The sequence below is a fragment of the Thermoclostridium stercorarium subsp. stercorarium DSM 8532 genome (genome assembly GCF_000331995.1).
GTDB classification, from domain to species: domain Bacteria; phylum Bacillota; class Clostridia; order DSM-8532; family DSM-8532; genus Thermoclostridium; species Thermoclostridium stercorarium.
This window is the reverse complement of the sequence record NC_020134.1, coordinates 1382248-1439918: the sequence shown is the minus strand read 5'-3', so window position 1 is coordinate 1439918 and position 57671 is coordinate 1382248. Positions and strand designations below refer to the sequence as shown.

At 41.2% G+C, this 57671-nt stretch carries 56 protein-coding genes (2 of these 56 only partly in view); 15 read left to right on the top strand and 41 right to left on the bottom strand.

What is annotated here, in order from left to right:
• The 4 genes from CST_RS06280 to CST_RS06265 form a co-directional block, all read left to right on the top strand.
• Nucleotides 1-293, top strand: partial view of a hypothetical protein gene (locus CST_RS06280; RefSeq protein ID WP_015484990.1) — the 3' portion only. Its footprint begins 13 nt before the window's first position; only the last 293 of its 306 coding nucleotides appear in the window; its start codon lies off the left edge, out of view; the stop codon is at nt 291-293.
• A 39-nt stretch (nt 294-332) separates the two neighbouring features.
• Nucleotides 333-926 carry a signal peptidase I gene (locus CST_RS06275; protein ID WP_015359004.1) on the top strand — a complete coding sequence of 198 codons (594 nt, stop codon included), beginning with the start codon at nt 333-335 and terminating at the stop codon, nt 924-926.
• Nucleotides 927-1095: 169 nt separating this feature from the next.
• Entirely contained in the window at nt 1096-1452 is a 357-nt protein-coding gene (locus tag CST_RS06270; protein ID WP_237266385.1) for a hypothetical protein, read from the top strand.
• Between the two features lie 238 nt (nt 1453-1690).
• A complete protein-coding gene (locus tag CST_RS06265; protein ID WP_015359002.1) occupies nt 1691-2173 on the top strand; it encodes a TasA family protein in 483 nt (160 codons plus the stop codon).
• Between the two features lie 148 nt (nt 2174-2321).
• Here the strand turns inward: CST_RS06265 and CST_RS13505 are convergent, their stop codons facing one another.
• Complete coding sequence (locus tag CST_RS13505; protein WP_015359001.1) at nt 2322-2477, bottom strand: hypothetical protein; 156 nt, start codon at nt 2475-2477, stop codon at nt 2322-2324.
• A 1-nt stretch (nt 2478) separates the two neighbouring features.
• On the opposite strand from CST_RS13505, the gene CST_RS06260 reads away from it, so the two are divergent.
• The 5 genes from CST_RS06260 to CST_RS06240 all read left to right on the top strand — a co-directional run bounded on the left by CST_RS06260 (nt 2479) and on the right by CST_RS06240 (nt 7473).
• Nucleotides 2479-2784, top strand: a complete 306-nt coding sequence (locus CST_RS06260) for a hypothetical protein (RefSeq protein WP_015359000.1) — start codon at nt 2479-2481, stop codon at nt 2782-2784.
• 38 nt (nt 2785-2822) lie between these two features.
• The gene (locus CST_RS06255) at nt 2823-3728 is read left to right on the top strand and encodes a hypothetical protein (RefSeq protein WP_015358999.1); all 906 of its coding nucleotides are present in this window, start codon (nt 2823-2825) and stop codon (nt 3726-3728) included.
• Nucleotides 3729-3804: 76 nt separating this feature from the next.
• Nucleotides 3805-4500 (top strand): class D sortase, encoded by a 696-nt coding sequence (locus CST_RS06250; RefSeq protein WP_015358998.1) that lies wholly within the window; start codon nt 3805-3807, stop codon nt 4498-4500.
• A 199-nt stretch (nt 4501-4699) separates the two neighbouring features.
• Nucleotides 4700-5854, top strand: coding sequence for a hypothetical protein (locus CST_RS06245; RefSeq protein WP_015358997.1), 1155 nt, complete (start codon nt 4700-4702; stop codon nt 5852-5854).
• A gap of 638 nt (nt 5855-6492) precedes the next feature.
• Nucleotides 6493-7473 (top strand): tyrosine recombinase XerC, encoded by a 981-nt coding sequence (locus tag CST_RS06240; protein ID WP_015358996.1) that lies wholly within the window; start codon nt 6493-6495, stop codon nt 7471-7473.
• A gap of 5 nt (nt 7474-7478) precedes the next feature.
• Here the strand turns inward: CST_RS06240 and CST_RS06235 are convergent, their stop codons facing one another.
• From CST_RS06235 to CST_RS06145, 19 genes are all read right to left on the bottom strand, one after another.
• Nucleotides 7479-11081: a stalk domain-containing protein gene (locus CST_RS06235; RefSeq protein WP_015358995.1), complete on the bottom strand. Its 3603-nt coding sequence runs from the start codon at nt 11079-11081 to the stop codon at nt 7479-7481.
• A gap of 149 nt (nt 11082-11230) precedes the next feature.
• Nucleotides 11231-12667, bottom strand: a complete 1437-nt coding sequence (locus CST_RS06230) for an aminopeptidase (RefSeq protein ID WP_015358994.1) — start codon at nt 12665-12667, stop codon at nt 11231-11233.
• A gap of 221 nt (nt 12668-12888) precedes the next feature.
• The gene (spoIVA, locus tag CST_RS06225; RefSeq protein ID WP_015484989.1) at nt 12889-14370 is read right to left on the bottom strand and encodes a stage IV sporulation protein A; all 1482 of its coding nucleotides are present in this window, start codon (nt 14368-14370) and stop codon (nt 12889-12891) included.
• Nucleotides 14371-14513: 143 nt separating this feature from the next.
• The gene (locus CST_RS06220) at nt 14514-14744 is read right to left on the bottom strand and encodes a hypothetical protein (RefSeq protein ID WP_015358991.1); all 231 of its coding nucleotides are present in this window, start codon (nt 14742-14744) and stop codon (nt 14514-14516) included.
• Nucleotides 14745-14781: 37 nt separating this feature from the next.
• Nucleotides 14782-16086, bottom strand: coding sequence for a replication-associated recombination protein A (locus tag CST_RS06215; protein ID WP_015358990.1), 1305 nt, complete (start codon nt 16084-16086; stop codon nt 14782-14784).
• A 62-nt stretch (nt 16087-16148) separates the two neighbouring features.
• On the bottom strand, nt 16149-16862 hold the full coding sequence (trmD, locus tag CST_RS06210) for a tRNA (guanosine(37)-N1)-methyltransferase TrmD (RefSeq protein WP_015358989.1): 714 nt from the start codon (nt 16860-16862) through the stop codon (nt 16149-16151).
• Entirely contained in the window at nt 16859-17368 is a 510-nt protein-coding gene (rimM, locus tag CST_RS06205; protein ID WP_015358988.1) for a ribosome maturation factor RimM, read from the bottom strand. Before rimM ends, trmD begins: the two co-directional genes overlap by 4 nt.
• A 55-nt stretch (nt 17369-17423) precedes the next feature.
• Nucleotides 17424-17774, bottom strand: coding sequence for a preprotein translocase subunit YajC (gene yajC, locus CST_RS06200; protein WP_015484988.1), 351 nt, complete (start codon nt 17772-17774; stop codon nt 17424-17426).
• A gap of 198 nt (nt 17775-17972) precedes the next feature.
• A complete protein-coding gene (gene tgt, locus CST_RS06195; RefSeq protein WP_015358986.1) occupies nt 17973-19106 on the bottom strand; it encodes a tRNA guanosine(34) transglycosylase Tgt in 1134 nt (377 codons plus the stop codon).
• Nucleotides 19107-19197: 91 nt separating this feature from the next.
• Nucleotides 19198-19725 carry a LiaF transmembrane domain-containing protein gene (locus tag CST_RS06190; RefSeq protein ID WP_015358985.1) on the bottom strand — a complete coding sequence of 176 codons (528 nt, stop codon included), beginning with the start codon at nt 19723-19725 and terminating at the stop codon, nt 19198-19200.
• An 88-nt stretch (nt 19726-19813) separates the two neighbouring features.
• On the bottom strand, nt 19814-20644 hold the full coding sequence (locus CST_RS06185; protein ID WP_015358984.1) for an alpha/beta hydrolase: 831 nt from the start codon (nt 20642-20644) through the stop codon (nt 19814-19816).
• Nucleotides 20645-20669: 25 nt separating this feature from the next.
• The gene (gene queA / locus CST_RS06180; RefSeq protein ID WP_034842468.1) at nt 20670-21695 is read right to left on the bottom strand and encodes a tRNA preQ1(34) S-adenosylmethionine ribosyltransferase-isomerase QueA; all 1026 of its coding nucleotides are present in this window, start codon (nt 21693-21695) and stop codon (nt 20670-20672) included.
• Nucleotides 21696-21821: 126 nt separating this feature from the next.
• Nucleotides 21822-22535, bottom strand: coding sequence for an ABC transporter ATP-binding protein (locus CST_RS06175; protein ID WP_015358982.1), 714 nt, complete (start codon nt 22533-22535; stop codon nt 21822-21824).
• Nucleotide 22536: 1 nt separating this feature from the next.
• Nucleotides 22537-23199, bottom strand: a complete 663-nt coding sequence (locus CST_RS06170) for an ABC transporter permease (RefSeq protein ID WP_015484987.1) — start codon at nt 23197-23199, stop codon at nt 22537-22539.
• A gap of 108 nt (nt 23200-23307) precedes the next feature.
• Nucleotides 23308-24318, bottom strand: coding sequence for an ABC transporter substrate-binding protein (locus CST_RS06165; RefSeq protein ID WP_015358980.1), 1011 nt, complete (start codon nt 24316-24318; stop codon nt 23308-23310).
• Nucleotides 24319-24566: 248 nt separating this feature from the next.
• Complete coding sequence (locus CST_RS06160) at nt 24567-25313, bottom strand: GntR family transcriptional regulator (RefSeq protein ID WP_015358979.1); 747 nt, start codon at nt 25311-25313, stop codon at nt 24567-24569.
• Nucleotides 25314-25508: 195 nt separating this feature from the next.
• On the bottom strand, nt 25509-26939 hold the full coding sequence (gene purB, locus CST_RS06155) for an adenylosuccinate lyase (protein ID WP_015358978.1): 1431 nt from the start codon (nt 26937-26939) through the stop codon (nt 25509-25511).
• 251 nt (nt 26940-27190) lie between these two features.
• A complete protein-coding gene (locus CST_RS06150; protein ID WP_045750387.1) occupies nt 27191-28522 on the bottom strand; it encodes an aspartate aminotransferase type Ic in 1332 nt (443 codons plus the stop codon).
• 155 nt (nt 28523-28677) lie between these two features.
• Nucleotides 28678-29862 (bottom strand): D-alanyl-D-alanine carboxypeptidase family protein, encoded by a 1185-nt coding sequence (locus CST_RS06145; RefSeq protein WP_237266383.1) that lies wholly within the window; start codon nt 29860-29862, stop codon nt 28678-28680.
• 169 nt (nt 29863-30031) lie between these two features.
• Here CST_RS06145 and CST_RS06140 point away from each other — a divergent pair, with 169 nt between their 5' ends.
• Nucleotides 30032-30778 carry a L,D-transpeptidase family protein gene (locus CST_RS06140; RefSeq protein ID WP_015358974.1) on the top strand — a complete coding sequence of 249 codons (747 nt, stop codon included), beginning with the start codon at nt 30032-30034 and terminating at the stop codon, nt 30776-30778.
• 57 nt (nt 30779-30835) lie between these two features.
• Here the strand turns inward: CST_RS06140 and CST_RS06135 are convergent, their stop codons facing one another.
• From CST_RS06135 to aroF, 7 genes are all read right to left on the bottom strand, one after another.
• A complete protein-coding gene (locus CST_RS06135) occupies nt 30836-31345 on the bottom strand; it encodes a shikimate kinase (RefSeq protein ID WP_015358973.1) in 510 nt (169 codons plus the stop codon).
• A 101-nt stretch (nt 31346-31446) separates the two neighbouring features.
• Nucleotides 31447-32250, bottom strand: coding sequence for a shikimate dehydrogenase (aroE, locus tag CST_RS06130; protein WP_015358972.1), 804 nt, complete (start codon nt 32248-32250; stop codon nt 31447-31449).
• Nucleotides 32251-32325: 75 nt separating this feature from the next.
• The gene (locus CST_RS06125; protein ID WP_015358971.1) at nt 32326-33471 is read right to left on the bottom strand and encodes a chorismate mutase; all 1146 of its coding nucleotides are present in this window, start codon (nt 33469-33471) and stop codon (nt 32326-32328) included.
• Nucleotides 33472-33474: 3 nt separating this feature from the next.
• The gene (aroC, locus tag CST_RS06120) at nt 33475-34581 is read right to left on the bottom strand and encodes a chorismate synthase (protein WP_034842399.1); all 1107 of its coding nucleotides are present in this window, start codon (nt 34579-34581) and stop codon (nt 33475-33477) included.
• Nucleotides 34562-35860 (bottom strand): 3-phosphoshikimate 1-carboxyvinyltransferase, encoded by a 1299-nt coding sequence (gene aroA / locus CST_RS06115; RefSeq protein WP_015358969.1) that lies wholly within the window; start codon nt 35858-35860, stop codon nt 34562-34564. The genes aroC and aroA overlap by 20 nt, the downstream gene beginning before the upstream one ends.
• On the bottom strand, nt 35841-36914 hold the full coding sequence (gene aroB / locus CST_RS06110) for a 3-dehydroquinate synthase (protein ID WP_015358968.1): 1074 nt from the start codon (nt 36912-36914) through the stop codon (nt 35841-35843). The genes aroA and aroB overlap by 20 nt, the downstream gene beginning before the upstream one ends.
• A 2-nt stretch (nt 36915-36916) precedes the next feature.
• Entirely contained in the window at nt 36917-37936 is a 1020-nt protein-coding gene (aroF, locus tag CST_RS06105; protein ID WP_015358967.1) for a 3-deoxy-7-phosphoheptulonate synthase, read from the bottom strand.
• Between the two features lie 624 nt (nt 37937-38560).
• Here aroF and CST_RS06100 point away from each other — a divergent pair.
• Nucleotides 38561-39133, top strand: coding sequence for a hypothetical protein (locus tag CST_RS06100; protein WP_015358966.1), 573 nt, complete (start codon nt 38561-38563; stop codon nt 39131-39133).
• Between the two features lie 29 nt (nt 39134-39162).
• Here the strand turns inward: CST_RS06100 and CST_RS06095 are convergent, their stop codons facing one another.
• Complete coding sequence (locus CST_RS06095) at nt 39163-40383, bottom strand: IS256-like element ISCth5 family transposase (protein ID WP_015358908.1); 1221 nt, start codon at nt 40381-40383, stop codon at nt 39163-39165.
• 253 nt (nt 40384-40636) lie between these two features.
• On the opposite strand from CST_RS06095, the gene CST_RS06090 reads away from it, so the two are divergent.
• Both CST_RS06090 and CST_RS06085 read left to right on the top strand, forming a co-directional pair.
• Complete coding sequence (locus CST_RS06090) at nt 40637-40918, top strand: hypothetical protein (protein ID WP_242823599.1); 282 nt, start codon at nt 40637-40639, stop codon at nt 40916-40918.
• 63 nt (nt 40919-40981) lie between these two features.
• Nucleotides 40982-41209, top strand: coding sequence for a hypothetical protein (locus CST_RS06085; RefSeq protein ID WP_015358964.1), 228 nt, complete (start codon nt 40982-40984; stop codon nt 41207-41209).
• Between the two features lie 180 nt (nt 41210-41389).
• Here CST_RS06085 and CST_RS06080 read toward each other — a convergent pair whose 3' ends face one another.
• The 6 genes from CST_RS06080 to mnmL all read right to left on the bottom strand — a co-directional run bounded on the left by CST_RS06080 (nt 41390) and on the right by mnmL (nt 49770).
• Entirely contained in the window at nt 41390-42745 is a 1356-nt protein-coding gene (locus CST_RS06080) for an aspartate kinase (RefSeq protein WP_015358963.1), read from the bottom strand.
• A gap of 161 nt (nt 42746-42906) precedes the next feature.
• Nucleotides 42907-44103 carry an acetate/propionate family kinase gene (locus CST_RS06075; protein WP_015358962.1) on the bottom strand — a complete coding sequence of 399 codons (1197 nt, stop codon included), beginning with the start codon at nt 44101-44103 and terminating at the stop codon, nt 42907-42909.
• Nucleotides 44104-44160: 57 nt separating this feature from the next.
• Nucleotides 44161-45153 carry a phosphate acetyltransferase gene (gene pta, locus CST_RS06070; protein WP_015358961.1) on the bottom strand — a complete coding sequence of 331 codons (993 nt, stop codon included), beginning with the start codon at nt 45151-45153 and terminating at the stop codon, nt 44161-44163.
• Nucleotides 45154-45439: 286 nt separating this feature from the next.
• A complete protein-coding gene (locus CST_RS06065; RefSeq protein WP_015358960.1) occupies nt 45440-47296 on the bottom strand; it encodes an AAA family ATPase in 1857 nt (618 codons plus the stop codon).
• A 146-nt stretch (nt 47297-47442) separates the two neighbouring features.
• Nucleotides 47443-48771 (bottom strand): methylenetetrahydrofolate--tRNA-(uracil(54)-C(5))-methyltransferase (FADH(2)-oxidizing) TrmFO, encoded by a 1329-nt coding sequence (trmFO, locus tag CST_RS06060; protein ID WP_015358959.1) that lies wholly within the window; start codon nt 48769-48771, stop codon nt 47443-47445.
• 63 nt (nt 48772-48834) lie between these two features.
• Nucleotides 48835-49770 carry a tRNA modification radical SAM protein MnmL/YtqA gene (mnmL, locus tag CST_RS06055; protein WP_015358958.1) on the bottom strand — a complete coding sequence of 312 codons (936 nt, stop codon included), beginning with the start codon at nt 49768-49770 and terminating at the stop codon, nt 48835-48837.
• A 250-nt stretch (nt 49771-50020) separates the two neighbouring features.
• Between mnmL and CST_RS06050 the strand changes: the two genes are divergently transcribed.
• Complete coding sequence (locus CST_RS06050) at nt 50021-50623, top strand: DUF445 domain-containing protein (protein ID WP_015358957.1); 603 nt, start codon at nt 50021-50023, stop codon at nt 50621-50623.
• Nucleotides 50624-50687: 64 nt separating this feature from the next.
• Here CST_RS06050 and CST_RS06045 read toward each other — a convergent pair whose 3' ends face one another.
• From CST_RS06045 to CST_RS06020, 6 genes are all read right to left on the bottom strand, one after another.
• A complete protein-coding gene (locus CST_RS06045) occupies nt 50688-51683 on the bottom strand; it encodes an ABC transporter substrate-binding protein (RefSeq protein ID WP_015358956.1) in 996 nt (331 codons plus the stop codon).
• 18 nt (nt 51684-51701) lie between these two features.
• Nucleotides 51702-52502 carry an ABC transporter permease gene (locus CST_RS06040; protein ID WP_015484982.1) on the bottom strand — a complete coding sequence of 267 codons (801 nt, stop codon included), beginning with the start codon at nt 52500-52502 and terminating at the stop codon, nt 51702-51704.
• Nucleotides 52495-53262 carry an ABC transporter ATP-binding protein gene (locus CST_RS06035; RefSeq protein ID WP_015358954.1) on the bottom strand — a complete coding sequence of 256 codons (768 nt, stop codon included), beginning with the start codon at nt 53260-53262 and terminating at the stop codon, nt 52495-52497. Before CST_RS06035 ends, CST_RS06040 begins: the two co-directional genes overlap by 8 nt.
• 134 nt (nt 53263-53396) lie before the next feature.
• Nucleotides 53397-53666 (bottom strand): late competence development ComFB family protein, encoded by a 270-nt coding sequence (locus tag CST_RS06030; protein WP_015358953.1) that lies wholly within the window; start codon nt 53664-53666, stop codon nt 53397-53399.
• Between the two features lie 48 nt (nt 53667-53714).
• Nucleotides 53715-54602 carry a shikimate dehydrogenase family protein gene (locus CST_RS06025; protein WP_015358952.1) on the bottom strand — a complete coding sequence of 296 codons (888 nt, stop codon included), beginning with the start codon at nt 54600-54602 and terminating at the stop codon, nt 53715-53717.
• A gap of 24 nt (nt 54603-54626) precedes the next feature.
• Complete coding sequence (locus tag CST_RS06020; protein ID WP_015358951.1) at nt 54627-55124, bottom strand: YqeG family HAD IIIA-type phosphatase; 498 nt, start codon at nt 55122-55124, stop codon at nt 54627-54629.
• Between the two features lie 157 nt (nt 55125-55281).
• Between CST_RS06020 and CST_RS06015 the strand changes: the two genes are divergently transcribed.
• Nucleotides 55282-56343: a branched-chain amino acid aminotransferase gene (locus tag CST_RS06015; RefSeq protein WP_015358950.1), complete on the top strand. Its 1062-nt coding sequence runs from the start codon at nt 55282-55284 to the stop codon at nt 56341-56343.
• A 60-nt stretch (nt 56344-56403) separates the two neighbouring features.
• On the opposite strand, the gene CST_RS06010 is transcribed toward CST_RS06015, so the two are convergent.
• Nucleotides 56404-57671 carry the 3' portion of a vWA domain-containing protein gene (locus CST_RS06010; protein ID WP_015358949.1) on the bottom strand. Its footprint extends 718 nt past the window's final position, so only the last 1268 of its 1986 coding nucleotides appear in the window; its start codon lies off the right edge, out of view — the gene reads right to left on this strand; it ends in the stop codon at nt 56404-56406.

The window sequence follows — 57671 nt, the reverse complement described above, 5'->3', positions numbered from 1 at the left end:
AAAAAATTAAAGCCGGTTTTTGTAAAAAATCGGTTATTGTGGTTATTTCCTTGGTTGCGGCTTCAGTAGGACTGTTGACGACAGTTATGAATACAAAAGCATATTTCAGCACTCGTCAGCATGACATAATCAAACTGACCGTCACTGATGATGTATACCGAAGTATCATTGAGCAGCTGCTCCCTCGTACCGATACAAAGATACCCCATACCGTATCCGATGACGTTTACGGCGACACTTTGCTTTATGTTCCGCAAGAGGATGTCGTAACTGATTTTAACATTCAGAATTAACATTCAGATGAAATAAACAAGGAAATGGGGGAGCTCTGTATGGCACCTGAAAGAGAGAAAAAACCGGCGGCAAAGACAGTTCTTAATGCGTTAAGCACTGTCGTATCACTTTTTTTATTGTTTTTTGTCATATATATGCTGTTTTTGATTTTTACCGGAATGAGAAACAATGAACAGCCAACCGTTTTTAATCACCAGATATACATCGTTCAAAGTGACAGTATGAGTCCGACATTTAAAACCGGCAGCGTTATAATCGTTAAAGTCATCAATCCGCAATCCGTCAAGGTGGGGGATATTATTACCTTCAAAAAGAAAAATGACTCGGTACCAACCACACACAGGGTTGTAGAAATAATTGAGGAAAACAATACAAGACAGTTCATAACAAAAGGGGACGCAAACAACATGAATGATCCCACTCCCGTTGCTGAGAATTTTTTAATTGGCAAGGTTGTTCTTTCCATTCCAAAGCTGGGATATGTGATGGCATTTATAAGAACTAAAAACGGGATTTTCACTGTAATGTTAATCCCTGTGTTTATTATTTTGGTTACTCAGATTGCCGGGCTGTTAAAAGTAAGAAAAAAATACAAATCTGAAGTTGACGGGAATATAAAACCAGGTACCTGAGGCGTACTTGTCGTGTAAGGAGGTTTTCCGGTTTTCCATGAAAAAAACGATAATAGTATACATGTTGCTGTGCTTGACAGTATTCATAATGTTAAGCGGTTTAACCATATCATATTTTTATGACAGATCTGATAAATTCCAAGTGTTCTTTACCACGGGCGTTCTGGAAATGGAACTGGACAATCTTACGGAAGACACAGATAACTGGCTTCCTGGCAGACAAAACGCAAAAGAAATTAAGTGGTCTTTTAAAAATGTCGGAAACCATCCAGCATGGGTACGGATAAAAATCGAAGGCGAATGGAACCCAGAATTTCTGAACGATATAGCAATCTGGGAACAGAAACATAGTGGCTGGTATAAACAGGGAGAATATTATTTTTACCAGGAAGCTGTTTCTCCAAATCAATCCGTTGATATAGACTTTGATGTCTGGCTGAAGATGGATAGTATCGACGAAAGTTACAATTCGGCGGAGTATACGATTAAACTTACTCTGGAAGCTTCTCAGCTGAATTGGGATTAGGGTTTGGAAGTTATAAAAGACATGAAAACGGGGGTGAAAAATGAGAGTATGAAATGATGATGGCAGCCTCAACACCAGGGCAAAGGCAAAAGAAAAGGAATGCACATTGGTATATTACTTATTAACAGATGTGTTTTTGCTGTATACGAAGTGCAAAAAACATGACGGACCTGCGGTTAAGGCAACTGCCTGTAAAATGTTCCAAATAAAAATATATTTACAAGGAGAGTGCTAATATATGAAAAAGAAAACGTTACTTATAATGCTTTCAATTGCGGTATGCGTTGCATTGATCGGCGGTGCTACGATGGCATGGTTCACCAATGAATCCGAAGCCACCGATGCGGTATTCATTGCAGGAACGGTTAATATTAAAGCCAATGGTGCGACAATACTTGGAAAGAAAAACTACAACAATATTACCCCCGGTGACTGCTTCATTGTGGAATATGATATTGAAAATACAGGAACAACGGATGTTGAATTGCGTACGATACTTGATCTGTCATGGAATAATGACCTGGAACTCGATAATGTATTTATTATACCCCACCCGACCACGAACTGGGTATTATACCAGCCTGAAGATGAAACAGGTCCGGAACACCCGGTATATGTGTATTACATGGGCGGACCCGTATCACCGGAAGATATTGTAAAGCTTCGCTTGGTTGTATACTTTGATGGAGAAATGATTACCAGGGAGCTAAGTTTACAATAGAAGGTAAAGCTGAAGCCGTTCAGTCCTCCAATAACGCTCCTGCAGCTGTATGGGGCGAAGAAGGCTGGGAAGAGGTAAACACGGAAGGTTATGAATTCCCGTATAAAAATTGGTTAAATATTAATCCAAATGATATCAAATGCTACAATCACAACCCTGACGCTGAACCGACACCTGAACCGACGCCCGAACCAACACCTGAACCAACTCCTGAACCAACTCCTGAACCGACACCCGAACCGACGCCTGAGCCAACACCCGAACCAACGCCTGAACCAACTCCGACCCCTACACCTGCACCCACATTGGAGAAGTTTAATTATAACGTAAAAGTTGAGCATGATTCTGACAGAAGCGGTGGAAATAAGAAAACGCATATAAAAATAAGCTTTACCAATGCAAGAGGCGGCGATAACAAGCTATTTACCGGCGAACAGAGATTTAAAGTGGAATACAGAATAGCAGATTATCCCTGGCCATTCCCGGATGAGTATGCTTCCGCTGAAATAACGGTATCTTTTAATAACGGAAAAGGAGAATATACTTTGAGTGTTGACAGAAATTACTCCATCACTTCGGGTACCACGAGAGTTATAAAACTTGCTAATTAGAAATATGTCAAAACCGGCTCAGGAGAGGATGTGGTCTTTTGTCAAACAAAAAAAACCTTGTGGCAAAAGCGGTATTAATAACGGCCTTTTCCCTGGCAGCTTTATGTACGTTCTGTATTATTCAGGTAAACGCCATAGAAGTGGTGGGAACTGATACCGGTTTAAGAGTGGAGTTATCAGGTAACCCTGTGCCCACCGGGAATCTCACACCTGGGGATACAAAAACTTCCATGATGACAATATCCATAGAGCCTGAAAGTGGCGCATCCTCTCTTCGTGTTTGGATACGTTCCGAGATAGTTGAATCAATACCGGGAAAGGACGTAAACGGTATCATTGGTAACCTTGATGACAGACTTATACTGACGGTAACTCACGAAGACGGGAGAGTATTACACAACGGTCCGATTAGCAAATTTAACGAAAATATTCTGGTGGGTGATATAAGAAAAGGTGAGCCGGTTGATCTGACATTTACCGTTCACCTCCCCGGTGAAACTACTGGAAACGAATATCAGGGAGCGTCATTAAAAGTAAGATGGATACTTACTGCGCAATATGACAGGCGGCCATCCGACACACCTACGGTGCCGCCCATTTCCCCAACTATAGAACCGCCTTCACAGAGCGTAACACCAGTACCTTCCCAACCACCACCGGATGAAGCCGGGGAGCAAAACCAGCCCGATATATCTCAGGAAACGCCTGAAACAGTGGAAATAGAAGATGAAGAAATCCCTGCGAGTTTCGGCGAACCCGACGGTTATGATAATGACGAACCGGGTAATGATGCAAATGAAACCGAGATAATAATTATCGAAGACGGGGAAATACCCAAAGGACTTCCAAAAACGGGTGAACTGCCTCCAATAGTATTCTTCGGGGTTGGAGCTTGTATAATATACGCGGGAATAAGACTTAATCGAAATAAAGCAAAACAATGATTCACTTGGCCGGAGTATCAAAACTCCGGCTGGTTTTTTTAATCATTTGTCTTGAGATAAGGTTGGGAGAGTTAAAATGAGGTTTAAATCAGTGTTACTGATAATTATAGGTGTATTAATTGCAATGTATCCTGTGGTAAAGGATATTTACACGATATACATGCAAAAAAAACTTCTTAAAGAGTGGGAAGAGGAGACAAAAACACATCGACTTAGCGGTGTGTTCGCCGCAAATACCTCTGAAACGGATGAAGATGCGATAAATTCTTATCTTACTCTTGATGAAATATTCTCTCATTTAAATGAAAGCGAGACAGAAGACACGATGAATGAAAATGAAAAATCCCATACTGTACTGGGTGTGATTAAAATAGAAAAAATCAATTTGCTTTTGCCGGTGATTGATGGTGCCACTCCCGAAATATTAAAAATTGGTGCAGGGAAATTGACAGGCACAACCGATATTGGTCAGATAGGGAATACCGCCATATCTGCTCACCGAAGCCATGCTTACGGGCGAAATTTTAACAGGCTGGGCGAACTGGAGGAAGGGGACATTGTAGTAATATCCACCGCTGACGCTGATTACACATACAAAGTATTCAATATTCAGATTGTCGAACCTGACGATGTATCGGTTCTTAAAAAAAGCAAGACAGAAAGTATATTAACTCTTATTACATGTCATCCTCTATATAAGGCAACTCACAGGCTGATTGTCCAGGCGCGGCTCGTTTCAGCAACCTTTCATAGCATTTCTCACACAGAGTAAAGATATATCCAAAATCTGCCGATTTCAAGGGCTTATTTTTCCCTTTTTAAGCCAGATCCACTTATTATTGGTTTTAAATAAACTGTTTTTATATTCATATTTTATGTGATATAATTGGTTTAATAGATATTTTTGCAATATACAACAATAGCAGAGCCTTAATATCGTTAGGGGCTATTTTTTTCAGGAGGGGTACAAGATGGTTGAAATAGTTGAGGTCAAAACAAGAAAACAATTAAAGGATTTTATTATGTTTCCGTTTAAATTGTACAAGGACAATCCGTACTGGGTCCCTCCGCTCATAATGGATGAGTTTAATACTTTAAACAGGAAAAAAAATCCCGCTTTTGAATATTGTGATGCCAAATACTGGCTTGCCTATAAAAACGGGAAACTTGTAGGGAGGATTGCCGGAATACAGAATCATGCCTATGTTCAAAAATGGGGAAATAAGTATACCCGTTTTGGATGGGTGGATTTTATAGATGATCCCGAAGTTTCGGAAGCATTGTTCAGAACTGTGGAAAACTATGCCAGAGAAAATGGGATGGAGGCAGTTCACGGACCGTTGGGTTTCTGTGATATGGACCACCAAGGTCTCTTGGTTGAAGGTTTTGATGAAATGGGCACAATTATAACATATTATCATTATCCGTATTATAAAGAACACCTGGAAAGATTAGGTTATGTAAAGGACGTCGACTGGCTTGAACATGAAATTATTGTGCCTGAAAGCAGCGAAATTGAAAGGATTAATAAAATAGCAAGCCGATCCTTTGAAAAATATGGTCTCCGCATGCTTGATCTGAAAAATAAAAAGCAGATTAAGCCTTATGCACGGGAAGTGTTTGAGATTATAAACATTGCGTATAATGATCTTTACGGATATGTTACACTGACCGATAAACAAATCCAGGGTTACATTGATATGTATTTTTCTTATGTAAACCCTGATTATATCTGCCTTATAGTTGATAAGGACGACAGGCTTGTTGGCTTTGGGGTTGTTATCCCGTCACTGTCGAAAGCAGTGAAGAAAAATAACGGAAGGCTTTTTCCGTTTGGGTTTATCGATATTCTCAAAGCTATCAAGAAAAATGACACTCTTGATTTATACCTGGTTGCCGTAAGGCCCGAATATAAAATGACCGGAGTCCCGGCGGCAATGTTGAGCCGCTGCCTGAGAAATGCTCACAAAAACGGCGTCAAAAAAGCCATTGCTTCACCACAGCTTGAATACAACCATGCGGTTCAGTCATTATGGCGCTTTTTTGAGGCCCGTCCGCACAGAAGAAGAAGATGTTACATCAAGCATTTGAACGAAAACCCCGAACTGAATTCCGACAAAAATTAAACAAAAGCAATAGGAACGGAATATAACCGTTCCTTATTTTTTAATTTACCACATTCAACGAAATAAAAATTTCGTTGAATGTGGAGTGTAAGGATTTGAGTATAGTATTATTATGGCTGGTTCCGGTAAATTCAATCTATAAACCAGATTTTTAGTAATTCACCAAAATTTCAGAATTTCAACTTAACAAGTGTTCATAATAACAATCTGGAAAGTTTAATCCCAGCCTTTTTAATAAGTTGTCACAGCCGGAAACATTCATCATTTTGCTATATCGTTTGTAATATCATTTTTCCATATCATATACATTATACAGTTGTCGTTTATTGAGAATTGTTTAATGTTGATTAATATCTACTTCTTTAGGAAGCAGCAATAAACATCATAGATAGCTGGAATGTATTTATTTTCTATATATTTTATAATCTCAGAGACATTCATTTTGTTAAGAGTACAACATTAAGACCGTCAAGAAGTTACAGGAAACATTGAAAGTAAAAACATACTCGAACATGCTTTCAGATAATCTCTTCTGCAAGCTTTATTGCTGCATTTACGCTTGATTTTAATGAATAAATCCTATATCATTAAATCAGGTATTCTAATGGAATAATTTACATTACGTTGGGGTTTTACATATGATAAATGGCTTGGAAGACGCTCCGGTTTTATTGAAAGATTTTTTAAACTATATGCAGACCATAAAAGGTAAATCAGCCAATACTGTTCAGGTCTATCTTTATGACCTTCGCGTTTTTATGCGTTTTTTAAAAATTCATAAGAAACTGGTCCCTGAGGATACCGATTTTGATTCCATAGATATTTCCGACGTCGATGAAAATTTTTTAAGAACGGTGACGTTAAGCGATTTGTATTCTTTTATGTCTTTCGTAAGCAATAACCGTTCCAATTCGGTATATGCCCGCGCCAGAAAGGTTGCGAGCTTAAAGTCCTTTTTCAAATACCTTACCACTAAAGCCAAAGTGCTGGATATAAATCCTGCCCAGGAGCTGGAATCACCTAAAATAGTCAAGCGCCTTCCAAGGTATCTGAATATAGAAGAAAGCAAAAAGCTTCTTTCATCGGTCGATGGCAAATACAGTGCCCGCGATTACGCAATCCTTACCCTGTTCCTGAATTGCGGCCTTCGTCTGTCAGAACTGGTGGGAATCAATCTGAACAGCATACAAAATAATACTCTGAGAGTTATAGGAAAAGGCAATAAAGAGCGTATTATACCGTTGAATTCCGCGTGTATTGATGCAATTAACGAATATATGAAAGTCCGCCCTGTGGAAGGGGTTATTGACAAAAACGCCCTGTTTTTAAGTGAGCGTAAACAGCGTATAAGCAAGGCTACAGTGCAGCATATCGTAAAGAAATACATAATTTCCGCCGGATTGGACCCGAAACGCTATTCAACCCATAAACTGAGGCATACCGCTGCCACACTGATGTATAAATACGGCCATGTGGATATACGTGCCCTTCAGGAATTACTGGGACATGAAAGCATAGCCACAACCGAAATATACACTCATCTTGACGAACAGCAGCTTAAAAATGCCGTGGACAGTAATCCTCTCGCCACTTTCAGTGTACCTAAAAAGAAAATATAATTAATTTATTTGCCTTCAATGAATTTTTTGACTGCGTTTGAATAATCCTTGTCGTTTTGGTCGACGGTAATGTCGGCTTTTATTCCGGTTCCTTCAATGTTAATCTGCATGACATTCCAGTAATGGTTTACAAGAAATACCGCGAATTTCCTGCCCCGATCGGTATAAATAACCTGCCCTGTTCCCTTCCCTGCCGTTTTCGTGCCGATTACCGAAACATCGTTACCGAATGTTTTCAGGCCAAGGGTAAAAAATTCCGCAGCGCCTGCTGTTTTTTCGTTAACAAGTATTCCTGTCTTTTTGAACGAAGTATGCCATTTACCAGATGAATAAATATTTACAAAACCATTCCGGTCAATCACATAGCCCGGTGTACATTCCCCAAGCAGAGCATCGAGTATTTTATTTGCTTCATACGTAAGCCCTGTGCTATTATCCCTGAGATCCACAATAAGAATTTTTTCTCCGGGATTTTCCACGCTCTGGATAAATTCTATGAATTGCGCCGAAATTCCCGGATACAGATTTTTAAGCCTTACATAAACATACTTTTCTTCCTGCCTTGTTTCAATTTGATTGACACTGCCATTGTTAAAGTAAAAGTCGTATTCATAACCTGATATCAGCCTGGTTAAACTGTCATCCTGGCTTCTAACTGTACTGAGAAGTTTACGTACATCTTCCACTGTAAAAAGATCACCCTTTTCAATAACTGACTTCATTTCCCTGTTAACATTCTCGGTCTCTTTATAATACAGGTAATTCTCCTTTATAAAATTAGCCAGTTTTTCGCCGGCAGTGGTGGATAAATCATAATTCAGTCTCTCAGAGAGGTATTTCAGCAGACTGTAATCAGGGTAAATGGCTTTTGCCATTTCGGCATATTCCTTTGCTTTCTGGTAATTCTGCAGTTTTTCGTATTCTCTTGCCATATAAGTCATCGTTACAAAATCATTGGGATTGCCGGCCAGTATATCCTCATAGACTTCAATTGCCCGGTCATGTTTTCCAAGATCGGCCAGACACTGGGCTTTTACATACAGAAGTTCCCTGTTCTTTGGAAAATACTTAAGTGAATTATTCACCGCATCAATACATTTGTTGTAATCTCCCATTGAATAAAGAACGGAAATAAGGTTCATATTTGATGTATAATCCAAGCTGTCAAGGGAGACCGCCCTGTTAAAGTAATCCACCGCAGTTTTGTATTCTTCCCTTGCCGAAGCTATACTGCCGAGCAAATTATAAGCTTTGACACTCTGAGTGTATTTCAGTGTTTCTTTTCCCAGTTCTTCAGCTTTTGAAAAATCACCAGTCTTAAAGTAACACATGCCCATTAAAGCAAAGACTTCCTTATCCGACGGATTCACTTCATTATACCGGGTGTATGCCAGTATTGCCTCCTGATACCTTCCGAGGTTATAAAGAGAATTCCCCTTATACAGATAAGCGGTAAATAATTTATTATACATTCCTATTGCAGTATCAAACAATTTAACGGCCTCTTCGTATTTACCCTGTTCAAACTTTTTCAGCCCTTCCGTAATGCTTTTTTCAGCACTTTCCTTTGCTTTTATTGACTGGCTTACAGTATACGGAAGGGTAAGAAAAGCCGTATTGAACTGGCTGTTTATAAAATGATATTTATTGACAAGTTCCTTTATTTCACCCTTTTCTTCAATGCCAGTATCATATTTCAGCATAATATCGAATTCTTCAATATATTTTTTCTTTTTGTCAATTTTCAGTTCAAGTTCGGCAATGTGTATATTAATACCCTTGTCCAGACCCAACAGCGGGAAGATTTCCGAAACAAAGGAATTAAAATTGCCCGAGCCTTTAAGTATATAGCTGTTTTCGGTTTCATGGACATTAAGATTATTGCATAATTCATCGGTGGGCCGGACGTAGTCAAATACCGATTTTTTCATTTCAGCGGCTTCGGATTTGCTAATTTTTGCAATATCCCAGTGAACCTCGTCATCTCTTTTTGAATACAGATTCTCCCCGTCAAGCCAAATTTCAAAAAAGGACATGTTTTCTACCGAAATTTTTTTATGAAATAAAGCTCTGGAGCGGTTTATAGTAGTCTCATAAATAACACTTGGCATACCGGTGTTTTTATCTACTGACGAAGTTTGTACAGTATGTAAAACGTTAAGGGATTTGTGGGCTGAAAAGGCGTCCGAAAGTATCTTTTTGGCCTTATGATAATCCCTTCCGTAAATCCAGTTGTACTGCTGTATATTATTACCGTTTTGCCCCATGCTGAACAAAAGTTCTTCCTTTTTCCCCTCCCCTCTGATGACCGTATACAAAATTAACTTATTATCAAGATAAATACTTTGAGGTATATCCCCTTTCTTATATTCATTTATCGTTAATACCTCGGAACCGTCCTTTTTGCACCTGATAAGGCTGTAACTATTTTCTCGGTTTTCAACGGCAAGGTAAAGCCCTTCGCCCTCCATATTTATCGCCAAAGGAATTTTGTCGGTGATTCTGGTAATTCTGCCGCCCGAAACAGGCACACGATACAGTCCGGACGCGTATTTGCCTTTATTAATATCGGTTATCTCCTTATAAATCACGAAATATAGGAATTCACCATCAGTCAGTTTTAAACCGTAAATTTTCCCGTCATTATAGTTTCCGCTCAATTTACTTGTGAGATTTCTTTTATCCGACCCGTCTATCCTTACCCGGCAAACCGTTCCATTACGGTTATCAAAATAATAAATCCATCCGTTATGAACAAGCCAGTTTTTGGGTGAGAAATCACCGTTTTCCACAATTTTCATGGTCGCAGATCCGTCGGTTCTCGTTCTGTATAAAATTGTTTCATTATCCGCCTCACTGTAATATATCCAGCCATTAACCACCTGAATTGATTTTACCGGCTTATTTACAATAACCTGTTTTTCCGAGCCGTCTTTTTTCATCCTGATAACCCTGGTTACGCCCTTTTCCCTGCCAATACAGTATAACCAGTCGTTGATAATGTATAAATCGCCTGTAATATTGTCGGATATCTTTTCCTTCTGTTTCGTAGTTATATTTTCTTTTATCAGAACTCCGTCGGAAAGCACGTGATAATAATAATCACCGTCGGACGCGAATCTCCCGCCGTTCTGAACATTACCCTGTTCTTTCTGCTCTTTTAAATCATAAATAAAAACCGTTTTCGTCTCGTTTACCCAGTCCACCCTTGCGCCAAGAGCTTCACTTACAAAACGCACGGGAACCATTACCCTCCCGTTCACGCCCACTGCCGGGACTTCCATAATATACGGCACATTATTCACCATCGCAATACGGTTTCCGGGCTGGACACGAACCTCATTTCCCCTTGTAATAACCACCGTTTTTGCAGAATCGTCCCATTGAACCTTTGCGCCAAGAGCCTCAAAAACCGCCCGTACAGGAACCAGTGTGAAACTTTTTACAAAAAACGGAGGTACGTCAACAGCAACCTCTGTATCGTTGACATAAACCCTAATTTCAGGGCCTTCAGTGCTTTTCTGCGCGGTAACATGAAAAGGAAAGGCGATTATGACAAGGAAAATCAGGAGAATTCCAATAAATTTTTTCACAGCATTCTTTAACATTCCGGCCTCCGCTTTTTTACATTTTTCCGGCATTTAACAAAACTCAATAAATTTATTATCTAACAAATATAATACACTTTATGGAGACAACTGGCAATAAAAAAAAAGAACCCCTCAAAGGGTTCTCCGGCTGAGTGGCGATATACCCATCAGTCCAATTTTTCATAAAAAGCTTTATATCCCAAATACGCGGCGTACACATCCGCCTTGCTCGTCACTTCAAACGGAGCGTGCATGCTTAATACGGGCACCCCGCAGTCGACCACGTCCACGCCGAGACTTGCGATATACATTGCTATTGTACCGCCGCCGCCTTTGTCAACTGCGCCAAGCTCACTGGTGTGCCATACAACACCGTTTTCATTAAACACTTTTCTAATCTTTGCCAGCAACTCTGCGTGAGCATCCGACGCCCCGGCTTTTCCGCGCGAGCCGCTGAATTTAAGGATTGCAAGCCCTTTGCCCAGGTAAGCGGCATTAAATTTGTCATGGGTTCCTTCAAAATTCGGATCCACTGCGGCATTTACGTCAGCCGACAGCATAACTGAATTGTTTAGGCAACGCCTTAAAATAATATCCGAATAGTTATCTGTGGTCAAATAACACAGATCTGCGATAAAATCTTCAAGAATTTTCGACTCAGCGCCGGTATTGCCGACACTTCCAATCTCTTCCTTGTCGGTCAGAATGCATACGGCCGTAAACTCAGGATCATTTACGTCAAAAAGAGCGGTTACGGAAGTATACGCGCAAACCCTGTCATCCTGTCCGTAAGCACCGATCATGCTCCTGTCCAGACCTACGTCCTTTGCCTTAAACGCAGGTACAAGCTCAAGCTCTGACGTGAGGAAGTCTTCTTCGGTTATACCGTACTTTTCATGAAGCAGGTTAAGAATATTAAGTTTAACCTTGTCCTTAACCTCCTTGTCGTCATACGGCATTGAGCCCACAAGGGCATTCATTGCTTCGGCGCTGATAGCTTCGCTGAGTTTTTTCTCCATCTGGTCTTTTGCAAGATGCGGAAGCAAATCGGTTATAGTAAGCACGGGATCGTTTTCATCCTCGCCAATGGCAACTTCCACAGCCTCACCGTTCTTTTTTATTATTACACCATGCAGCGCCAGCGGGATGGCAAGCCACTGGTATTTCTTAATTCCGCCGTAATAATGGGTTTTGAAGAAAGCCATATCCGTATTCTCATACAGAGGATTCTGTTTTATATCAATCCTGGGCGCATCTATATGGGCACCAATCATTCTCGTTCCGTCTTCCAGAGGCTTTTTCCCTATTACGGCCAAAATTACCGCTTTATTTCGGATATTTCTGTAAACCTTGTCTCCGCTCTTTAAAGTTTGCTTTTCTTTAATAATCCTGTCCAGATTTTTATACCCCAATTTTTCAGCCTGCTTAATAACTTCCTTTGCACATTCCCGTTCTGTCTTTCCAATGTTCAGAAAGTTCTTGTAACCTTCACAGTAGCTGAATATTTTCTCTTTGTCCCCGATTTTTTCCCACGCATTTGAGGTTTTATAGCCAATTTCATCCATCAGTTTCTGTCCCTTGCTTTTTTCCTTTACTTCTTCCACTGCAAAATACTCCTTTCCGGTCAAAAATATTGGTAAAATTTAAATCACTCATATTATACCACCCATACAGCATAAATACCAGAAAAACAGAGGACATCCGCAATGAATCTTTAATCACTCATCTGGCAATACCGTTAAACTATTATGAAAAAACCCGGATAAGAAATCCGGGAAAAATTTTCTTATATTAATTTCAGTTCAGGATTAATTTACGACGTCTTCTACAGGATAATGCAGATAAGTCCTCCGCTTCCTTCGTTGATTATTCTCTGCAGCGTCTCCTGAAGTTTCATCTGGGCATCTTCAGGCATTTTGTAAAGTTTATTCTGCAAACCTTCGGTTATAAGTTCATACAGTGATTTGCCGAATATATTGGAATCCCAAAGTTTTTCAGGCTGCCCTTCAAACTCCTTCAGCAGATAGTTTACAAGCTCTTCGGATTGTTTTTCAGAACCCACCAAAGGTGCTATTTCGGTCTCAATGTCCGCGCGTATCATATGTATTGACGGCGCACTCGCCCTGAGTTTTACTCCGAACCTACTGCCCTGGCGGATTATTTCAGGCGGCTCGAGGGTCAATTCATCAAGTTGCGGCGCAACTACGCCGTAACCTTTGGTTCTTACCTCATGCAACGCGTATTCAACTTTCTTATACTCCTTCCTTATCGCCGCAAGTTCTTTCAGAACACTGAACAGCTCATGCTCGCCCTGTATATTAAGCCCGGTCTCGGCATTGAGAATCTGATAAAACAGACCGTCGGCCATATTTATTTCTATGTTTATACGCCCGCTGCCCAGCTGCATTTCGGTTATCCTTCCGTTCTTGACAAACTCGTAATTATTAAGGTTGTTTACATTGTTATTAATTTGCCTTATTGTAGCATTGTCATCCAAAACCTCGCGCAGGGCATTTATAATATCGTTTCTGAGCCAGTGCTGCGGATCAAGCCTTGTAACCCAGCGCGGAACATCCACTGCTACTTCCCTGACAGGGAACTCGTAAAGGATTGTCCGCATTGTATCATGAATATCCCTTATGGTCATATTCAGGCAGTCCATCGGCAGAACAGGCTTGTTGTATTTCTGGGAGAGTCTTTCAGCAAGTTGCCTTGTTTCAGGCTGTTCGGGGAAAGCCGAGTTCAGGATAATTATATACGGCTTTTTGCTGTTTTCCAGTTCTGCTATAACCTTTTCTTCAGCTTCTTCATATTCTTCCCGGGGTACATTTGTAAACGATCCGTCACTGGTAATGGCAACCGCAATTGTTGAATGTTCGCGGATTACTTTCCTGGTGCCAGTTTCGGCGGCTTCCTCAAAGGGTACTGGTTCGTCAAACCATGGTGTATGGACCATTCTCGGCATTTCACCTTCCATATACCCTATCGCACTCTTTACCAGATATCCGACGCAGTCAACCAGCCTTACATTCATTGTGGCGTTGTCGTCCATTACGATTTTTACCGCTTCATTAGGAACGAATTTGGGTTCTGTCGTCATTATCGTGCGTCCCGAACCGCTTTGTGGCGTTTCGTCAATAGCCCGCTCCCTTTCATAAGGATTTTGTATGTTCGGAATTACCAACCCCTCCATAAATCTTTTGATAAAAGTGGATTTACCGGTCCTTACCGGCCCGACTACACCGATATAAATGTCTCCGTTCGTCCTTTCGGCTATATCTTCATAAATCCTGTAATCTCTTTCCACGGCGTATCCCCCTCTTAAGAAAGAATTGTTATAACGGGTCACCCGGTCCTTTCTTTTATAATATATTGAACAAGTCCACTATTTATTACAAAAAAATAAAGCCTTCTGAGGCTTTTTTATTTACGTGATTTCACTTTATTAGGTTATTCCAAGGTATCCGATTCGCTTTTGTCATCGGGATCGCCGTTGTTTTCAGGACTGCCGGATGTATAAAACTCACCGTTCCTTTGCCTTTTATCGTAATAAAAAAAGAACAGCACATAAAGCAAAAAAACCGTAATGGATTCCGTAACCCTGTAATGTATAAACATCATGTTAACCATTATCAAAATAAATATTACAAGCGCTATCCATGCAAGGATTCTTTTTCTCAACGCTCATCCACTCCACCATTATTTCTAAAGGTAAAAATTATTTCTTTTTGTTTTCCCTTCGGGTTAAAAGCCAGTCGTGAATTTTTGCCTCATAGCCGTTTCTGGTGGGCTCATAGTAAACGGTACCGCGCATCTCTTCGGGCAGATATTCCTGGTCAACGATATTTCCGGGAAAATCATGGGCATATAAATAACCTTTTCCATATCCCAGTTCGGCCATGCCTTCAACAGGCGCATTCCTGAGGTGCATTGGAACTTCACCCGTATACTTCGTTGCTACATCGGAAAGAACTTTTTCTATTCCTTTATAACATGAATTGGATTTCGGGCTCGTGGCAACCATCACAGCGGCCATTGCAAGTATAATCCTTGCTTCGGGCATACCTATGCGCTCTATTGCCTGCGCTGCTGCCACTGCAACGGTAAGCGCACTGGGATTTGCCATTCCCACGTCCTCGGCGGCACATATGATTATCCTTCTTATAAGATATTCCGGTGTTTCACCGGCATAAAGGGCCCGGCCGAGGTAAAACAGCGCCGCATCGGGATCGCTTCCCCGCATTGATTTAATAAACGCGCTTATGTTATCGTAATGGGCTTCGGACGATTTATCGAAACGTATTGCCTTTTTCTGAACGCAGTCTTCAACTACGTTTTTGTCTATCACATATACTCCGCGATTGTCGGGTTCGGAAGTAAGAACCGCAAGTTCCAGGGCATTCAGCGCTATCCTTGCGTCTCCTTCGGATAACGCGGCAAGCAGGCGCAGCGCTTCATCAGATATGTCAATTTTGAGATTTCCGTAGCCCCGTTCGGGATCGCTGATAGCACGCCTTAATATGGTTATAATGTTTTCTTCGGTTAAGGGTTTAAGCATAAATACCGTAGATCTTGAAATAAGCGCCTTGTTTACTTCAAAAAACGGATTTTCGGTTGTCGCCCCTATGAGAACAATACGGCCGTTTTCAACGTAAGGCAGAAGAGCGTCCTGCTGGGCCTTGTTGAACCTGTGAATTTCGTCTATAAAAAGAACGCACCGTCCTGACGGGTTTAAAAACTCGTTTGAGGTCTCTTCTATAATATCTTTTATATCCTTTACCCCGGCAGTTACGGCATTAAGCTGCCTGAAAACCGATTTTGTGCTGTTGGCTATGACTCTCGCCAGAGATGTTTTTCCTGTGCCCGGAGGTCCGAAAAGGATAATGGAAGATATCTGATCTGCCTGTATCATTCTGTACAGCAGTTTGCCTTTTCCTACGATATGCTCCTGGCCGACAAATTCGTCAAGGGTCCTTGGCATCATTCTGTAGGCCAGCGGTTCTCTCTTTTTATCCCTCGGCAATTAAACCACCTTTCTTTTTACCGGTATTTGCAAAAAAAGCGCACAGCAAATGATCAATTTTGCTAAATTTCAGTTTTTCCTTCTGTAATTTTCTTCATATACTTTTCGTATAAGTCGGGCCTTTTCCGTTTAGTCCTCTCCAGTTTCTGCTCAAAACGCCATTTCTGAATATTGGCATGATGTCCTGACAATAAGACGTCAGGTACTTTTCTTGACAGGAACACCGGCGGGCGAGTATACTGTGGGTATTCCAAAAGCCCGTCGGTATGGGATTCGTCTGACGTCGCACCCGGTGGCAGAACTCCTTCAACAAGACGGCTTACGCAGTCAATAAGCACCATTGCCGGAAGCTCGCCGCCTGTAAGGACGTAATCACCTATGGATATCTCTTCGTCCACGATCTCTTCAATAACGCGTTCGTCCACACCTTCATAATGACCGCAAAGGATTACAATATGTTTTTCCCGGGAAAGTTTTTTCGCAATATCCTGGGTTAAAATTCTCCCCTGCGGGCTCATATATATGGTAAGCGGCTTATAAGGAAGATCTTTGACCACATTCAGCCATGCATCATAAATGGGCTGCGGTGTCATAACCATTCCCGTGCCGCCGCCGTACGGATAGTCATCCGTTTTTTTATGCTTATCCTTTGAAAAATCCCTTATATTATGAGTTCTTATTGTTATAATGCCTTTTTCCCGTGCCCTGCCTATGATGCTTTCGGATAAAAAAGCATCAACGCTTTCGGGAAAAAGAGTCAAAACATCAAAAATCATCGTTCTATCAATCCTTCCGGAAGGACCACCTGAACTCTTTTGTTTTCAATATCCACTTTCAGAACGACATTCAGCAGAGCGGGTATCAGTATCTCTCCGTATTTACCGCCATTGACCACATATACGTCATTGCTTCCCGTCTGCAATACATCGGTTATTTTACCGAGATACTCGTCTCCCTCATAAACCTCGCATTCCAGAAGGTCGGCTATGAAAAATTCATTTTCATCAAGAGGACGGGCATTTTTCCTGTTGACCTTAAGCTCACAGTTTTTCAATTCGGCGGCCTTATCCATTGTGTCAATACCATGGAGCCTAATCAGCACGAAATTTTTGTGATACCGCACACTGTCAACGAAATATTCGGTCAGTTTGCCGTTCTTTTCAACCCAGACTATTTTCAGATAATCAAAACGGCTAATATCCGAAGTTGTGGGTATAACTTTCAGCTCACCATGCACACCATGAGTATTTGCCACTTTTCCAACGGTAAGATATTCAACCAATTTATTCTCCCTCCGTCAATAAAACCCCGACCTTGTCGAGCGGCCGGGGTTGCCATTATTCAGAGATTGGTTTTATTACTTCTTTAACAGCCCATTTCTTTATTGTTATTTTGGTCCTTTCGTTTCCGCTTTCAATGGTAAATTCATCATCCTTGATGTTTATAATTTTACCTGTAATACCTCCGATGGTGATAACTCTGTCGCCGACGATGGCGTTATTGATCATTTCGCGGGTTTCCTTTTCCTTTTTGCGCTGAGGCCTGATAAGGATAAAATACATAAGCACGAACATCAAAATCAGCGGACCGAATTGGATTAAAAACAGATAAAAACTGCTTACTTCAGGTACTTCTTCTGCGGCAGTGTTTGCAGCACTCTCGGCAAATGCTGTTAACAACCAGTTCATGTTATTTCTCCTTTCAATAATATAAAAATATGCATGCTTTTGTAAAAAAGGCATACAAAGCTCAGTCCCGTAAATACAGAAACATTATACACAATTAGTCTCACCAATTCAACCATTTATTGCTTTCAGCCCTTCCGCGCTCTGACATGAACCATACCTTTAACCAGGAATCCTCTGAAAATGAGGCATCCCTCCAAATTATATTCCTGTTTTTGTGTCGTAACCAAACTTCCTGAAAAACTCGTTTCTGAAATCACCCAGGCAATCATTCCTTATTGCTTCCCGGATATTTTCCATAAGCCTGATTAGGAAACGCAGGTTATGCCATGTGGCAAGCCTCAGCCCCAGCATCTCCCCTGCTTTGAAAAGATGCCGAATATATGCTCTCGTAAAATTTCTGCATACATAACAGTCGCATTCCTCGTCAATGGGTGAAAAGTCCTCTGCATATTTTGCATCCCTTATAATAATTCTGCCTTTTGACGTGAACACAGTCCCGTTTCTGCCGATACGCGTCGGCAGAACGCAGTCAAACATGTCTATACCGCGTATGCTTCCGTCTATAAGATAATCCGGGCTTCCCACTCCCATCAGATATCTGGGCTTGTTTTCGGGAAGATAGGGTACTGTTTTTTCAAGCATTTCCATCATTACTTCTCCCGGCTCACCTACGCTTAACCCTCCAATGGCGTAGCCCGGAAAATCCATGGCGGTGAGTTGCTTGGCGCTTTCTCTGCGCAAGTCTTCGTAGACACTTCCCTGGACAATTCCGAAAAGTGCCTGCTTTTCAGGGTTTTTATGGGCTTTAAGGCACCTTTCCGCCCACCGGGTAGTCATTTCCATTGATTTTTTCGCATATTCGTAATCGCACGGATAAGGGGCACATTCGTCAAATGCCATTATTATGTCGGAACCCAGAGCATTTTGTATTTCAATCGATTTCTCCGGAGACAGAAAATGTTTTGAACCGTCTATATGGGACCTAAAAGTAACCCCTTCTTCAGTAATATCACGCAGCTCAGCAAGGCTGAATACCTGAAAGCCGCCGCTGTCGGTCAGGATCGGCCTGTCCCAGTTCATAAAGCGGTGTAATCCACCTGCTTTTTTGATAAGCTCATGTCCGGGCCTAAGGTACAGATGGTATGTATTGCTCAGAATAATGCCCGCGCCTATTTCCTTTAACTCATCAGGAGACATTCCTTTAACCGTTGCCTGGGTCCCCACCGGCATAAAAACAGGAGTGTCAAAGCTCCCGTGAGGAGTATGCACCCTTCCGAGCCTCGCTCCTGTCTGTTTGCATACATGTATCAGTTCATAAGTTACCGCTGCCATTTAATACTCCTTTGCCAAAAACTTCGTTGCAGAAATAACTTGCATGTATTATATATTAGCCAAGTTTTTCATTGCGGTCAATTATTAAAAATCAAAAATCGCCATAGTTCTGATTGGATTCATGACCGTTTTTCCTGTCGTTAATTAGTATTATCACCCCGGCGATAATTAAACCAATTGGCAGAATAAATTTCGAAAAACCTCTTAAATTCCTTATTGTAAAAGTGAATAAAAACAATGAAAAACATGTCAGAATACCGACCGGGATCAACAGTCCTTTTTCTCTGTTTCCGAAATAATACAGTTCAAAAAGTCCTACCGCAGGCGCAAGAAAAACTCCAGGCCACATTACGTTGTAAATATCCCACAGTTCAGATGTTTGAAAAACAATACCCAGTGTTAGAAAAATACCTCCTGGAACCAAAAGCCCCACGTTTTTCCTGTCGGAATAATAACCGGCATGGAAGAGCACTGATACAAATATGAATATCAGCGGCCAGAATTTTGCCAAAAGCTCACCTATACTTGGAATTACACCGAAAGTACTGAGAGTAAGTAAAATCCCTATACATATCAGCGTAACTCCAAGTCCGAATTTCCCGTTTTTTCTGTTATCCATATTTCCAACCCTCCGTAAGGTCAATTTCTATGGATAACATTGTATAACGGTATTATGAAAAAGCCGTTAGCCGTTCATTAGAATTTAATTAAAATTTTTCGTTTTGTGAAAAAATACCGTCAAGCCACTCAATGCACAAATCAATCCATCCCGACACATGCGGGTATTCACCCATATTTCCGTTATCGGTCTCCTTATTTGCCAGTGACAGCCCATGCGGCCCGTATGGATAAATATGAAGTTCAAAAGGGATTTTATTTTTATGTAACGCCATTGCAAAAAGCAGGCTGTTTTCCACCGGGACTGACCTGTCTTCAACGGTATGCCATATAAACGCCGGAGGTGTTTTTTCCGATACGTGGTTTTCAAGCGACATTTCATTTATTAAAGCATCATCAGGATTTTCACCCAGCAAATTGTCCCTTGAGCCTTTATGGGCGAATTCCTTCATCGTTATTACCGGATAACCGAGAATCAGTGCATTGGGTCTGTTTTCCCCCAAAACAATCCCTTCCCTTTTTAGGTACGGTTTGTCGTAATGTACGCCAAGACTCGCAGCCAGGTGTCCGCCGGCCGAAAATCCGCATACGGCGATTTTATTTCTGTCTACATTCCATTCATCGGCATTTTCCCTTATAATACACATCGCTCTGGAAACATCCAAAAGCGGCTGAGGGTGACGGTTCGGAGCCACACTGTAATAAAGAATGAAAGCGTGGTATCCTTTGGCTGTAAACCGCATTGCAATCGGCTCTGCTTCCCTTGGTGAAGTATGGGTATATCCGCCGCCGGGACATATTAAAACAGCGCCCCTCTTTTTTTCACCTGAAAGAATATATGTTTCCATACAGGGTTCAAATCCGTTCAGTTCATTTTTTGTCAATATTCCGTCCCAGATTTTAATTTTCCTGTTAATCAACCTTATTTCCCCCTCACACGAAAAATCAAATTATAAACATGGCATCACCGAAGCTGTAAAACCGGTATTTCAGCTCTATTGCCTCCTTATAGGCATTAAGGACTTTTTCTCTGCCTGCAAAAGCGCTGACAAGCATAAGGAGTGTTGATTCAGGCAAATGAAAGTTTGTGATCAGCCCGTCTATGGCTTTAAATTTGTAACCCGGATAAATGAAAATGTCGGTTTCTCCCTCGGTCGGTCTGACAAAGCCGTTCTCATCCGCAACCGACTCCAGAACCCGGCAGCTTGTCGTCCCGACCGCAATAACCCTTCCTTTATCATTTCTCGTTTTGTTTATAATGTTACAGGCTTCCGCGTCTATTTTAAAGTATTCGGAATGCATTTTATGGTCTTCAATATTTTCTGTTTTCACCGGCCTGAAAGTCCCAATACCGACATGAAGTGTCACTTCAGCAAACCGTACGCCTTTGTTTTTCAGTTCTTCTATAAGTTCTTCGGTAAAATGAAGACCTGCCGTAGGTGCTGCGGCGGAGCCGTTATATTTGGAGTAAACCGTCTGATATCGTTCCCTGTCCTTTAGTTTCTGCGTAATATACGGCGGAAGGGGTATAATGCCCACTTTATCAAGTACTTCTTCAAAAATTCCGTCATAAGTGAATTTCACAATGCGGTTCCCGCCTTCCACTATTTCCAGCACTTCGGCCTTAAGCAGATTGTCACCGAATACAAATCTCGTTCCTACCTTTGCCCTTCTTCCGGGCTTTAACATTACTTCCCAAATATCCTTGTCGTGTTTTTTCAGAAGCACAAATTCAATTTTCCCTCCGGTGTCCTCTCTCACGCCAAGAAGGCGCGCGGGAATAACCCTTGTGTTATTTATTACAAGGCAGTCACCGGGATTTAAATAGTCTTTAATGTCACGGAAATGCAGATGAGTTGTTTTTCCCGTTTTTCTGTCAAGAACAAGAAGTCTTGACATATCCCTTTTTTCCAGAGGGCTTTGGGCAATCAGTTCTTTAGGCAGTTCATAATAAAAATCCTTCAGTTGCATATTGATCATTTCCTTTTGTATAAAAATACGGACTTGTTCATGAGGTTTACGCAAACAGCGTTCCCCATGGTGCCATATGCTATAATACAGAAATTTTTCAGCGCTTACAAGGGGTAGCATTAATGATTATTCCCCAATTACATACTCACTTATTATCTCTTTTTCAAGAGCATAAAAACGCTCATTTTTAACGTTCCGTTCATCAAAAGCCATGGGATTGTGTATTTCTTTCAATATTCCCGTAGGTTTGTCAGAAAGGACGTATATCTTGTCAGAAAGGAGGAGGGCCTCCTGCACATCATGAGTGACCATGATTACCAGAGGCCTTTGTTTTTTCCATAATTCCTTAAACAGATTTATCATCTGTCCCTTTCTTCTGAGATCCAGAGACTGGAAAGGTTCGTCCATTAACAGGATATCTGCCTGTACAATAAAAGCCCTTGCCATTGCAAGGCGCTGTCGCATTCCGCCGCTTAATTCCGCAGGCATGTGGTTTTCATAGCCTTTAAGCCCGACTTTTTCAATCATTTCAAAACATATTTTTTTTCGTGTTAATCTGTCGACACTGTCCGGAAGAACAATCTCTAAATTTTTCCAGGCATTTTTCCATGGTAACAGCCGCGGTTCCTGGAAAAGAAAGGACAGAGTTTTCCCGTCGTTGCCGGTAATTTCTCCTGAATCGGCATTGATCAGCCCCGCCACAATTCTAAGCAGGGTTGTTTTTCCGCATCCCGACGGCCCCAATATGGCCGTTATTGTTTTTTCTTCAAATTCCATACTTATTTTATCTAATATTTTTGTGCCGTTAAAACTTTTTTCTATGTTAAGAAGCTTTATCATTTCAAGTTTTCTCCCTGAACAATATTTTTATCAGCAGGTCAAAAACAACCGAAATAAATACCACTATCAACGCCCAAGCCATGATCCCCGCAAGGTCAATCTGGATTCTGTGCATATACATCTGTGCCCCTATAGACTGATGATTTGCAAAATTAAACACCTCAGCCGTAACCATGACCTTGAAATTCAATCCCAGAGCCGAACGTGAACCTGCGACTATATAAGGCTTCAAGGAAGGAATGTATATATTGCGTATAATCTTTGCGTTGGTGAACTTGTAAATCCGCGCCATTTCGAGAAGTTTCCCGTCCACGTTGCGAAGCCCCTCAGAAATGTTTGTATAAAGTACCGGAAATACAACAAAATAGCAGATAATAACCGGAGTATACGACAGCGGAAGAAGCAGCAGCGCTATCAATATGATTGCGACAGTGGGAATTGCCCTGATAAAACCTGTAACGAGTTCCATCAATCTGTATATGCCTGGAACAAGCTTGCTGACAATACCGAAAACAAGGGCAGGAATAAATGCAGCGGCGAAACTGAAGAAAACGGCTTTCACTGTGTTAAATACCGTAGGAAAAAAAGAAGGGTCTTTTATAACAGACCATAAAGAGGTAATAACCTCATAAGGGGAAGGAAATATCAGCGATTTCCTTCCCATAGACCAAATATGCCATATAAGGATTAATCCGATTAAAAATACAGACGGTAATATGTCCTGAACGTGTTTTTTCACAAAGGTACCCGCTTTTGTATAAAATTCATTCACTTAATTTATTTCGTAATACAATCCGTCGTCGGGCAGTTTCCCGCCAACCGTCTCAGGATTGAATTCATACATGATTTCAAAAATCTGATCCAGTTCTTTTCTGACATCCTTCACGTATTCGTGCCGTATATTATTACCGGGCATTGATTTTTCCACAATGTCGGCAGTCAGGCCCAGTTCAAGCTCTTCGGCCATTGCACCTGCTTCCTTAGGATTTTCATTAATCCAGTCCATTCCTTCGGCCAGTACATTTATATAATCTTTAACAAGCTGCGGATCGTTATTAATCAGGTCTTCTTTTACAAGAATACCGGCCTGCGGATATCCGGCCTTTGAAAGCCCAAAAGCCTTTTTCCATTCTTCCTGCAAGTCCAGGAAAACGTTTGTGTCAGGTTTTTTGCTTAAAACGGTTGACAAGACAGGTTCGGGCAGCATAGAGATTTTTGCCTTTCCGTTAAGGAAATTTGGAGCAAGCTCGGTTGCCCCCGAAAGATATATCAGGTTCACGTCCTTGTCGGGATCCAGCCCGTTTTTCTGTAACAAAGTCCGGAATACTATATCGGGAACAAGCCCCTTGCCCATAAGGTAAATGTCCTGGCCTTTCAGGGCTTCCCAGCCTTCAATTTTTTCGGACGATGCAATAAACAAATTTCCCCATGTTACGACCGACGTGAGTTTGTAAGGGACTTTTTTCTGGTACAGCTGAGCGGCAAGGTTCACCGGCACGACAGCGAAATCGGCTTCCTGAGCCGTAAGACGGGCTACAATCAAATCAGTTGTAGGAACTATTTCATACTCCACTTTTGTTCCGTCTATTTCAGCAGTATCCTTCATGGCTTTCGAAATACTTATGGCTGTTGCCCCAGACGGAGCCACCACTTTTATTTGCCTGGTTTTTGCGGCGTTATTCTGCTCGGTAACATTGCCGGCCGAACATGATGACAGCACAAAAACAGCTAAAACCAGGCAGACGAAAATGAAAAACCTTTTATTCATATTAAAAACCTCCATAAAAAAACCCCTCCTGACGGATGGGTAACGTTGATTTACATTCCCCTCCTCACGGATTTCTCCATGAATTCAGGTATGTAAAATAGAAATCTTCGTTGCAATTAAAATAATTACAACTCAGATAACTATTTGACTTTACGGTATTATCATTTTAACATTTGAGTAATTTCAATACAATCCAGTATTTTCACTATTTAGATCCAAATTTATAAAATTCAGTTGTCATGTTTGCATAAACAGGTTTCAAATTACAGTTTATGGTTTTCAAACATCAATCTGCATTTGTCAGCCCTGTATTTGGCTATAATGTATTCCACCGGCTGCCCGCTTTTTGAATAAAGGATATTATATACCACAATCAACGCCTGTCCTGGCTGTACCTGAAGCTGAGAAGCGTCCATAGCATCAGCATAACTGACTTCTATAGTGCTCTTGGAAGTATACGGGACAAGCGGATATTTACCCCTCAGAATCTCATATGAAGGCTTCTTGTTTCTAATATCCTCTTCCAGGTTGGGAAACAGGTTTTGCGGGATATAAGAAACGTTAATGGAACATATTTCACCGTTATTAATATTCAAATAGGCAATGCATGTAAACTGCAGATTATCGGATTTAAGATTGAATACTTCGGTTAATTTTGCAAACTCCCTGGGCGTAACGGTAGAAATCGAAACAATCTCCTTTTTTTCCGGTTCAGGGCTGTCAAGAACGGAATCTGTAAAACCGGTATAGTTTCTTATATCTATGATACAGGATTTCTGCCTTGCTACGAATGTTCCCTTACCCTTCAGCTTATAAAGGTAACCGTTGCTTGTTAACTCATTTATGGCCTGCCTTACCGTAGGACGGCTAATGTTGTACTGTTCACACAATTCCTGTTCGGACGGGATTTTTGTATCTTCCTTGTATTCACCTGACTCAATCTTTTCAAGAATTATATTTTTCAACTGACAATACAGCGGGATATTGCTGTACCTGTTTATGCCTGCCACTGCATATACCCCCAGTTCTCAAAATGTAGTGACTGTTAATCCGGCAGCAGCTTATGATATTGCCCGGCTTTTAGTAATGTCGTAATTACATGATTACATCATAACTGTTTTAAAGAAAAAAATCAAGGTAAAAGCACTATCGGTACAAAAGCATATTATTCCGCACATGAAAAATCAAGTAAAAAATAATGGAAATCATACATTTAAGCTTACATGAATTTCTTCAACGGGGTTAGCATCCAAAACAGGTTTTACGCAATCCTTCAAAAACTCTTCCACCTGTTCCACGCTTCGGCCTATAAAATTCCTTGGATTCAGCACATCTTTCAGTTCATTGATGTCCAGACCAAAGGCACTGTCCTGAGCTATTCTTTCGATAAGATCGTTATTCAACCCTTCCTTTTTTACTCTGTCCGCTGCCGCCATCGAATGCACGCGAATTCTCTCATGAAGCGACTGCCTGTCCCCGCCTTTTTTCACGGCTTCCATAAGAATATTTTCGGTTGCCATAAACGGAAGCTCTTCCATAACTCTTTTTTCTATCATTTTCGGATAAACTACCATTCCATCAGCTATATTTATGTAAATGTTTAAAATAGCATCCACTGCGAGGAAGGCTTCGGGTATGCTAATCCTTCTGTTCGCAGAATCGTCAAGGGTTCTTTCAAGCCATTGGGTTGAAGCGGTGATTGGAGCGTTCAGCGCATTAACTATAACATACCGCGCAAGCGATGATATTCTTTCACTTCTCATCGGATTTCTCTTATAAGCCATTGCAGACGATCCTATCTGATTTTTTTCAAAAGGTTCCTCGATTTCCTTCAAATGCTGCAGCAGCCTCAAATCATTACTGAATTTATACGCACTTTGGGCTATGGCGCTCAGAACGTTCAGAATTCTTGAATCCTGTTTTCTTGTATATGTCTGGCCGGAAACGGGGATAACCCTCTTAAACCCTACTTTCTCGGCTATAAGTTGTTCAAGTTTTTTAACCTTTTCATGATCCCCGTCAAATAGCTTCAGAAAACTTGCTTGTGTCCCCGTTGTTCCTTTATTGCCAAGAAGATACAGGTGTTCCAGTACAAAATCAAGCTCTTCCAGATCAAACAGCAAATCCTGAATCCACAGGCACGCTCTTTTTCCTACTGTAACAAGCTGGGCAGGCTGAAAATGAGTATAACCGAGGGTTGGAAGATCCCTGTACTTGTATGCGAAATCCGAAAGTTTCCTTATAACATTAAGAACTTTCGTCCTTATAAGTTTCAGGGCTTTTGAATAGATAATTATATCGGCATTGTCGGTAACAAAACATGACGTAGCGCCAAGATGAATAATGCCTTTAGCTTTTGGGCACTGGGCACCGTAGGCATGAACATGCGCCATTACATCGTGCCTTACCTCTTTTTCCATCATTTCGGCATATTCATAATTTATATCATTCTGATGCTCTTTCAATTCCTCAATCTGTTCCTGGGTTATCGGCAGGCCAAGTTCCATTTCAGCTTCCGCAAGAGCAATCCATAGCAGGCGCCATGTTCTGAATCTTGTGTCAGGTGAGAAAAGAGCCTGCATTTCCTTACTTGCATATCTTGTATTCAGTGGGCTTTCATAAGTACTTTTCTGCAAGATACCATCCTCCGAAGTTAAAATTACAAACCTGCAAGAGATGGAAAAACACTAAGCCATCCTTACATTATCTCCATTTTTGCTGTTATTTTAACAATGTTTCATGAAAATAATTATATAATTATTTTGAATAAAAATCCATATCTTAACACCATTTTTTACTGGACAGAAATAAAAAGGCAAGAAACCGGATATTACCGGCTCTTACCTTGGAGTATTTATTTATCGTTTATGTTTTTATTCCTCGGAAATTAATGGCTGGTAGCGGCAAATACGGGACTTTGAGAAGAAATTGAAATGCTGTCTTTGCCGTCTGACAATATCTTATCCAGCACAACCAGCTCAATACAGGTACAAAGAATTTCCATTGCCTGTTCCAGTTCCTCAACCGGCGGGTAAGTCGGAGCAATTCTGATGTTTTTATCGTAAGGATCCTTTCCGTAAGGGAAAGTAGCACCTGCCGGGGTGAGTTTGACCCCTGCCTCCTGTGCTTTGGTCACAATTTCCATTGCGCATCCTTCCGGAACGTCAAGGCTTATAAAGTAACCGCCTTTAGGCTTTGTCCACTGAGCTATGTTAAGCCCGCCCAGATTCTTTTCAAAAATACTGTTCACAAGTTCAAATTTGGGTCTGAGGATTTCGGCGTGTTTTCTCATATGAGCCTTAACCCCGTCAGCATTCCTGAAAAATCTGGCATGGAGCAGATGATTTATTTTATTCGGACCGATTGTCTGAATGGATATTAATTTTCTCAAATGCCGTGCATTATCAACGCTGCAGGCCATTGCCGCAACGCCTGCCCCCGGAAAGGTTATTTTCGATGTGGAAATATAAATAAACACTCTGTCCGGGTTACCGGCCTTTTTGCATTCGTCAAGGATGTTCAGGAGTTTTTGCTCTTCATACAGATGGTGGACAATGTAAGCCACGTCCCAGAATATTTTAAAGTCATTTGCCTTTGTTTTCATAGTGGCAAACCTTCTGACCACTTCGTCTGAATAGGTAACTCCGGTGGGATTACTGTATATGGGCGTACACCAGATTCCCTTGATTGATTCGTCTTCAGCCACAAGTTTCTCTACCATGTCCATATCAGGGCCGTCTTCTTTCATCGGCACTGTTATCATTTCTATACCAAATAGCTCACAAATGGCAAAATGGCGATCATACCCGGGACTCGGGCATAAAAATTTTATTTTTTTAAGGTTTTTCCATGGCTCGCAGTTATACAGACCATGAATAAAAGCTTTTTCAATGGTACCGTACATTAAACTGAGGCTTGAGCTGTCGCCCAGTATTATTTCTTCTTCGCTCACCCCCAGAATCTGTGCGAAAATCCTTTTCATTTCAACAATGCCGTCAACAAGCCCGTAATTTCTGCAATCAACACCGTCTTCGGAAATAAAGTCAAGACTTGCCCCCAGCTTATACATTTCATTTGAGAGATTTAGCTGCTCAACACATGGTTTTCCCCTCGACATATCCAGATTGAAGTTTTTATTCTTATATATTTCATATTTCCGTTCTACTTTCTTTTTACGTTCTACAAGCTGTTCCCACGTAAACCCCTCATACTGTTTCATCATTCCATTCCTCCACATATGTATTCGCACATTATTTTCGGTTTATAATCAATTTTTACAACATCATAATATATTTTTATTATTTTTGCAAGTTCAAAATTATAAAATTTCATTTTTATATTATTCACGGGGATTTAAAGAGGTGAGTTATACAATCATTTGATTAATTTCAGCCATGAAATAACCACATCTATAAAATACTGCAGAATTGTTTTCTGTTTTACCGATTTTCCGGCCCTTATCGGAGATTCGCAGAGAATTTGATCGTCAAGATATACAGAAAGGGTACCAACGACGGCCTTTTCCGTTACCGGAGCATAAATTTGTTCCGGCAGGGATATTTTTGTATACAAATTTTCCATTTCGGCATCCGACAATGGTATTGTTACGGTCTTTTCCACATAAACCGGAACTGTTTTTTCAAAGCCTTTAATTACGGGCAGTGTGCCCAAATATTCGCTTTTTATTACTGTACGGGGGTAGTATAATGAAAAAGCATAATCCAGAATTTTTTTGCTGCTTAAGGCTCTCTGAGCACGGCTGTCACAGTACAGTACCACTGAAATAAATCGTCTTCCGTCCCTTGTTGCCGAAGTAATCAGGCAGCGTCCTGCCTTTCCCGTGTAACCTGTCTTTACGCCGTCTGCGCCAGGATAGCTTGTCAGCATTTCATTCGTATTCTGAAGGTATCTTCCTCCTATTTGTATTGACGTTGTTTTTACAATTTCATTAAACAGCGGTATCCTTAAAGCATACCTTGTAATAAGGGCTAAATCATAGGCCGTGGAATAATGCCCGACCTCATCAAGACCATGCGGGGTGGTAAAATTTGTGTCAAACGCTCCTATTTCTTTTGCCTTTTCATTCATCATTTTGATAAAATTTTCCATGCTTCCGCCTACATGTTCTGCAATTGCAATTGCCGCATCGTTTCCCGAACAGAGCAATAAACCATATAACAGTTCCCTTAATGTCAGTGTCTCACCGGCTTTCAGGTGCATCAGCGAACCATGGATCGATGCCGCGTTTTTGCTGACTGTGACCATATCGTCAAGATTTCCGTTTTCGATAGCCACTATTGCGGTCATTACTTTGGTTGTGCTTGCCATCGGTCTTTTCTGATATGCGTTTTTTTCAAACAATACCCTGCCCGATTCAAAATCCATGACAATTGCCGAACGAGCATTAATGTTCAGGTCTTCAATTTTGTATGTCTCAACCGTCAAATCTTCAAATATCGATGAAGCCGGTGCTTCTTCATTTATGTCATCTGCATATATGACTGTAACAAATAAAGTCATTAGTATTACTGTAACGATGAGTATCTTCTTCAAATTCATCCACCCACTTAACATCTGGACAAAACACGTTTCCAAAAGAAAAACATAAAGCTGTCTATAAAAAATATATATGATATTAAAGAAAGAATAGTACAAACCGGTAAAATTTGCGGATAAGATTATTTATAACGTTTCCGGGACATATAGTTAGTTATTAGAGGTGGGGGACATGAGAATTATCCCTGTCGACTACAGACTGAAGCATAAAATTTTTAACAATCTGCGTTATCTCGGAGTTTTACTTACGGTAATTCTTCTGGTCAAAAACCTGATTATCCAGACCAATTTCGGTATAAACGAAATGATGGCGGTAAATTATTATTATATAGCCGAAGGAAGCCCGTACCGCATTTATATAAATCTGGACGAACAAATAATGTATGTTTTTAAAAACAATGAACTTTATAAAACATATCCGGTATCAGGCGGGAAAAAAAACTCTCCTTCTCCTACGGGGGAATGGATTATAATACATAAAGCCAAATGGGGCGGAAGCTTTGGCGGCGCATGGCTGGGGCTTAATGTGCCATGGGGAAAGTACGGAATTCACGGCACCAATAAACCATGGGCAGTAGGACAGCAAAACGTTTCAGGCGGATGCATCAGAATGAAAAACGAGGACGTAAAAGAGCTTTATGAGTATATACCTCATGGTACCAAAGTGACAATCATCCATGAAAGTCAGCCTTTCAGAGAGCTGAAAGACGGAATGATAGGTTCCGATGTTTACAGAGTACAAACGGCCCTGAAAGCTTTGGGATATTACATGGGCTGGTGTGACGGCAGATACGGAGAAAACACGAAAAAAGCCGTTCTGGCATTCCAAAAGGACTATAATCTCGCCAGGACAGGAATTGTCAATATGAGTACGTGGAAAAAGTTAATGCACCTATACGAGGAAAGCCTGCTTGAGTAAGGTGGTCGGTTTCTGTTTCCCAATGTTTTTTTTGTCCGGCCGTACAGGGGGAATATTCTAACGGTTTTTACCAATGTTCAGCCAGTAATCTATAATTTCTGAAACCGCCTTATCAGGGGTTGCCGAATTGTTTATATGCACGTCGCATGTGGCTGTGTACAGTGGGTATCGCTCATGATATATCTCAATGAGCTTCTCTTTCCCGTTTTTCAATAAAGGCCTGCCCGATGTTTCTATGTCCGAAAGTATATTTTTCAGAGGCCTGTCAAGGAAAAATATAATTCCCTTTTTCTTAAGCGCATACACATTGTCCTGTCTCTTTACAACCCCGCCTCCTGTGGCGATAACCACGCCTTCCATTTCACTTATTTCCAATACGGCTTTATGCTCTATTTCCCTGAAATAATCCTCGCCTTTTTCAAAAAGCTCGTGAATTTTCCCATACTTCCCCTCTATATACCAGTCTGTGTCCACAAAACCCATATTAAGTTTTTCCGCCAGCATCCTGCCGACTGTTGTTTTGCCTGATCCCATAATGCCGGTCAGAACTATATTGCTGTATTTCATACCCAGAAACCCTTCCGATTAATTTTTGTTTAACAAGAAACTGCGGCAAAAAATTTACAGACTATAAACTATCCGCAAAGATGAGTTCCGACGTATTGGTACTATTTTAATCCGGCAACCCTGCTGTATACACTGTCTACAAAATCAATACCGAATTCTTTTCCATTCCATATTTCCTGGGCTTTTACAGCCTGAGCCACAAGCATATACAACCCGTTTACTGTTTTTATACCCAATTTTTGTCCAATTGCTAAAAGCTCGGTTACAGCAGGATTATATATCAAGTCAAACAAAAACTCCGATCCTTCAACATGTTCTGGTTTAAGCGGGGAGGCTGCCGTATTGGGATACATGCCAACAGGGGTTGTATTTATCACTATGTCAAAGGGTGTATACTTTGATAATTCACTATAACCGACAGGTATGATGCTTTCATGCCCGATGCTGACTTTCTCCGGATTTCTGCTGGCAATATATATCTTCGAGGCCTTTTCGTCCATAAGGTATGCCAAAACCGATCTGGAAGCCCCTCCGCTTCCGGCTATAAGAGCGGTTTTTCCGGCCGCGCGGACACCGCTTTTCATAAAAGTATATTTTATACCGAAATAATCGGTATTAAAGCCGGCCAAATAACCCTCAAGGCTTATTGTGTTTACTGCGCCTATTTTTTCGGCTTCTGGCGAAAGTTTTTGCATATACGGAATGACATCGGTTTTATACGGAATGGTTACATTCAGGCCTGAAAATCCCTGCTTGCGGGCATTACAGAAAAAATTCCCAACTTCATCCCTTTTCAGCTCTATAAGCTCGTATTCACCATTAATTCCCGAAAGCTCAAATATAGTTTTGTGTATACGAGGTGAGAAACTGTGCCCCAGCTTTTCCCCAATCAAACCGTACTTCATCCGGCTGACCTCCCGTCCTTTTCCGGCGTCACCTAATATAAATATAAACAATCGGCATAAAAAGGTTTTAACACGTTATCTGCCGGTTTCACAGGCTATGTAGTTTCCAAGCAGCCTTACATTATTGCACTGGCACTTAAGGCTTTCAATCAAATTCTTTATCCTGTCCTCTTCGATGTTTCCTTCAAAGTCAAAAAAGAACATGTATTCCCACGGCCTGCCTATTATAGGCCGTGATTCAATTTTAAGAAGGTTTACGTTTCTTTGCTTAAACAGCCTTAAAACATTGAAAAGTGCCCCCGTTCGGTGTTTAATGTCCATAATAATGCTGATTTTATTACATCTGTCGTTAACCGACATTTCCCTTTCAATAATTATAAAACGGGTGTAATTGTTTTTATTGTAATGAATATCGGGCACCAGTATTTCAAGTCCGTAAATCTGCGCACAGCGTTCAGAACCAATGGCGGCTTTTGATTTGTCTCCGAGTTCCTTTACCAGTTTTGCGCTGTCGGCAGTGCTTTTATAAACAATCTGTTCAAATGGATATTGTTTTAAGAACTGACTGCATTGCTCCATTCCCTGGTGGTGCGAATAAACTGTTTTTATCTCCGACAGTTTCGTACCCGGTATAACCAGAAGATGATGCCTTATTTTCTCAATATGCTCACCTGTTATATATACGTCATTGTCACGGATCAGATCCATGACTTCGGCAATCGTACCTGTGGACGAATTTTCAACCGGTAACACACCGGCGCATATTTCACCGTTAAGAAGCGCGGTTATTACCTCGTCAAATCTTACATATCCACGTCTCGGGCAGTCCGATCCGAAATACTTGATTGCCGCTTCTTCGGAGAAAGAGCCTGCCTGACCGTAAAATCCCACCGGAGTATCCGGAATTATCACCCGGTTGCTTTTTTTAATATCAGTCAGATTAATATGTCCCCTTACTTTCTCAATCTGGTATTGCTTTGATACCGTCATTAAATCCTCAATGAAAAATGTTACATAATCCTTCAGTTCCTTATTCTTAAGCCTTGAAACAGCGTTTTTCACAACTTCGTTTTCCCTTTCCGGGTCAATTATACTCATTCCGTGTCTCTTTTTGTATTCAGCAATCTCCGCCACCGTTTCCATACGTTCTTCAAACAGAGCAACAAGCTTTTCATCAATTGAATTTATCCGTTCCCTTAAATTCTCAATACTATATTCCACAGTTTACCCCACCTGTTCTCCATGCTCCAGAAATAAATCCATAACCACAAGGGCAGCCGCTGCGTCAATTACCGGCACCGCTCTTACCGCAATGCATGGATCATGCCTGCCCTTAAATACATGTTCAGTTTCTTCCATTGTCCGGATATTAACGGTATGCTGAGGTTTGGAAATTGTTGAAGTTGGTTTTATGCATGTTCTGAAAATAACGGGCATGCCGTTTGTAATACCGCCGTTTATCCCCCCGGCATGGTTTGTTTTTGTCCGTGGGATTTTCCTGCCGTTGTCTTCTGAAATATAAAATTCGTCATTTGCTTCACTTCCGCGCATTGAAGCCAGATTAAAACCGCTTCCGAACTCAATGCCTTTAACGGCGGGTATTGAAAAAACAAAAGCCGCCATTCTGCTTTCAACGGAATCGAACATCGGCGAACCAAGCCCTGCCGGAAGGTTTAATATTGCCGTTTCCAAAATCCCGCCGACAGAATCACAGTCCATTCTTGCGCTATTTATTTCTTCCTTCATTTTTTCCGCTGTTTCTGCGGAAAAGACGGGAAATCTCATGTTTCTGAAATTTATCAACTGTTGTGCAGTTATATTAACAGGATCCATAGGTTCGTCCTGAATCTTTCCAATCCTTAATAGATGAGTTCCTATCGTTATCCCTTTCTGTTCCAGGTACTGGTTTGCAACGGCACCGGCAAAAACCACCGGTGCAGTAAGCCTTCCTGAGAAATGCCCTCCGCCGCGGTAGTCGGCAAACCCGTTATACCTAACAAAAGCCGTGTAATCCGCGTGCCCCGGACGCATTATCTCCTTAATATCGTCATAATCCACCGATCTTTTATCGGTGTTCTTTATTATTCCGCACAAAGGCGATCCGGTGGTATACCCGTTAAAAAACCCGCTTACAATTTCAACCCTGTCGGCTTCTTTTCTCTGGGTGGAATATATGTCCTGTCCGGGCCTTCTTCTTGCCATTTCGGTGCTGATTTTATCAAGGTCCAGTTTTATACCCGGCGGCAGTCCGTCAATTACAACGCCTATACAGGAGCCGTGCGATTCCCCGAACACAGATATTTTTATATGTTTACCCCAAATACTGCTCAACAATGTTCCCTCCCAGAATTTTATAATGCTCCCAGAACGAGGGATATGACTTGTTCACTGCGCTGAAACCTTCGATAATGACATTATTTTTACATAAAACGGCCGCTATCGCAACAGACATTACTATACGATGGTCATTCCAGCTGCTTGCATTTCCTCCCGAAAGAATTTTTTTGCCGTTTATAATAATATTGTCGCCTTCTTCTGAAATGTCTGCGCCCAATTTCCCCATTTCGGTAACTATTGCCTTAATCCGGTCGCTTTCTTTAAGCCTTAGCCTTGATCCGTTAAGAATTTCGGTTTTTCCCTCACCGACAGAACCCAAAACGGCTAAAATCGGTGCAAGGTCAGGGCATTGGGAAATGTCCACCGAAATTCCTTTTAAATTGCTTTTTTCAGCCACAAGCCTGTTATTTTCCCAGTATACTTTACCGCCCATGCTTTTTATTATATTTTCAATTACCTTGTCGCCCTGGAGAGAATTTCTGTTTAACCCGCTTACCGAAACAGGCCCGGACATTACTCCAGCCGCAAGCCAGAACGCTGCCTGGGACCAGTCGCCCTCGACATAATAATTTCGTGGCATGTATTTTTGCTTTCCGGGAATAATCAGTTTATTTTCCTCTTTGTCAAAATATACCTCAACCCCGAAAAGTTTTTGCATATAAACGGTCATATCAATATATGCTTCGGACTCAAGTTTTGTTGTAATCTGTATTGTCGAATCGCCCGAAAGCAAAGGAAGCGCAAGCAGCATCCCTGATATGAACTGAGAGCTGACATCACCTCTCACTGAATAATTTCCGGGCTTCAGTTTTCCCTTCAGCGTCATGGGCAGTTTACCGTCAGTAACTTCAAAACTTATATCGCTGGCGTCAAATAGAGGAAAAAAAACGCTGAAAGGCCTTGAAACCAGTTTCCCCTTTCCGTCGATTGTGACGGTATCTTCAGTAAGCCTTGAAACAGGCATTATGAATCGCGCAGTGGTTCCAGATTCGCCACAATTTATTTTGCCGTTTTTTACCGTAACCGTTCCGTTTCCATATACGACAAGCTTTTTACGATTTGGTACGGAACTTTCAAGAAAGTCTATCCTTCCACCTAATGACATTACAGCATGACATGTTGACATTATATCTTCTGATAATTCCACGTTGTCAATTTCGCTTTTTCCGTCGGCGAGAAAAGCACAGATTATAGCCCGGTGAGCCATGCTTTTCGACGGAGGGATGTTAACTTCCCCGGCAAGTTTTGACGGTTTAATTTCCAAGCATTTCATATACAATCCCCCCGATTTTTTCCTTACTGAAGGCTTCTATTCTCACTTTGCCGATATCCTCAATCAAAACGAGGTTTATAAGATTCGTCCTTGCCTTTTTGTCCTTAATAACGGCATTATAAACATCCTCTGCGCTTAGATCAGGGAAATTCACCGGAAGACAGAACTTTGCAAGAAGATTCTTAATTCTTTCAACAATCCCGGTTTGACAGAACCCTAATTTACATGACATTTCTGATATAAATACCATACCCATTGCGACGGCTTCACCGTGGGTGTATGTTTTATAATAAAAACATTTTTCTATTGCGTGGCCGAAAGTATGCCCGAAATTTAAAATCATCCTGAGGCCTTTTTCTTTTTCGTCCTGTTCCACAACATCCTTTTTGACCACACAGCAGCGGAATATGATTTCTTCTATGTTTTGCATAATCTCTTTTCTGTTATTCATCGTTTCAAGCATGGAAAAGAGTTCACTGTCACGGATACAGCCGTACTTAACAACCTCAGCCATGCCGTCGGAGAAATGACGGTCGGGAAGTGAACAAAGAAGACTTGGATCAATCAGTACCACGTCGGGCTGATAGAAACTCCCCACAAGGTTTTTCCCTGCAGGCAGATTTACGGCAACCTTTCCGCCAATGCTTGAATCCACCATTGCCAGCAGGGAAGTGGGTACCTGTACCAGATTTACTCCGCGCAGATAGGTGGAAGCCGCAAAACCGGCCAAATCACCGGTTACACCCCCACCAACGGCAATTATATAATCGTTTCTTGTGATATTTGCGTCACTCAGAAAATTATAAAGCTTTATCAGTTCTTCATGGCTTTTGCTGCTCTCGCCTGCGGGGAAAACGTAAAGTTCTGCCTCAATGCCCATACTCCGCAGCTTTTCCATCAGTTTTTCCCCGTACAGCGGCGCCACATTGCTGTCGGCTACTATTACGCTTTTTCTGTCTTTTAACGCAATATATGAACTTTCTTCGTCAAATACGCCATTCCCGATCTTCAGCGAATATTTTTTCGTCTGGGTGTTTACCTGAATCTCCCGCATTTTCAGCCCTCCAGCTTTTTGCCTTCAATTTCGAGAAGTTTTCTAAGTTTTTCCATCAATCTGGAAAACTCGTTGGGAGTAATTGACTGCTGACCGTCACACAGTGCTTTTTTCGGATTGTTATGGACTTCAATAATCAGCCCGTCTGCTCCGGCAACAGCAGCGGCCTTCGACATCGCCTCAACCATCCACGCCTTTCCGGTACCATGGCTCGGGTCTACTATCACCGGAAGATGACTCAGCTTTTTGACTGCCACCACGGCGCTTAAATCAAGAGTGTTCCGCGTATATGTCTCAAAAGTTCTAATACCCCTCTCGCAAAGAATAACGTTCGGGTTCCCTTCGTTCAGAATGTATTCAGCAGACATCAGCCATTCTTCAATCGTTGCCGCAAGCCCGCGTTTGAGAAGTATTGGTTTCCTCGTTTTACCAAGCTCTTTAAGCAAAACGAAATTCTGCATGTTTCTTGCGCCCACTTGAATTATGTCTACATCTTCAACAAACTTTTCCACCATATCTGGAGACATAATTTCCGATACAATCGGAAGACCGGTCTTTTCCCTGGCATGTTTCAGGTATTCAAGACCTTCCAGCCCAAGCCCCTGGAAGGAATAAGGCGATGTTCTGGGTTTATATGCCCCTCCGCGGAGAAATGTTGCTCCGTTTTTTTTCACCTCCTCGGCGATGGTCAGTATCTGCTCCTCGCTTTCCACAGAACACGGTCCGGTTATTACGCAGAAATATCCTTCCCCTATTTTCCGTCCGTTAACCTCGACAACCGTGCTTTCAGGTTTGAACATCCTGTTTGCCTTTTTGAAAGGCTCCTGTACCCTCAATACATTCGCAACAATTTCGTTGGACAAAATTCTGTCCTGATTTATATGGGAAGTGTCCCCAATCAGGCCGAGAACGGTTGTTTCGGTTCCTTCGCTGACCTGAACCTTAACACCCATCGACTCGAGCTCGGCTATAAGCGTGTTTCTTTTCTCAACAGGCGTATTTGGTTTCAATACTACCACCATATTACCCCTCCTTTTAATTTTTGATCCGTATAAAAAATAAGAGGTTCACAATCGGAGCCTCTGTTATATCTTTCCTGTATTGGATTGTACTCAGCGATTGTGTTTTATATTTTTTTACAATATTAACTTAACCGGGCTTCCGTACCAAAAGTAAAAAGCCTGGCTAAAGTAAAAGTAAAAAAATATAAAAGCAACAATCACACTGAGCATGCTAACCATATCTGTTTTTGTCCTCCATTGGGTTTTAAATATTATATGCATAATAATGGTAATCTGTCAATATCTATTTTTTAAGCTAACACATTTTATGTTAACATAACTGTATATTTTGTCCAAATATATGAGTATATATTTAACTTCTAAACTTTTAAAAATATCATATTTCTTTCATTTTAATCCAAAGAAAAGGCATTATAACGGCATCGTTAACCTGAGGAATTTACGCTTGCCTTTCTTCCCCATACGGTTTCATGCCTGTTAAAGAGTACTTTTAACGGCTTTTTAATCTAACCGAATGGCACCGTCGGAAATTATTACCTTACCAAGCAATAAATTTGAAAGCTGATATTTTATAATTTATAATTATGGTAAGCGATTGTATTTTATTTACAAGGAGGCATATATGTGGAAGCAAAAACAAATTTTAATAAAGTCAAACAAATTCTTTTTCAGGCGCTTTTTTACCTGTTTCCTGTCTTTGCTTCAGTAAAGCCCCTCTTTGTAAAAAGACAAAGAAAATTTATTTTTGAATACTGGATTTTCTACATAATAGGTTTCGTCCTTCTGGTATACACCCATGTAAATTATTTTAATGCGAAGGATAAGGATAAGTTTGTTTGGAAGATGTATTTTGTGCAGACATATTTTTTTATAATGTATATTTCCTCTGAAATTGATAAGTTCAGGATATGGCAGGGTGATGGCGGAATTCTGAACCTGAACGCCACAATTTCCACATGTATATTTTTTCTCGTTGCTGCATATGTAATATATGTTTTTATATTTTCTAACTTACATATTTCAATTTTGCAAATTTCGTTAGGAAATGCAAAAATATCCTTGTTGAAGGAAAAATATAATGAAGAAATCAACAATCAGGTAAAGAATGTTAAATATTTACTGGAAAAATTCAACATAGAAAACAAAATGCTGTCCAAAATGAGTGAATATTGGATAGTGTCTTGTCAAGTGGTGTAAAATGATTTCTACTTTATCATTTTTTCACCTCATTTATGTAATAAAGCTACTGGCGTCAATGTAAATTCATTTATCGATGTAATCTTTGACATTGATTCCAAACTGAAATAACGCCGCCCTACTTTCCATTCATCATTTTGTTCCATGAGCATTGCTCCTACCAATCGGATTACCGCCTCACGATTTGGAAATATGCAAACAACATCCGTTCGACGGCGAATTTCACGGTTAAGTCTCTCCAGCGGATTGGTAGAGTGTATCTGTGCCCAATGCTCACGAGGAAAAGCCATATATGCCAGGATTTCTTCTTCTGCTTCTTCAAGAATTTTCATTGCTTTTGGAAAACGATTTTTAAGCTCATCTACTACATGCCTTAACTGTTCCCTCGCAGATTCCTGATCATTCTGGGCAAATATTGTCCGTATTATCGATGATACCATCCCCTGATAATGCTTTGGTACCTGGCTTAATACATTTCTCATAAAATGTACACGGCATCTTTGCCATGCACTTCCCGTTAAAATCTTCTTTATTGCAGCCTTCAGCCCTTCATGTGCATCACTGATTACAAGCCTTACACCTTTTAGACCCCTTGCTACCAGCCTTCTTAAAAACTCCTCCCAAAAAGCCCCGTCTTCACTCATCCCTACATCAAAACCTAATATTTCCCGTTCACCTTGTTGATTAACTCCTACTGCTATAACTAGTGCCATACTGCATACCCTGCCTCCTTCCCGAACCTTGGGGAAAGTGGCATCAAGCCAAAGGTAAGGATATTCTCCTTCCAGTCTACGGTTTTTAAATTCTTCTACAAATTCATCCAGTTGCTTACTGATTCTTGATACTTCGCTTTTATCAATCCCTTTCATTCCAAGAGCTTCTACAAGTTCATCCACCTTCCTGGTACTTACTCCATGAACATAGGCTTCCTGAACTACATTCAATAATGCTTTCTCTGACATTTTCCTCGGTTCTAAAAGACTTGGAAAATAACTTCCGTGACGTAACTTGGGAATGCTTAACTGTAATGTTCCTACTCGAGTATCCCATTCTCTTAGGCGATATCCATTGCGATAGTTGTTTCTACTATCATTTCTTTCATACTTTTCAGCACCTATTATTGATGTAACTTCCGCATCCATTAGGGCATTAATGAGTAATGTTAATGCTTCTTTTAAAAAATCTTTATCTTTTTCAACAACATACTTGCTAAGTTGTTCTAAAAGTGCCATTCTATTATTAGTAGCCACGGTATGACCTCCTCTACTTTATTTGTTTTTGTTTTGTTTCCCTAATAAAGTAGAAATCATATCGTGGTTACTTTTGTCAATTAGCTTCCACGAAATTTACACCACTACTTAAGACTATAACGAATATTGTGTAAAGGTAAAAGACAAATTAATCAGAGACGGATTTATTTTAAAAGATATAGAGTACCAAATTTTGTTAACGGAATACTTTTCTAACCTTAACGAAAAAGTTAAAGTTTTTGTTTTACCGAATTTGGACAATAATATATTAAAGGAATTCAAATTAAAAAGCAGAGAAATAGACATTATAAAATATCAGTTAAATCACTGGGAATTATACAGCACACAAATAGATAAAAACTATTACCTTTTTATACCGTTTTGCTACAAGCTGGAACTTATTAACGACGGAAAACCGGTATATATTTTACTGGAATCACATAACCCCATTATCGTAGGGGCTGAAAAAAATATTATATGTAATTTACTGACAAAATTTACTGATGACTTACTGGATGTGTTGCAAAATAACTGAACAGATTGATATAATGTATTAAGAAATAAAATAAGTTTTCATAATGTGGTGTGGGTGAGAGTAGTGAAATATAAATTAAATAAAAAACTTCCGTATGTATATAAATTTGAAGAATCTAAAAAGCTTAAGGAATGTAAAGACAAGTTAACACTTGAGGATCTGAAAAAAATTGCCAGCAGAAAGGATTTACCGTTAAGGCCGGTGGAAGTCCATGTGCCCGAAAGTGTAAAAAAATATGACAGAATTCACATTTCAATTGAGCGCGCAAAAAAACTTTTAAATTTAATATAAAATCCGCATTGCCTTTTGTTTCGTTTTGAACAATGCAGTTGTTTTTTGCAAAAGGCATACTGCGCGCTGAAAATGAAAACACCGTCTATGGTGTGGCAGAGTTCGGCGGGTTAATACTTATGACGGTATAATGCCTGTATCTCTACATCTGTAGATACAAAAAGGATTGACGTTAAAAAGTCAATCCTTTTCGAAAAATTCATTATAAAGCGCTATTATTGCCTTATCGAGGTCTTTTTCTTCAATTCCGAACATAATACTTACTTCAGAGGAACCCTGGTTAATCATCTGAATGTTTATTCCGCTTTTTGCGAGCGCAGTGGTTGCCCTGCTTGCCACGCCCACACGCCGGAGCATTCCTTCGCCTACTATCATTACAAGGGCAAGATTATAACCTATGCTGACACTGTCTACCGCCAAATCATGGGCAATACGTTCCATAATTCGTGATTTCTTGTCTTCGTCCAGATATTGTTTCTTAATAATAATCGAAATATCGTCAATACCTGACGGAATGTGTTCAAAAGGAACCGCTTCCTCTTCAAGAATCCACATCACTTTTCTTCCAAAACCGATTTCCCGGTTCATCATATATTTATGAATATTTATAGTCACAAATCCACCCGCCCCGGCAATACCCACAACGGGATAGTCTTTGACCTCCCTCGTGGTTACTATCATTGTGCCGGGAGCCTCAGGTTTGTTGGTATTTCTTATATTTACCGGAATTCCTTTCTTGACAAGCGGAGCAAGTGTTTCTTCATGCAGCACCGAGAAACCCGCATACGAAAGCTCGCGCATTTCGCGGTATGTCAGTATCGGAATGGGCTTTGGATTTTCTACTATTTTCGGGTTTGCAGCAAAAACCGAATCCACATCGGTAAAATTCTCATACACGTCAGCCTCAACGGCAACTGCAAGGATTGCTCCCGTTATATCCGAACCTCCTCTTGGGAACGTAACCACTTCGCCTGAAAGAGAATATCCGAAAAATCCGGGGAAAATCAGAATTCCCTCCATGTCCTTAAGCTTAGCCAAATTCTTGTACGACTGGGGTAAAACTCTGGCGTTGCCGTATTCATCGCTTAAATACAGGCCTGCATCCTTTGGATTTATGTACTGGGCATAAACCCCACGGCTGTTAAAGTACTTCGCTACCAGCCGTGCACAATTGTCTTCGCCTGCGGCTTTAATTCTGTCAATAAATTTTTCCTTGCTGTCATACCCTAAAGATATCCTTGTTCTTAAGTTGTTTTCAATATCCTTTATTATTTCAACACCTAAGTTCAGCCCTTCCGCTATTTTGGCAAACCTGTTCACAACAGCGCGCAATTCTTCTTCGCAATTGCCGGTATTAATGTATTTTTCTGCCATTTTTATGAGCATATCGGTGACTTTCGTGTCCGCATCATTCTCTTTTCCCGGAGCGGAAACAACTACCACCCGGCGTTCCGGATCCGACGTGACAATGTCGAAAACCTTTTTCACCTGCTCGGCCGACGCAAGCGATGTCCCTCCAAATTTACAAACCTTCATCGGAAACCTCCATCATCATTTATATATATAAAATATTCCTGACGTGATAAAGCCGTGCCTTAAAACGCCAGTGAAAGATCCTTTTTATAAAAATTAAAGGTGAAGAGCTTTATCTCTTCACCTTATAAAATTACATGTTAATTATGTCAATGTCAATAATTTTAATTACTGCTTACTAATCTCATCGTTTCTCTTGCAATGGCAAGTTCTTCATTGGTAGGAATTACAAATGTTTTCACTTTTGCATGAGGGGTACTTATATCTCTTTCCTCTCCTTTTTGCATGTTCTTTTCGTCATCAATTTCAATTCCAAGGAACTCAAGACCGGACACTATTCTTTTTCTCATACCGGGATTGTTTTCACCAATTCCGGCGGTGAAAACAAGAACGTCTATCCCGCCCATAGCGGCAGCATATGCGCCGATATATTTCTTAACCTGGTATGCGAAAATTTCAAGAGCAAGTTCCGCTTTTTCGTCGCCTTTTTCAGCGGCTTCATCCAGATCCCTGAAATCGCTGCTTATGCCTGAAATTCCAAGTACACCCGATTTCTTGTTTAATAGTTCGTTAAGCATTGTAGAATCGTATTTATCCCTTTCGATAAGTGAAATAAGAATTGCGGGATCTATATCGCCGCTGCGTGTTCCCATAGGAACGCCTGCAAGCGGTGTATACCCCATGCTGGTATCCACCGATTTACCGTTTTTGACGGCGCAAATACTGGACCCGTTTCCAAGGTGGCATGTTACAATCTTTAATTCTTCGATAGGCCTGTTGAGCAACGCCGCGGCCCTTTCAGCCACATACTTATGCGATGTGCCGTGAAAACCATAACGGCGGATTCCGTTTTTCTCATACAACGAATAAGGCAAAGCATACATATATGCCTTTTTGGGCATGGTCTGGTGGAAAGCGGTATCAAACACGGCCACCATCGGAGTATTAGGCATCAGTTTCATGCACGCTTTTATACCGATCATGTTCGGACCATTATGCAGCGGTGCAAGTTCAATGCATTCCTCAATTGTTTTCAGAACTTCGTCGTCGATTATAACCGACCTGTAGAATTTCTCTCCGCCGTGAACAACACGGTGTCCGACCGACGTAATTTCATCCATGCTCTTAATCACGCCGTGTTCCTTATCGGTCAAGGCATTAAGTACTTCTCTGATGGCATCGTTATGATCCTTTAATTCCACTTCTTTTCTGAATTCATTGCCATTGTATATATGCCTAATGAAAGAATTCGGAATTCCAATTCTGTCACATACTCCTTTTGCCAGCACCTGTTCTTTTTCCATATCAAATAACTGATATTTCAACGAAGAACTCCCTGAGTTTATAACCAATATTTTCATTGATTTAACCCCCAAAATTCCTTTTTAACTCAACTCTTGTGCGATTTTCGGTTTAATTTATCCCTGCGCCTGAACGCATGTAATGGCTACGACACCAACAATATCTTCTGCAGAACATCCTCTCGAAAGATCGTTAACGGGTTTTGCAAGACCCTGCGTAATCGGTCCGTAGGCTTCTGCCTTTGCCAGTCTCTGTGTCAGCTTATATGCTATATTACCGCTGTTAAGGTCAGGGAAAATCAATGTATTGGCTCTTCCCTGAAGCGGGCTTCCCGGTGCCTTAGTTTTTGCAATTGCAGGAATTATAGCCGCATCTACCTGCAATTCACCGTCCAGCAACAACTCCGGTGCCTTTTCCTTTGCAAGGCGCGTTGCTTCAACCACCTTTTCGGTCAGTTCACTTTTGGCACTTCCGTAACTGGAATATGACAGCATTGCCACTCTTGGCTCTGCCTGAACAAGCTGTCTGAAGGATTTTGCTGATGATATGGCAATTTCGGACAACTGATCGGCATCAGGATTTTCAACCAGACCACTGTCTGCATACAGGAAAGTTCCGTTCTCACCATACTCACAATTGGGAACAACCATAATAAAGAAAGCCGATACCAGTTTTGTTCCGGGAGCTGTTTTTATAATCTGAAGAGCCGGCCTCAAAGTGTCGGCGGTTGAATGAGCCGCTCCCGCAACCATACCGTCGGCATCGCCTTTCTTTACCATCATTGCTCCCCAGTACAACTCATCTTTCATTATTTCCCTTGCTTTTTCAAGAGTCATTCCTTTGTGTTTTCTCAATTCGTAAAAAGTATTTACATAATCATCAAATTTTTCAGATGTTGCAGGATTTACAATAGTAGCACCGGATATATCCAGATCCCCGGCCAATTCCATTATTTTGTCACGATCACCGACAAGAATAATATTTGCAATTCCCTGTTCAAGAATCATTGCTGTAGCCTTAAGTGTACGAATATCAGTGCTTTCCGGCAGAACAATCGTCTTTTTGTCGGCCTTTGCGCGCGCTGATATTCTCGCTAAGAAATCACTCATCTTTGCATCCTTCCCTTTCCCTCTGAACCGGTAAACTTAGTTAAGTTTTTAACGGTCCATGTTGCATTTTGGTATTTTTATTTTTTAACCCCCGATTACATCGGCAGGTTTATAATCTGTCTTGATTTTATTATTTACATAAACCCAAAAATAAAAACGGGCTTTTATTGCTTTTTCAATAAGCCAAACTGAGCCATTTTAAAGCCATTACAATTATAACGCAAATGTTTTTTGTATACAAGTAAAAATTAAAAATGTGACAATAATATACTAAAAATAATGATTATTACATAAGCAGCAGAGCATTTGACACATCTTCCGCGGTTATTGTGGACAAATCTTCCTTTTTCATGCTGTCAATCTTCTGACCTATCCGATTTGACTGCTCAATAACAATTTTTTCGAACAGATTTCTTACATACCTTCCGTTTCCGAAGTGTTCAGGCTTTATATCCGTTAGTGCCTCAAAATGTTTCTTCAGCTGCTTTTCGGCTTCTTCGTCCAAAACATACTGCTGTTTTCTGGCAAAACTTAAGAATATCTCAAAAAGTTCCTCTGCGTTGTAGTCTTCAAATTCGAACACCCAACTGAAACGGTCCTTTAGCCCCGGATTTGAATTTATAAAGGTCTTCATCCTGTCGGTATATCCTGCGGCTATGACCACCAGTCTGTCCCTGCAGTCATCCATACGTTTGAGTATTGTGTCTATGGCGTGACGTCCGAAATCATTCGGCCCGCCCACAAGGGCATAAGCCTCGTCAATAAACAGAATGCCGTCCATTGCCTGATCCAGGACTTTATTAGTCTTTTCCTCGGTCTGCCCTACATACCCTGCCACTAGCCCGCTTCTGTCCACTTCAATAACATGGCCTTTCTTTAATATTCCAAGGCTTTGATAAATTCTTCCCAGGATCCTCGCTATAGAGGTTTTGCCTGTACCGGGTGATCCGCAGAAAATGGCGTGATAGGACATAGGTTTAACCGGCAGCCCCAGTTCTTCCCTTTTCTGATTTGTCCTGATTAAATTCACCAATGTTTTTATGTGTCCCTTAATGTTTTTTAAACCAACAAATTCATCAAGCTCTTGCAATATAGATTCAAGTTTGTCCGACGTTACAGTTATCTCCTTTACCCGGAGCGCCTTTTCGATATCTTCCATCGTAATGGTTTTAAGCATTTCGACGGTAACGTCTTTTTCTTCGGCGAGCCTGTCGGACTGAGCCTTTATTAATTTTTCCAGTGTATTGCGGACCGCACGCCCGTTGCCGAAATGTTCGTCCCGCGTTTCGTACAGGTAGTTAAAATACTGTTCCATTTTACGGAGACATTCTCCGTCCATCGTATATTGATTTTTTTCGAGAAGCATTTCGAAAATCTGTAAAAGCTCGGGACCCGTATAATCCTTAAAATAAAATTTTCTGGATACCCTGGACGAAAGACCGGGATTGGATTTCAGAAACGCTTCCATTCTGTCGGTATAACCTGCAAGAAAAACCGCAAGGCGATCCCGTTCTTTTTCCATACGGTCAACAAGAATGTTTATCGCTTCCTTTCCGAAATCATTTTCCCCTCCTTCGGCAAGCGAATAGGCTTCGTCAATGAAAAGAATACCGTCAATGGCTTTGTCTATCACTTTATTTGTTTTGACCGCAGTACCTCCTACATACTCCGCAACCAAATCCGCACGTGTAACTTCAACAATATGCCCTTTTTTAAGAACCCCCAGTGCTTTAAAATATTCTCCCATAAGCCTTGCAACCGTTGTTTTTCCGGTACCCGGATTGCCCAAGAAAGCGGTGTGCAGGGAAATGCTGCTTCCGCTTAAACCATGTTCCCTTCTTAATTTCTGCACTTTTACAAAATCCATCAGCGCTTCAATGTCTTCCTTTACATTTGTAAGACCTACAAGTTTTTCTATTTCTGCCCGGATTTCCTCGGGTTTGAATGGGGTTGTTTCGTTGTTTTCGCTTTTTTCAAACCCTTCTTTTCTGTAGAAGTCATCTATTATCGACTTAAGCTCCTGCTCAGGCGAATTTCCCGAAACGGAATTACTGTCCGTAGCATTGTTTTCGGAAATTCGGGAAGGTTTTCTATGGTAAAGGTCATAGTATACGCTGCTTAAGAATCGGTTTTTATTGTCCATAAACTCACACCCCGTTTACTTTCAGGAAGGTACTCATAACTTCTTTCTTTGATATAATGTCTGTTTAAACTGTTCACGGCATTTCACAAACTTCGTATCTTTAATTAACCGGGCCAAAGCTATAAAATCTTCCATTCCTTTTCCTCTCAGATATCTTTCATGCTTTCTATAACCCTTAATGCCCTTTCGGATATCATCCGGTTTTTAAGCCGTTTGTCCTTTATCTTTAAAGGCTTACCGTCCGAATCTGTGGGTTTTAAATCCTCAATCAGCCCGAAGTTTATATTCATCGGCTGGAAAGTGCCGACAGAAGATGTGGAAATATAATGAGCCAACGCGCCAAGAGCGGTTGATTTCGGAAAATATATCTCATCCATGCCTTTTAAAAGCCTGAACGCGTTGATTCCGGCAACCAGTCCTGAAGCGGTGGATTCCACATATCCTTCCACCCCGGTGATCTGACCTGCGAAGAAAAGATTTCTTCTTTTTTTCATTCGGTAAGACGGCAACAGCAGCCGGGGGGAATTAATAAACGTATTGCGGTGCATTACTCCGTATCTTACAAATTCAGCGTTCTCCAGCCCCGGAATCATTGAAAACACTCTCTTCTGCTCCCCCCATTTCAGGCGCGTCTGAAAGCCCACCATATTATATAGCGTTCCTTCTTTATTGTCTCTTCTGAGCTGTACCACTGCATAGGGCATTTTGCCGGTTCTCGGATCGGTAAGGCCGACCGGTTTCAAAGGCCCAAACCTAAGAGTGTCAGGGCCTCTTTCCGCCATGACTTCAATGGGCATGCAGCCCTCGAATACAAGATGTTTCTCAAAATCTTTCACCTCTGCCTTTTCAGCATTAATCAGCGCTTCATAAAATGCAGCATATTCTTCTTTCGTCATTGGGCAGTTTATATAGTCCGCCTCACCCCTGTCATACCGGGATGCGATAAAAGCCTTTTCCATATTTATGCTGTCGGCTTTTACAATCGGAGCCGCAGCATCAAAAAAAGACAGGAAACCATCGCCGGTAATTCTGGCTATCTCAGCGATTAAAGCCTCGGAAGTCAGGGGACCTGTCGCAATTATTGTTATATTTTCGTCATCGATTTTTGAACATTCCTGCTCTATAACTTCTATATTCGGATGATTTTTGATTTTCTCAGTTACACACCTTGAAAAGTCTTCCCTGTCCACAGCCAGAGCACCGCCTGCAGGCACTGCATTGCTGTCCGCACATTCCATTATCAGCGAACCCATTCTTCTCAGCTCTTCCTTCAAAAGCCCTGCAGCATTTTCCAGCTGGTTCGATTTTAACGAGTTTGAGCACACCAGCTCTGCGAAAGTGTCAAGATGATGGGCCGGGGTTTTCTTATGAGGTTTCATTTCATAAATGCGCACATACCCGCCCCGTTTTGCAATCTGCCAGGCTGCTTCACAACCCGCAAGCCCGGCACCGATAACATTTATTACCTGTTCCACGTAACAACCCGTTCCTTTCCTGAAATATCTGACTTTTTTCAGTCGTGACAAAACAGTGATTAATTATTTTAAACAAACAAGGCCGTTTAAGTAATTAAACTTTTTCCCCTGATATCTGTTTTCCAGTTGCATTTTTTCCTCTATCCGGTCAACAATTTTCCACCAGCTTGTGTCCCAGTTGCAGAACAGGCTTCTTTCACTGGGAGCACGGCCAATCAGACGCTGAATCACAATATCCGGCGAAAGATACTCAAGAAACGTTACTATCCTTTCAATATACTCATCCATTGTTACCGGCTTGATTTCACCCTTCAGGTATAAATCTCCCAGTACTGTGTTCTTCAAAATATAAAGAGAATGGCATTTTACCTGATTCACGCCTACGGCGGAGAGGATCCTGGCACTTTCCACAACGTCGTCCATATCATCCATCGGAAGATCGACTATCATATGCGCACAGGTTTCAATGCCGTATTTTTTTGACCTTATCACGCTGTCTATAAACTCGGCAAGACCATGACCACGGTTCAGGATTTTTAACGTATGGTAATTAACGGTCTGCAGCCCTATTTCCACAACGATGTCCACCCGGTATTTTTCCTTTATTTCACGCATCACTTCAAAGTATTCGTCATTTAAACAGTCGGGTCTTGTTGAAATGTAAATTGCAACCACATCTGGTCGTATTGCCTCTTCAACATAAAAACCAAAATCACTTACCGGTAGATACGTATTTGAATAGTTCTGAAAATAGGCTATATATTTTCTGGCCTTGTATCTCTTGCCTATATATTCTATATTTTTACTCAACTGTTCCTTTACCGACCGGGCAGGTTCAAGGGTCTCAAAGCCTGCCCCCTCTTCGCCGCAGAAAATACATCCTTTGCCGCCCAGTAAACCGTCCCTGTTCGGACAGGTAACCGGAATGTTCACAGGAATTTTATAAACTTTTTCATTATACTTTTTCACAAGATAGTCCGAAAATTTATAATACAGCATTTCACAACCCTTTATAATCCGGTAAAATTCATGTCCTGTCACAAATTACTCAGGCTCAGCCTTTTGTTGTTCCGGTCCATATTCGGGAACATATTTAATATATCATAAGATACGGTGGTTTAGTAACTTTTTATTTAAAGTCACCGTATTAAAAAATATAAAGCCGGTATTTGGCGCTTTCGGCTGTTAAACAAAACTAAATTGTGTTAATATTGATAAATAACATTTTAGCATAATAAACGGAGGATATATGGAATACGTAACAAAGCTTTTGATGTTGGCAGTTATAGGAGGTTTCATAGGATGGATAACAAATTATATCGCAATAAAGCTACTATTCAGGCCGTTTAAACCGGTGAAACTTTTGTTCGGCTACAAGATCCAGGGGGTAATACCTGCGCGAAAACCCGAACTTGCCGTATCAATCGGAAATGTAATAGAAAAACAGCTTTTATCGCCGGAGGAGATCATAAACAAACTGGTATCCGAAAAAGATATAAACTATCTTAAGGAAGCCATCGTAACAAATGTAATTAACATATTGAAGGACAAACTTCCGGGCTTTTTGCATGGTTTCACCGACAGGACCGTAAAAAAACACCTTGAAGACTTTATGGAAAAGGACGGCGACCGCTATATACGCGAAATGATAAACAACATTGTAAGGCATGCCGCGGAGAAAATAACCATATCCGAAATGGTTACTGAAAAAATAAATGCTTTGGATCTTGTTACGTTTGAATCCATTGTACTGAGCGTGGTAAATAAGGAACTTAAACATATCGAATATCTCGGTGGTGTTTTGGGTTTTATTATAGGCCTTATTCAGGGGACGGTTGCTCTTTTGTTTTAAGTAAAAAAATCACCTTTCTGCAAGTTAAGAAAGGTGATTTTTACGGACTGGTAAAAAAACTTAATTATTTTATGGTTTTCACTGCATTTTCCGCGAATGAATTATCCACCAGTTTGTCAAACGGCGCAAATTCAGCAAGTTCTCCTGCTTCTTTCATTACTTCCTGCAAACGGTTAAAGGCTTCTTCCTTCATAACCGGTGTTTTGTTCCATGTATCCTGTTCCTTGTACCTTCTTACAACTGTCTCAAGCAGTTCCAGATTGGTATCGGGAAATGATTCCGCTATGGCTTCGGCCACTTCCCTGTCCGAGCTTCTTTCAATCCACAGTTGAGCCTTATAAATTGCATTTGTAAATGCCTGTATAATTTCCGGATTTTTTTCAATATAGCTCTTTTTCGCGTAATAGGCCGTATACGGGATCTCGCCGCTTGCTTCACCCATAGACGCCACTATGTACCCGGTGCCTTCTTTTTCAAAGCTGGATGCTACGGGTTCAAACAGCGTAACAAAATCCCCCATTCCCGACAAGAATGCTCCGCCCATAAGTGCAAACTGAACCGAAGTATCTATTTCCACGTCTTTCCCGGGAATTATATTATGCTGTTTCAATACATACTCAAGGGTCATCAACGGTACGCCCCCTTTTCTTCCGCCTATTATCATTTTGCCTCTTACGTCATCCCATTTGAAGTCAGGCATCGGTTCTCTTGCCACAAGGAACGAACCGTCTCTTTTAGTAAGCTGAGCGAAAACCACCGCATAGTCTTCCTTTCCTTCGTTGTATACATAGATGCAGGCTTCAGGCCCGGAAAAACCGATATCTGCCTGGCCAGACAGCACGGCAGTCATAACCTTGTCCGCACCTGCACCGTTTACAAGTGTGATTTTCAGACCTTCTTCCTCAAAAAATCCCTTGTTTATCGCCACATACTGCGGTGCGTAAAATATCGAATGAGTGACTTCGTTTAACGTAATTTCCTTAACTTCTTTCGTACCACAGCCCGATAAAATCAGCATTGTGACCATTGAAAGCAAAACAAGACAACGCATAATTTTCATTACACATCACCTTCCGTGTTAATATTTTGCAGATATCCATTTACCAAGAAGCTGGACGCCGAAATACATAAGAGCTGCCAGCACTGAAAGGATTAAAACACTGGTCATAACCAGGTCAAGCTGAAAAACCTGCCCGCCGTAAACAATCAAATATCCCAGTCCTGCCCTTGAAACGAGAAATTCGCCGACAATTACTCCTACCCATGACATTCCCACGTTTACTTTCAATGCATTCATCATAACAGGGAATGACGAAGGCAAAACCACTTTTGTAAGAATCTGTTTCCTATTTGCTCCGAAACTCTGAACAAGCCTTATTTTTTCGGAATCTGTCTCAAGGAAACCGGTATATACTTCCAGGACCGTCACTATTAAAGATACGGTAACCGCCACGGTTATTATCGCAACCGGTCCGGCTCCCATCCATACGATAAAAACAGGTCCAAGCGCTATTTTGGGAAGGGCATTCAGAACCACAAGATACGGTTCCAGTACCCGCGAACATGTTTCGGAAAGCCACAACACGATAGCAATAACTATACCCAGAACCGTTCCCAGCAAAAATCCCACAACCGTTTCCCAAAGCGTGGTGAAAACATGGGAAAACAAAGTTCCTTCGTTATAAAGGCGGATAAAGGTTTTAACAATCCTGCTCGGACTGCTGAAAATAAACGGATCAAGCCAGTTAAGCCTTGTAACCGCCTCCCATGACGCAATAATAAATACCAGCAGCAAAACTCTGAGTGCCGCAATAATCCGCTTCTTTGCCCTCAGCTTACGTAAAAATTCCTTTTGCTCGGCAGATTCATGACTATACATGTACATCCAGCTCCTTCCATACCATGTTGAAATACTTCCTGAATTCAGGAGCCTCCCTTGAAGAAAGCGGCGTTCTGTTTTCCATGTCAAACTTGACATCAATCACCATTTTTATTGTTCCCGGTCTTTTTGACATAACGTAAAGACGTTCTGACATACTTATCGCTTCCGAAATATCATGGGTAACCATTATAGCCGTTTTGCCTTCTTTTTTGATAATTTTATAGATGTCGTCATTAACTGCCAGTCTTGTCTGATAATCCAGCGCAGAAAACGCTTCATCCAGTAAAAGAATATCGGGGTTCACCGCCAGTGTTCGTATTAGTGCCGCCCTTTGCCTCATTCCCCCGGAAAGCTGAGACGGATGGTGATTTCTGAAATTTATCAAGCCGTATTTTTCAAGCAAATACTCCACATGCCTAATTCTTTCAGGTGTTACCTGATTTTGAATTTCCAGCCCCAGGATCACGTTTTTATAAATGGTACGCCATTCAAACAGACTGTCCCGTTGCAGCATATAACCTATTCTGGGGTTAACCCCGGTTACTTTTTCGCCGAACACATATACTTGTCCGGATGAAGGTTTTATTAAACCAGCAATTATAGATAAAAGGGTTGACTTTCCGCAACCGCTTGGACCGACTATTCCTACAAACTCGCCCTCCGAAACTTCAAGGGAAACATTCTCCAGAGCAGATATTTCGCCGTCAACGGTATGATATCGTTTTGAAATGTTTTCAACAGCTACGGCCGCTACCAACCAAATCCCCCCATTCTGATACACTGACAGTATATGCATTATGTTTTTTCCGGGTTACTTACGTCAGACCACAACGGGCATAATAAAAGCCTTCCTGACTTCAGGAAGGCTATAAATGTCATTCAGCCTTATCATTATTTTATATCATGCCTTGGTTTCTTTCTTACCACCTCAGCCGCCCTGGTGATGGCCGAAATAACATCAACCTCAAACTGCAGCCTCAAATTATTGATCTTGGAATAGACCTCGCCCTTTTCTGTCACAAAATACTGCGGGGGTAATTCATTCAATGCTTTAGCCGCAACGTCAAGCTTACAGATATCACATTTGCACATGTCAATATCTTTTAAAACATCATCAATGAAATTGAATACAATTTCTTCCATATAATTTTTAAGTTCCATGTTATGACCCCCTTCCCAGGCAGCAGAAAGCCTGTCTGTTTTATGTTACTATATATTATAAATCAGGTCTTTCCAAATATTAAATAATTTTTTTTCATTTTCCTCATCAACCTTTATACCGGTCCACCACCGGAAAGCCTCAAAACAGTTGTAAAACATGATATCCATGCCGTTATATACCCTGCAGCCTCTTTTTTCGGCCATGTACATAAGCTTTGTCTGAGGGGGATTATATATCGTATCGAAAACAATGTGATGAGACATAAAATTAAAATGCTCTGGAAGGGGTTGAACGTCAAACTTGGGAAACATGCCAACCGAAGTTGCCTGGATTATGATATCGGCATTATAAAAGCCATGTATGGTTTCAGGAGCGTTAAAATCGGCAGCCATGGCAATGTTGCCGAATTTATCGTTCAGCAGCGCGCAAAGCTGCCGGGCTTTATGCGGGTTATGATTTGCTATTGTAATTCCCGCGCACTTTTCAAGAGCGCATGCAAAGGCTACCGCCCGCGCTATGCCTCCTGTACCGAAGATAAAAATCTTTTTTTCTCTTAACTCTTCGCTGGTTATTTTCGGAAATGCCCTTCTGAAAGCCGAAATCTCGGTATTATGACCGTGAATACTTCCGTCTTCTTCAATCCTCACAATATTGACCGCACCGCAATTATTTGCTTCATCGGAAACAGACGTCAGCCAATCATTCAGCTCGCAGCGGTGAGGCGTATCAATCAAAACACCTCTGCAGTTTGTTTTTATTAATGAGTCAAGAATTGGTTTTATTCCGTAACGCTCGGTACTGACAGGAATCATAACCGAATTGTAACCTGTGAAACTGCTTATCTGATTAAAGAATTCGGGAACAGGAGAAAAACTTATATATTTTCCTGCCAGTGCGTATATGGATGTGTTCCCGTCAACTTTAATTCTTGCCATACTATTCCTCCGGAAAAACCATTGCTAATCATGCCATGGTTTTCTTTTAAGAAAAAGTTTTTCAAAAATTCTTTTTATTCTGACTGTAGCGGGTTCATTTTTGTCCAGCGGATCAACGAGAATTGTTGTAAGCCCAATCCTATTTCCGCCCCGTATATCGGTAAACAGCTGATCTCCGATTACGGCGGTTTCTTCCGGAGCGAGGTTAAGGTCAGACATGGCTTTCAGAAATCCTCTGTTTGACGGCTTGAACGCCCGGTGTTTCGCGTACAGGCCTAATTTTTCATTAAATACCGCAACCCTTTTCTTCCTGGCATTGGACACAATTGCAGCTTTAATGCCGTTTTCCTGAAAACGCTTTATCAATTCCACTACTTTCTCGTCGGGAATTTTTTGTTTATGGGTTACAAGGGTATTGTCTATATCCAGTAAAACTCCTTTGATTCCACGCTCTTTCAGCCAATTAACGTCAAGATCGAATACTGACTTAATGTACAAATCCGGCTTTAGCCCTTTGCCCATTACCATCCTCCTTCCGGTTTATGATACCAAACTTCCCGTTCCCGCGCAACAATTTAGTTTACAGTGCATTATTTATTGTGATAAAATACTGTGAAACAGGAAAGCATAATTTAATATGGTTAAGCCTTTACGAATACATAAAAGGAGTGTGTAACATATGACTATTTCTGTTGAACGAACGAAAACGCCGAAACAGAAGCCCGGCACTGACCAACTGGTTTTCGGGAAAGTATTTTCGGATCATATGTTCATATGCGATTATTCTCCCGACAAAGGCTGGCATAACGCACGCATCGTACCCTATCAGAACCTCAGTATAGATCCCTCCACAATGACACTTCATTACGCTCAAAGCATCTTTGAAGGCTTAAAGGCTTATAAAACCAAGGACGGGCACGTAAATCTCTTCAGACCCCGCGAAAATATCAAAAGGTTAAACGCATCATGCAGGCGTCTTTGCATACCCACGGTTGACGAAGAATTTGCCCTGACGGCTATCAAAAAACTGGTCGATGTTGACAGGGACTGGATCCCCGAAGGAGACGGAACATCATTGTATATCCGCCCGTTTATCTTCGCAACCGAACCCCACATAGGCGTAAGGCCTTCAACGACGTACAGCTTTGTTATAATAACCGGTCCCGTCGGAGCTTATTACAAAGAGGGAATTAATCCGGTCAAAATCTACGTTGAGCCCAACTATGTCCGTGCGGTCAGAGGCGGCCTCGGTGAAATCAAAGCATCCGCCAACTATGCCGCAAGCCTTAAAGCTCAGGTTGAAGCCAATGAAAAAGGCTATACTCAGGTCCTTTGGCTTGACGGCGTAGAGAAAAAATACATAGAAGAAGTCGGAACAATGAACGTATTCTTTATAATCGGCGACGAGATTGTTACGCCTGAACTTAGCGGGAGCATTCTGCCGGGTATAACAAGAAAATCCTGTATTGAACTTCTCAGACACTGGGGATATAACATGAATGAACGCAGAATTTCCATTCAGGAAGTTTATGAAGCCCACGAAAAAGGTCTTCTGAAAGAAGTATTCGGAACAGGTACTGCTGCGGTTATTTCGCCTGTGGGTGAATTGTGCTGGAACGGCAATGTTATAACAATAAACAACGGAAAAACAGGGCCTATCTCCCAGCGCCTGTACGACACGCTCACCGGCATTCAGTACGGAAAACTCCCCGATGAGTTTGGCTGGATTGAAAAAGTGTAGTTAAACATATTACAAGGCAGGTCATGCGACCTGCCTTTTTAATTTGTTCAGTCAACACGTTCAGTTAACATTTACACCCTCAAAGATGGTAATGACATCGGTTTCACTGGTTTCGCCCGAAACGCTTTCGGCAAACAGCCACGCCCTGTGGGTTTTATAGATAGACAAATTCCTGATTGTATGCTCGGTTACAGTCACATCAGAACTTCCGCCTACCGTCGTGATAAGCGTGTCGCTGCTTCTGACCTTACCCAGACTTCCGTCATCATTAATAACCGGTATTCTCAGCTCACCGTACCGCGTACGTTTGGGCAAGGTTATTTTCAGCGTAACATCAACAACTTCGCCTTTTTTCACAATATTTACAACTTCAAGTCCGGGCTGCCCGAATTTTACCACTCTGGCGTTCAGTTCAGGGAAACTCTTTTCCTTTGTTACCTTGTCCAGGTCAAAGTAGCTTACCTTTGAAGAGTTGCCTTCACCTATAATATATTCACCTATTGTTCCCTTTAAGATGATACTGAAGTTTACGGGCGATGCCTTATATTTTCTGCTTGTGCTGTCATATCTGTAAACTATGTCTCCTAAATTTCCTGTTACTTTACCCGCAGCTACGTTTAACGCATCTGTTGATACCGATACAACCTGCAGACCTTCGGGGAATTCCTCCGAAAAACTGACGTTCTTTACAATAAGCTCGCTCGGGGGTACCAAACCGGGATCAATACTGAATTCTTCCGGCGTTACGGTGTAGTTTACAACAATTTCCTCGTCCATAAGAAATTCATCGCCGTTTATGGTCCTGTCAACACGGATTGGTGCCTGCAATGCTATTACTTCAATTGTTTTATTCTCGAAATTCTTTGTTTCGGTATTATTATCAATGTCCTTATACGAAATTTTTGCCGAATTGAGCGTATAATTTCCGCTTACGCTCCCCTTAAGCCTGATTGTAAACTCAATCGGGTTTGCCTCGTAAAGCCTGGAAGAGGAATTGTATGTATAATTAATGTTGCCGAGGCTGCCTTTTACTTTCTGTCCGTTAACCGTAAATCCCGCAGGAACCGAGACAATCTCTACGCCGGCAGGGAACGTTTCTTCGAATGAAACATCTTCAACACTGAAATCAGTCACTATATCCAGGTAAATTTCTTCATAAACCCTGTCAAGGGCATCGGAAGTAACAGCCCGCTTATATACGCCTCCGGCCTTTGTTGCCACTTCACTCAGCACATTTGCATTTGAACCTTCGGTAAATGCAATCATGTACGATTTTATACCGCTTTGTTTTATAAACCTTTCGGCCACATCATAGCAGTATTGTTTGT

Bases quoted from the DNA above. Each gene is read 5' to 3' on its own strand.
- aroE (WP_015358972.1), bottom strand. From the start codon at position 32,250: ATGAAGTACGGTTTGATTGGGGAAAAGCTGGGGCACAGTTTCTCACCT.
- aroF (WP_015358967.1), bottom strand. From the start codon at position 37,936: ATGGTGGTAGTATTGAAACCAAATACGCCTGTTGAGAAAAGAAACACG.
- CST_RS06270 (WP_237266385.1), top strand. From the start codon at position 1,096: ATGGAACTGGACAATCTTACGGAAGACACAGATAACTGGCTTCCTGGC.
- CST_RS06190 (WP_015358985.1), bottom strand. From the start codon at position 19,725: ATGGATAACAGAAAAAACGGGAAATTCGGACTTGGAGTTACGCTGATA.
- CST_RS06145 (WP_237266383.1), bottom strand. From the start codon at position 29,862: ATGAATTTGAAGAAGATACTCATCGTTACAGTAATACTAATGACTTTA.
- CST_RS06020 (WP_015358951.1), bottom strand. From the start codon at position 55,124: ATGGGCAAAGGGCTAAAGCCGGATTTGTACATTAAGTCAGTATTCGAT.
- CST_RS06065 (WP_015358960.1), bottom strand. From the start codon at position 47,296: ATGGACAATAAAAACCGATTCTTAAGCAGCGTATACTATGACCTTTAC.
- CST_RS06025 (WP_015358952.1), bottom strand. From the start codon at position 54,602: ATGGCAAGAATTAAAGTTGACGGGAACACATCCATATACGCACTGGCA.
- trmD (WP_015358989.1), bottom strand. From the start codon at position 16,862: ATGATTTTTGATGTTTTGACTCTTTTTCCCGAAAGCGTTGATGCTTTT.
- CST_RS06275 (WP_015359004.1), top strand. From the start codon at position 333: ATGGCACCTGAAAGAGAGAAAAAACCGGCGGCAAAGACAGTTCTTAAT.
- CST_RS06040 (WP_015484982.1), bottom strand. From the start codon at position 52,502: ATGTATAGTCATGAATCTGCCGAGCAAAAGGAATTTTTACGTAAGCTG.
- aroB (WP_015358968.1), bottom strand. From the start codon at position 36,914: ATGCGGGAGATTCAGGTAAACACCCAGACGAAAAAATATTCGCTGAAG.
- CST_RS06050 (WP_015358957.1), top strand. From the start codon at position 50,021: ATGGAATACGTAACAAAGCTTTTGATGTTGGCAGTTATAGGAGGTTTC.
- yajC (WP_015484988.1), bottom strand. From the start codon at position 17,774: ATGAACTGGTTGTTAACAGCATTTGCCGAGAGTGCTGCAAACACTGCC.
- CST_RS06175 (WP_015358982.1), bottom strand. From the start codon at position 22,535: ATGATAAAGCTTCTTAACATAGAAAAAAGTTTTAACGGCACAAAAATA.
- CST_RS06135 (WP_015358973.1), bottom strand. From the start codon at position 31,345: ATGAAATACAGCAATATAGTTCTGACCGGCATTATGGGATCAGGCAAA.
- CST_RS06265 (WP_015359002.1), top strand. From the start codon at position 1,691: ATGAAAAAGAAAACGTTACTTATAATGCTTTCAATTGCGGTATGCGTT.
- tgt (WP_015358986.1), bottom strand. From the start codon at position 19,106: ATGGCAGCGGTAACTTATGAACTGATACATGTATGCAAACAGACAGGA.
- CST_RS06250 (WP_015358998.1), top strand. From the start codon at position 3,805: ATGAGGTTTAAATCAGTGTTACTGATAATTATAGGTGTATTAATTGCA.
- CST_RS06150 (WP_045750387.1), bottom strand. From the start codon at position 28,522: ATGAAACAGTATGAGGGGTTTACGTGGGAACAGCTTGTAGAACGTAAA.
- CST_RS06030 (WP_015358953.1), bottom strand. From the start codon at position 53,666: ATGGAACTTAAAAATTATATGGAAGAAATTGTATTCAATTTCATTGAT.
- pta (WP_015358961.1), bottom strand. From the start codon at position 45,153: ATGAGTGATTTCTTAGCGAGAATATCAGCGCGCGCAAAGGCCGACAAA.
- CST_RS06140 (WP_015358974.1), top strand. From the start codon at position 30,032: ATGAGAATTATCCCTGTCGACTACAGACTGAAGCATAAAATTTTTAAC.
- CST_RS06075 (WP_015358962.1), bottom strand. From the start codon at position 44,103: ATGAAAATATTGGTTATAAACTCAGGGAGTTCTTCGTTGAAATATCAG.
- mnmL (WP_015358958.1), bottom strand. From the start codon at position 49,770: ATGCTGTATTATAAATTTTCGGACTATCTTGTGAAAAAGTATAATGAA.
- CST_RS06240 (WP_015358996.1), top strand. From the start codon at position 6,493: ATGATAAATGGCTTGGAAGACGCTCCGGTTTTATTGAAAGATTTTTTA.
- CST_RS06165 (WP_015358980.1), bottom strand. From the start codon at position 24,318: ATGGAGGTTTTTAATATGAATAAAAGGTTTTTCATTTTCGTCTGCCTG.
- CST_RS06245 (WP_015358997.1), top strand. From the start codon at position 4,700: ATGGTTGAAATAGTTGAGGTCAAAACAAGAAAACAATTAAAGGATTTT.
- CST_RS06170 (WP_015484987.1), bottom strand. From the start codon at position 23,199: ATGGGAAGGAAATCGCTGATATTTCCTTCCCCTTATGAGGTTATTACC.
- CST_RS06235 (WP_015358995.1), bottom strand. From the start codon at position 11,081: ATGTTAAAGAATGCTGTGAAAAAATTTATTGGAATTCTCCTGATTTTC.
- CST_RS06045 (WP_015358956.1), bottom strand. From the start codon at position 51,683: ATGAAAATTATGCGTTGTCTTGTTTTGCTTTCAATGGTCACAATGCTG.
- aroA (WP_015358969.1), bottom strand. From the start codon at position 35,860: ATGAAATGCTTGGAAATTAAACCGTCAAAACTTGCCGGGGAAGTTAAC.
- queA (WP_034842468.1), bottom strand. From the start codon at position 21,695: ATGCAACTGAAGGATTTTTATTATGAACTGCCTAAAGAACTGATTGCC.
- CST_RS06080 (WP_015358963.1), bottom strand. From the start codon at position 42,745: ATGAAGGTTTGTAAATTTGGAGGGACATCGCTTGCGTCGGCCGAGCAG.
- CST_RS06015 (WP_015358950.1), top strand. From the start codon at position 55,282: ATGACTATTTCTGTTGAACGAACGAAAACGCCGAAACAGAAGCCCGGC.